At 67.5% G+C, this 55,412-nt stretch carries 53 protein-coding genes and 1 pseudogene (1 of these 54 running past the window's edge); 24 read left to right on the top strand and 30 right to left on the bottom strand.

Translation table 11 applies throughout. The annotated features are described in order from the left end of the window. From ACXYMW_RS01975 to ACXYMW_RS01955, 5 genes are all read right to left on the bottom strand, one after another. Positions 1–503 carry the 5' portion of a carbohydrate ABC transporter permease gene (locus ACXYMW_RS01975; protein ID WP_459033609.1) on the bottom strand. It extends 331 nt beyond the left edge of the window, so 503 of the gene's 834 nt are visible here — the first part of the coding sequence; the start codon lies at positions 501–503; its stop codon lies off the left edge, out of view. Beyond that, entirely contained in the window at positions 503–1,432 is a 930-nt protein-coding gene (locus tag ACXYMW_RS01970) for a carbohydrate ABC transporter permease (RefSeq protein WP_459033608.1), read from the bottom strand. The genes ACXYMW_RS01975 and ACXYMW_RS01970 overlap by 1 nt, the downstream gene beginning before the upstream one ends. Before the next feature lie 73 nt (positions 1,433–1,505). Continuing rightward, positions 1,506–2,720 (bottom strand): ABC transporter substrate-binding protein, encoded by a 1,215-nt coding sequence (locus ACXYMW_RS01965; RefSeq protein ID WP_459033607.1) that lies wholly within the window; start codon positions 2,718–2,720, stop codon positions 1,506–1,508. Continuing rightward, positions 2,717–3,667 (bottom strand): alpha/beta hydrolase fold domain-containing protein, encoded by a 951-nt coding sequence (locus ACXYMW_RS01960; RefSeq protein WP_459033606.1) that lies wholly within the window; start codon positions 3,665–3,667, stop codon positions 2,717–2,719. Before ACXYMW_RS01960 ends, ACXYMW_RS01965 begins: the two co-directional genes overlap by 4 nt. Next, positions 3,664–4,368, bottom strand: coding sequence for a GntR family transcriptional regulator (locus tag ACXYMW_RS01955; protein ID WP_459033605.1), 705 nt, complete (start codon positions 4,366–4,368; stop codon positions 3,664–3,666). The genes ACXYMW_RS01960 and ACXYMW_RS01955 overlap by 4 nt, the downstream gene beginning before the upstream one ends. A 124-nt stretch (positions 4,369–4,492) precedes the next feature. On the opposite strand from ACXYMW_RS01955, the gene ACXYMW_RS01950 reads away from it, so the two are divergent. The 9 genes from ACXYMW_RS01950 to ACXYMW_RS01910 all read left to right on the top strand — a co-directional run bounded on the left by ACXYMW_RS01950 (position 4,493) and on the right by ACXYMW_RS01910 (position 13,506). Continuing rightward, positions 4,493–5,569: an ABC transporter ATP-binding protein gene (locus tag ACXYMW_RS01950; protein ID WP_459033604.1), complete on the top strand. Its 1,077-nt coding sequence runs from the start codon at positions 4,493–4,495 to the stop codon at positions 5,567–5,569. Positions 5,570–5,760: 191 nt separating this feature from the next. Then, positions 5,761–6,495 (top strand): FadR/GntR family transcriptional regulator, encoded by a 735-nt coding sequence (locus tag ACXYMW_RS01945; protein ID WP_459033603.1) that lies wholly within the window; start codon positions 5,761–5,763, stop codon positions 6,493–6,495. A gap of 23 nt (positions 6,496–6,518) precedes the next feature. After that, positions 6,519–7,499, top strand: coding sequence for a C4-dicarboxylate TRAP transporter substrate-binding protein (locus ACXYMW_RS01940; RefSeq protein WP_459033602.1), 981 nt, complete (start codon positions 6,519–6,521; stop codon positions 7,497–7,499). Positions 7,500–7,608: 109 nt separating this feature from the next. Continuing rightward, positions 7,609–8,136 carry a TRAP transporter small permease gene (locus tag ACXYMW_RS01935; protein ID WP_459033601.1) on the top strand — a complete coding sequence of 176 codons (528 nt, stop codon included), beginning with the start codon at positions 7,609–7,611 and terminating at the stop codon, positions 8,134–8,136. After that, positions 8,133–9,404 carry a TRAP transporter large permease gene (locus ACXYMW_RS01930; protein WP_459033600.1) on the top strand — a complete coding sequence of 424 codons (1,272 nt, stop codon included), beginning with the start codon at positions 8,133–8,135 and terminating at the stop codon, positions 9,402–9,404. Before ACXYMW_RS01935 ends, ACXYMW_RS01930 begins: the two co-directional genes overlap by 4 nt. A gap of 13 nt (positions 9,405–9,417) precedes the next feature. After that, entirely contained in the window at positions 9,418–10,422 is a 1,005-nt protein-coding gene (locus ACXYMW_RS01925; protein ID WP_459033599.1) for a zinc-binding alcohol dehydrogenase family protein, read from the top strand. Beyond that, positions 10,415–11,518 carry a mannitol dehydrogenase family protein gene (locus ACXYMW_RS01920; RefSeq protein ID WP_459033598.1) on the top strand — a complete coding sequence of 368 codons (1,104 nt, stop codon included), beginning with the start codon at positions 10,415–10,417 and terminating at the stop codon, positions 11,516–11,518. Before ACXYMW_RS01925 ends, ACXYMW_RS01920 begins: the two co-directional genes overlap by 8 nt. Then, positions 11,515–13,008 (top strand): UxaA family hydrolase, encoded by a 1,494-nt coding sequence (locus ACXYMW_RS01915; protein WP_459033597.1) that lies wholly within the window; start codon positions 11,515–11,517, stop codon positions 13,006–13,008. Before ACXYMW_RS01920 ends, ACXYMW_RS01915 begins: the two co-directional genes overlap by 4 nt. Positions 13,009–13,245: 237 nt before the next feature. Further along, positions 13,246–13,506, top strand: coding sequence for a hypothetical protein (locus ACXYMW_RS01910; RefSeq protein WP_459033596.1), 261 nt, complete (start codon positions 13,246–13,248; stop codon positions 13,504–13,506). Positions 13,507–13,750: 244 nt separating this feature from the next. Here the strand turns inward: ACXYMW_RS01910 and ACXYMW_RS01905 are convergent, their stop codons facing one another. From ACXYMW_RS01905 to ACXYMW_RS01885, 5 genes are all read right to left on the bottom strand, one after another. Next, positions 13,751–15,196: a fused MFS/spermidine synthase gene (locus ACXYMW_RS01905; RefSeq protein WP_459033595.1), complete on the bottom strand. Its 1,446-nt coding sequence runs from the start codon at positions 15,194–15,196 to the stop codon at positions 13,751–13,753. 372 nt (positions 15,197–15,568) lie between these two features. Then, complete coding sequence (locus ACXYMW_RS01900) at positions 15,569–15,802, bottom strand: DUF6894 family protein (protein ID WP_459033594.1); 234 nt, start codon at positions 15,800–15,802, stop codon at positions 15,569–15,571. A gap of 10 nt (positions 15,803–15,812) precedes the next feature. Next, positions 15,813–16,460 carry a Crp/Fnr family transcriptional regulator gene (locus ACXYMW_RS01895; RefSeq protein ID WP_459033593.1) on the bottom strand — a complete coding sequence of 216 codons (648 nt, stop codon included), beginning with the start codon at positions 16,458–16,460 and terminating at the stop codon, positions 15,813–15,815. 76 nt (positions 16,461–16,536) lie between these two features. Further along, positions 16,537–17,166 (bottom strand): ATP-binding protein, encoded by a 630-nt coding sequence (locus tag ACXYMW_RS01890; RefSeq protein WP_459033592.1) that lies wholly within the window; start codon positions 17,164–17,166, stop codon positions 16,537–16,539. 242 nt (positions 17,167–17,408) lie between these two features. Beyond that, a complete protein-coding gene (locus ACXYMW_RS01885; RefSeq protein WP_459033591.1) occupies positions 17,409–18,515 on the bottom strand; it encodes a helix-turn-helix transcriptional regulator in 1,107 nt (368 codons plus the stop codon). A 232-nt stretch (positions 18,516–18,747) separates the two neighbouring features. Here ACXYMW_RS01885 and ACXYMW_RS01880 point away from each other — a divergent pair, with 232 nt between their 5' ends. After that, the gene (locus ACXYMW_RS01880) at positions 18,748–18,951 is read left to right on the top strand and encodes a hypothetical protein (RefSeq protein WP_459033590.1); all 204 of its coding nucleotides are present in this window, start codon (positions 18,748–18,750) and stop codon (positions 18,949–18,951) included. A 239-nt stretch (positions 18,952–19,190) separates the two neighbouring features. Here ACXYMW_RS01880 and ACXYMW_RS01875 read toward each other — a convergent pair whose 3' ends face one another. Then, entirely contained in the window at positions 19,191–19,622 is a 432-nt protein-coding gene (locus tag ACXYMW_RS01875) for a PACE efflux transporter (protein WP_459033800.1), read from the bottom strand. 746 nt (positions 19,623–20,368) lie between these two features. Between ACXYMW_RS01875 and ACXYMW_RS01870 the strand changes: the two genes are divergently transcribed. After that, a complete protein-coding gene (locus ACXYMW_RS01870; protein WP_459033589.1) occupies positions 20,369–21,592 on the top strand; it encodes a cache domain-containing protein in 1,224 nt (407 codons plus the stop codon). Continuing rightward, positions 21,589–22,218, top strand: a complete 630-nt coding sequence (locus ACXYMW_RS01865) for a hypothetical protein (protein ID WP_459033588.1) — start codon at positions 21,589–21,591, stop codon at positions 22,216–22,218. Before ACXYMW_RS01870 ends, ACXYMW_RS01865 begins: the two co-directional genes overlap by 4 nt. A 7-nt stretch (positions 22,219–22,225) precedes the next feature. Here the strand turns inward: ACXYMW_RS01865 and ACXYMW_RS01860 are convergent, their stop codons facing one another. From ACXYMW_RS01860 to ACXYMW_RS01845, 4 genes are all read right to left on the bottom strand, one after another. After that, positions 22,226–24,205, bottom strand: a complete 1,980-nt coding sequence (locus ACXYMW_RS01860; RefSeq protein WP_459033587.1) for a glycosyltransferase family 2 protein — start codon at positions 24,203–24,205, stop codon at positions 22,226–22,228. After that, positions 24,205–25,377 (bottom strand): HlyD family secretion protein, encoded by a 1,173-nt coding sequence (locus ACXYMW_RS01855; protein WP_459033586.1) that lies wholly within the window; start codon positions 25,375–25,377, stop codon positions 24,205–24,207. Before ACXYMW_RS01855 ends, ACXYMW_RS01860 begins: the two co-directional genes overlap by 1 nt. A 95-nt stretch (positions 25,378–25,472) precedes the next feature. Beyond that, positions 25,473–26,420 carry a glycosyl hydrolase family 8 gene (locus tag ACXYMW_RS01850; protein ID WP_459033585.1) on the bottom strand — a complete coding sequence of 316 codons (948 nt, stop codon included), beginning with the start codon at positions 26,418–26,420 and terminating at the stop codon, positions 25,473–25,475. A 321-nt stretch (positions 26,421–26,741) separates the two neighbouring features. Continuing rightward, complete coding sequence (locus ACXYMW_RS01845) at positions 26,742–27,623, bottom strand: LysR family transcriptional regulator (protein ID WP_459033584.1); 882 nt, start codon at positions 27,621–27,623, stop codon at positions 26,742–26,744. Between the two features lie 108 nt (positions 27,624–27,731). Between ACXYMW_RS01845 and ACXYMW_RS01840 the strand changes: the two genes are divergently transcribed. Beyond that, positions 27,732–28,712, top strand: coding sequence for an NAD(P)-dependent alcohol dehydrogenase (locus ACXYMW_RS01840; protein ID WP_459033583.1), 981 nt, complete (start codon positions 27,732–27,734; stop codon positions 28,710–28,712). Positions 28,713–29,074: 362 nt separating this feature from the next. Then, positions 29,075–29,860, top strand: coding sequence for an SDR family oxidoreductase (locus tag ACXYMW_RS01835; protein WP_459033582.1), 786 nt, complete (start codon positions 29,075–29,077; stop codon positions 29,858–29,860). A 219-nt stretch (positions 29,861–30,079) separates the two neighbouring features. Here the strand turns inward: ACXYMW_RS01835 and ACXYMW_RS01830 are convergent, their stop codons facing one another. Beyond that, positions 30,080–30,727, bottom strand: a complete 648-nt coding sequence (locus tag ACXYMW_RS01830; RefSeq protein WP_459033581.1) for a TetR/AcrR family transcriptional regulator — start codon at positions 30,725–30,727, stop codon at positions 30,080–30,082. A gap of 62 nt (positions 30,728–30,789) precedes the next feature. On the opposite strand from ACXYMW_RS01830, the gene ACXYMW_RS01825 reads away from it, so the two are divergent. Further along, a complete protein-coding gene (locus ACXYMW_RS01825; protein WP_459033580.1) occupies positions 30,790–31,527 on the top strand; it encodes a glutathione S-transferase family protein in 738 nt (245 codons plus the stop codon). Positions 31,528–31,945: 418 nt separating this feature from the next. Here ACXYMW_RS01825 and ACXYMW_RS01820 read toward each other — a convergent pair whose 3' ends face one another. Further along, positions 31,946–32,248 (bottom strand): helix-turn-helix domain-containing protein, encoded by a 303-nt coding sequence (locus ACXYMW_RS01820; protein ID WP_459033579.1) that lies wholly within the window; start codon positions 32,246–32,248, stop codon positions 31,946–31,948. 21 nt (positions 32,249–32,269) lie between these two features. On the opposite strand from ACXYMW_RS01820, the gene ACXYMW_RS01815 reads away from it, so the two are divergent. Then, positions 32,270–32,713: a hypothetical protein gene (locus ACXYMW_RS01815; protein ID WP_459033578.1), complete on the top strand. Its 444-nt coding sequence runs from the start codon at positions 32,270–32,272 to the stop codon at positions 32,711–32,713. A 113-nt stretch (positions 32,714–32,826) separates the two neighbouring features. On the opposite strand, the gene ACXYMW_RS01810 is transcribed toward ACXYMW_RS01815, so the two are convergent. The 5 genes from ACXYMW_RS01810 to ACXYMW_RS01790 form a co-directional block, all read right to left on the bottom strand. Then, entirely contained in the window at positions 32,827–33,291 is a 465-nt protein-coding gene (locus ACXYMW_RS01810) for a nuclear transport factor 2 family protein (protein ID WP_459033577.1), read from the bottom strand. Between the two features lie 81 nt (positions 33,292–33,372). Next, positions 33,373–33,840, bottom strand: a complete 468-nt coding sequence (cynS, locus tag ACXYMW_RS01805) for a cyanase (protein ID WP_459033576.1) — start codon at positions 33,838–33,840, stop codon at positions 33,373–33,375. Positions 33,841–33,860: 20 nt separating this feature from the next. Then, positions 33,861–34,763 carry an ABC transporter ATP-binding protein gene (locus tag ACXYMW_RS01800; RefSeq protein WP_459033575.1) on the bottom strand — a complete coding sequence of 301 codons (903 nt, stop codon included), beginning with the start codon at positions 34,761–34,763 and terminating at the stop codon, positions 33,861–33,863. A 12-nt stretch (positions 34,764–34,775) separates the two neighbouring features. Next, positions 34,776–35,612 carry a nitrate ABC transporter permease gene (gene ntrB / locus ACXYMW_RS01795; RefSeq protein ID WP_459033574.1) on the bottom strand — a complete coding sequence of 279 codons (837 nt, stop codon included), beginning with the start codon at positions 35,610–35,612 and terminating at the stop codon, positions 34,776–34,778. Between the two features lie 4 nt (positions 35,613–35,616). Continuing rightward, positions 35,617–36,996, bottom strand: coding sequence for a CmpA/NrtA family ABC transporter substrate-binding protein (locus tag ACXYMW_RS01790; RefSeq protein ID WP_459033573.1), 1,380 nt, complete (start codon positions 36,994–36,996; stop codon positions 35,617–35,619). A 204-nt stretch (positions 36,997–37,200) separates the two neighbouring features. Between ACXYMW_RS01790 and ACXYMW_RS01785 the strand changes: the two genes are divergently transcribed. The 8 genes and pseudogenes from ACXYMW_RS01785 to ACXYMW_RS01750 form a co-directional block, all read left to right on the top strand. Next, positions 37,201–39,054, top strand: a complete 1,854-nt coding sequence (locus ACXYMW_RS01785) for a sigma 54-interacting transcriptional regulator (RefSeq protein ID WP_459033572.1) — start codon at positions 37,201–37,203, stop codon at positions 39,052–39,054. Between the two features lie 689 nt (positions 39,055–39,743). Then, the gene (locus tag ACXYMW_RS01780) at positions 39,744–40,559 is read left to right on the top strand and encodes a DUF2189 domain-containing protein (RefSeq protein WP_459033571.1); all 816 of its coding nucleotides are present in this window, start codon (positions 39,744–39,746) and stop codon (positions 40,557–40,559) included. 188 nt (positions 40,560–40,747) lie between these two features. Beyond that, positions 40,748–41,572: a cytochrome c oxidase subunit II gene (locus ACXYMW_RS01775; RefSeq protein WP_459033570.1), complete on the top strand. Its 825-nt coding sequence runs from the start codon at positions 40,748–40,750 to the stop codon at positions 41,570–41,572. Between the two features lie 67 nt (positions 41,573–41,639). Continuing rightward, on the top strand, positions 41,640–43,406 hold the full coding sequence (locus tag ACXYMW_RS01770) for a cbb3-type cytochrome c oxidase subunit I (protein WP_459033569.1): 1,767 nt from the start codon (positions 41,640–41,642) through the stop codon (positions 43,404–43,406). Further along, positions 43,403–44,089, top strand: a complete 687-nt coding sequence (locus tag ACXYMW_RS01765) for a cytochrome c oxidase subunit 3 (protein ID WP_459033568.1) — start codon at positions 43,403–43,405, stop codon at positions 44,087–44,089. The genes ACXYMW_RS01770 and ACXYMW_RS01765 overlap by 4 nt, the downstream gene beginning before the upstream one ends. A 9-nt stretch (positions 44,090–44,098) precedes the next feature. Continuing rightward, entirely contained in the window at positions 44,099–44,806 is a 708-nt protein-coding gene (locus ACXYMW_RS01760) for a heme-copper oxidase subunit III family protein (protein WP_459033567.1), read from the top strand. Between the two features lie 8 nt (positions 44,807–44,814). Continuing rightward, positions 44,815–45,162, top strand: coding sequence for a cytochrome C oxidase subunit IV family protein (locus ACXYMW_RS01755; protein WP_459033566.1), 348 nt, complete (start codon positions 44,815–44,817; stop codon positions 45,160–45,162). A 272-nt stretch (positions 45,163–45,434) separates the two neighbouring features. Then, positions 45,435–46,215: pseudogene (locus ACXYMW_RS01750) on the top strand (IS3 family transposase); the annotation flags it as partial. 59 nt (positions 46,216–46,274) lie between these two features. Here the strand turns inward: ACXYMW_RS01750 and ccoS are convergent. The 8 genes from ccoS to ccoN form a co-directional block, all read right to left on the bottom strand. Continuing rightward, a complete protein-coding gene (gene ccoS / locus ACXYMW_RS01745; protein ID WP_459033565.1) occupies positions 46,275–46,442 on the bottom strand; it encodes a cbb3-type cytochrome oxidase assembly protein CcoS in 168 nt (55 codons plus the stop codon). Continuing rightward, a complete protein-coding gene (locus ACXYMW_RS01740) occupies positions 46,439–48,577 on the bottom strand; it encodes a heavy metal translocating P-type ATPase (RefSeq protein WP_459033564.1) in 2,139 nt (712 codons plus the stop codon). The genes ccoS and ACXYMW_RS01740 overlap by 4 nt, the downstream gene beginning before the upstream one ends. Next, positions 48,574–49,008, bottom strand: coding sequence for a FixH family protein (locus ACXYMW_RS01735; RefSeq protein ID WP_459033563.1), 435 nt, complete (start codon positions 49,006–49,008; stop codon positions 48,574–48,576). Before ACXYMW_RS01735 ends, ACXYMW_RS01740 begins: the two co-directional genes overlap by 4 nt. A gap of 53 nt (positions 49,009–49,061) precedes the next feature. Next, the gene (locus ACXYMW_RS01730; RefSeq protein WP_459033562.1) at positions 49,062–50,630 is read right to left on the bottom strand and encodes a 4Fe-4S dicluster domain-containing protein; all 1,569 of its coding nucleotides are present in this window, start codon (positions 50,628–50,630) and stop codon (positions 49,062–49,064) included. Between the two features lie 106 nt (positions 50,631–50,736). Beyond that, positions 50,737–51,702 (bottom strand): cytochrome-c oxidase, cbb3-type subunit III, encoded by a 966-nt coding sequence (gene ccoP, locus ACXYMW_RS01725; protein WP_459033561.1) that lies wholly within the window; start codon positions 51,700–51,702, stop codon positions 50,737–50,739. After that, positions 51,699–51,962 carry a cbb3-type cytochrome c oxidase subunit 3 gene (locus ACXYMW_RS01720; RefSeq protein ID WP_459033560.1) on the bottom strand — a complete coding sequence of 88 codons (264 nt, stop codon included), beginning with the start codon at positions 51,960–51,962 and terminating at the stop codon, positions 51,699–51,701. Before ACXYMW_RS01720 ends, ccoP begins: the two co-directional genes overlap by 4 nt. 13 nt (positions 51,963–51,975) lie before the next feature. Further along, on the bottom strand, positions 51,976–52,764 hold the full coding sequence (gene ccoO, locus ACXYMW_RS01715; RefSeq protein ID WP_459033559.1) for a cytochrome-c oxidase, cbb3-type subunit II: 789 nt from the start codon (positions 52,762–52,764) through the stop codon (positions 51,976–51,978). 5 nt (positions 52,765–52,769) lie between these two features. Continuing rightward, positions 52,770–54,371: a cytochrome-c oxidase, cbb3-type subunit I gene (ccoN, locus tag ACXYMW_RS01710; protein ID WP_459033558.1), complete on the bottom strand. Its 1,602-nt coding sequence runs from the start codon at positions 54,369–54,371 to the stop codon at positions 52,770–52,772. Positions 54,372–55,412: the final 1,041 nt, after the last annotated feature.

The following is a 55,412-nucleotide window of genomic DNA, read 5'->3' as shown; positions in this document are numbered from 1 at the left end:
CGCGGGATGCCGTTGATGTAGCTCACCATCATCCAGATCGAGAACGGGATGGCGATGGTGGAGTTCGCGATAATCAGCGCCGCATGCGTGTCGAGCAGTCCCAGCACGCGCATCAGCACGAAGAGCGGCAGGATCAGCAGCACCAGCGGGAACATGTTGATGAGCAGGAACTGCAGCATCAGGATGCGCTTGCCGCGGAAGTTGAAGCGGGAGAAGGAATAGGCCGCGGTCACGCTCAGCGACAGGCCGACGATCACCGTGCCGCCGGCGACGATGAAGCTGTCGAGCAAATTGTCGGCGAAGCCCACGGTGGCAAACAGCCGGGCGTAGTTCTCGAGCGTCGCGTTGAGCAGCGACGGGCCATGGGTGAAGAGCGTGGACTGGTCGCTGACCGAGGTCACGAACATCCACAGATAGGGGCCCAGGGTGAAGGTCAGGATGGCCAGCATCGGCAGATCCACGGTCAGCACGCGGCGCAGGGTGGAGGGGGGACGAAGCGCCATCAGGACACCGCCTTTCCGGTGCGCCGCAGGTAGAAGACGACCACCCCCATCAGGAGCAGCGTGAACAGCACCGCGATGGCCGAGCCGTAGCCGAAATCGAGGTTCGTCCGTGCCTTGATGAAGGCGTAGAGCGGCAGCGTGTGGGTGGCGTAGCCCGGCCCGCCGCCGGTCATCACGAAGATCACGTCGAAGCTGTTGGCGACCCAGATCAGGCGCAGCAGCACGGCGGTCATCATCACGCCGGCGATGCCCGGCAGGGTGATGTGCCAGAACTGCCGCCAGGCGCTGGCGCCGTCGATGGCGGCGGCCTCGTAATAGCTCTGCGGGATCGCCTGCAGCCCGGCGAGGATCATCACCGCGAAGAACGGAAAGCCCTGCCAGGTCAGCGTCAGGATGATCGAGGCGAGCGCGTAATCGGGATCGGCCAGCCAGGGGATCGATTGCTGGATCAGCCCCATGCGCAGCAGGAACTCGTTCGCGACGCCGTAATTGCTGTCGTAGATCCACGTCCACATCAGCGCGATGACCACCGAGGGCAGGGCCCAGGGGATGATGATCAGCGCGCGGGCCAGCGGCCGCCAGGGGAATTGCTGGTTCAGGAGCAGCGCGGTGACAAGGCCCAGCAGAAGCTGCGCCGGGATCGTCGTGCCCATCCAGATGATCGTGTTGCGCAGCGAGATCCAGAAAACCTCGTCGCCGAGCGCGGTGCGGAAGTTCTCCAGCCCCACCCAGTCGAAATCGTTGGGGCGGAAGAGCACGTAATCATGCAGGCTCATCCAGGCGGTCTGCACCATCGGGAAGAACACGATGGCCAGCGTCACCAGCACCGCGGGCGACAGCATCGCATAGGGCAGAACGCGGCGCCCCAGCGCGGCGCGGCGGCCATGGCGGTCAGGAGGGTAGAGATCGGTCACGGTCGCATCCGTCATGGCACGCGGCTTTCGGCTGTCGAAAGGAAGGGGCGCGGTCCGGGCGCCCGCGGGGACGCCCGGACGCAAAGCGTCACTCGGCGAAGAGCTCGGCGATCGCCTCGTTCATCGCGGCCGCCTCGATGTCGCCGGTCAGAACGCGCTGCATCTGCGTCGGCCAGACGGTGTTGACGAAGTCGGCCGTGGCGTTGCTCGAGGGCAGCATCTCGGCGAAGGGCAGGCTGTCGACCGTCGCCTGCACGAAGCGTTGCGGGTGCAGCGACCAGCTCTCGCTGTCGGCCTTGACCACCGGCAGCTGGCCGGTCGCCTCGTTGAACATCGTGTTGTTGCCTTCGGAGGACAGGAAGGAGATCCACTTCCACGCGGCCTCGGGATCCTCGGCATCGGCCATGATAGCGGTGCTTTCGTCGCCGAAGGCCGTCCAGCGGCCGCCATTGCATTCCGGCACCGGCGCGGCGGCGACATCCTCGCCAAGCGCCTCGACCATGCCGTTGGCCGATCCGATGTGGTGGATGGTCATCGCGGTCTTGCCGGCCTTGAAGGCGCCGATGATCTCCTGGAAGCCGTCATTCGGCGCGGAGGGCGGGAACACCCCGTCCTCGCGGAACAGGTCGGCCACGAACTGCGTGCCGGCGACGCCCGCCTCGGAGGTCAGGCCGTCGGTCAGGCTGACGCCCTCGCCGCCCAGGGTGAAGCTCGCCCAGTGGTCGTGACCGCCCTGCGCGCCGCGGAAGCCGAAACCGTAGGTGTCGGTCTGGCCGTCGCCGTCGGTGTCGCGGGTCAGCGCCCGGGCGACCTCGCGGAATTCCTCGCAGGTCGTCGGCACTTCGAGGCCCAGCTCCTCGAACATCGACGGGCGGTAGTAGAGGTAGAGCACGACGTATTGCACCGGCAGGTAGTACTGCGCGCCGTCCGGCCCGGCGGTCAGGGTCAGCAGGTTGTCTTGCAGCGCCTGGCGGCCGTCCCAGCCGGCCAGCCACTCGTCGATCGGCTGCAGCGCGCCCATCTCCACCAGCCGCGGCTGCGCGAACATCTTGACCATCGCCGCATCGGGGGCGTTGCCGCCGATCACCGCCGTGTAGAGCTGGTCGTAATAGCTGTTCCAGGGGATGTTCTCGGCCTCGACGGTGATGCCGGGATTCTGCTCCTCGAAGGCCGCGACAAGCTCGTCCATCGGGTTGTCGGCATTGTCGAAGTGATACCAGAAGCGCACCGTGCTGTCCGCCGCGGCGGCGCCCGCCGTCAGTGCCAGCGCCGCGGCCATCGCGGTCATCGTCTTCAGTCTCATGGTCTTCCTCCCAGTTGCGCCGCCCCTCCTCGGGCGGCGGTCGACGTGATGTCGCGGAACGCGGCGCCGGCGCGGGCGAAGGCGTCGCGCGCCTCCGGCAGGGCGGCGCCCATCTGCATGAAGCCGTGCACGACGCCCGCGATCCGGTCGCAGCGGTCGGCGCGTCCTAGTGCGGTCAGGCGTGCGGCGAGCCGCTCGGTATCCGACATGAGGGGGTCGAGCCCGGCGGCGTTCAGATAGAGCGGTGGCAGCGCGGCGAGCGCCGCGTCGCTGGCCGCCAGCGGCGCCACGAAAGGGTCGTCGCGGCGGCTGACGGGCGCGTACCAGTCCCAGTAGCGCATCATCTTGGCGCGGGTCAGGCCGGGCCCGTTCTCGCGGGTGCGGTAGCTCTCGGTGTCGAAATCGGCGCCGTAGACGCCGTAGAAGAGCAGCAGCGCGGCGGGTAGCGCCGCCTCCGCCGCAATCAGGCGCAGCGCCAAGGCCAGCGCGAGGTTGGCGCCGGCGCTGTCGCCGGCAAGGCTCCAGCGACGCTCCGGGTCGCAGGCGTCCCAGACGCGCGCCAGATCGTCGAGGCCGGCGGGGTAGGGGTGTTCGGGCGCCAGCCGGTAGTCGACCGTCAGCACCGGGCAGCCGCAGGCGTTGGCAAGACGCCGTGCCGCGCCCTCATGCGTCGCGGCCGAGCAGAAGGCCCAGCCGCCGCCATGGGCGTGCAGGATCGCCTCGGTGCCGGTGTCGTTCTCCGGCACGATCCAGCGGCCGGGCAGGCCCGCATGCATCACCGTGCGGGCGGTGCGCACCGCGGGCAGATCCGCGTTCCAGCGCAGGTTCGTGAGGTCCGCCAGCGCGCGGCCGTGCTGCGGCGCGAGCGTCGTCGGATCGGCGAGGCCCGCATCCTCGGCCCCGAGCCGGTCGAGCACCGCCTGCATGGTGGGCGAAGGGCCGGTCATGCCTCGGCGCCGGGGCTGCCGGTCAGGTCGGGGCCGAAATCCACGATGGTCGCGATGTGATGCGCCAGGAGGTCGTGCAGGCGTGCGCGGTCGCGCGCCTCCAGCGCTTCGATGATCGGCAGGTGCCGCTCGGCGGTTTCGGCCAGCGCGCGGTTGGGCTGCGAATTCAGGATCTTGAAACGGTGCGCGTGGATCAGGCAGCGGGTCAGGATCGGCGTGACCAGCGGCAGGTCCGCGGCCTCGAAGAGGCGCGTGTGAAAGGCCCGGTCGCGCACCGAGAGGCCGTATTCGTCACCGTCCCGCGCGGCGTTGCGCATGGCGTCGAGCAGCGCCCGCAGATCGGCCACGAGGCGTGCATCGGCGCGGGCGACGACGCGGTCCAGATGGGCGCATTCGACCTCGCGCCGGAGGCTCAGCAGCGCGCGGGCATCGTCTGCGGCGCAGGGGGCGACGCGGGTGCCGCGGTTGGGCTGGCGCTTCACGAGGCCCTCCTCGTTCAGCTGCATCAGCGCTTCCCGCACGGTGCCCTGGCTGCAATCGAAGCGCTGCGCGAGGTCCAGCTCGGTCAGAATCTGCTCCGGCGCGAGGATGCCCAGCACGATCTCCTTCTGCAGCGCCACGAACAGCGCATGGCTGCGGCGGGTCGACTGCCGCGGCACGAGATCCGTCACCGTGTCCTGACTGAAGCTTTCCACCGCCATGTATCCGTCCGGCCTTTCCCGCTCTGCCCAGTGCGGGCTTGCGTCTCATTATCGATATTGATAACGTCATCATTATCGATAACGCAACCCCAAATTTTGCGGGGCCCTGCGCGAGGAGGACAAGATGGCCGATATCCGTCTGAACGGGTTGGTGAAGAACTACGGCGCGGTGCGCGCCATCCACGGTGTCGACCTGACCATGAACGACGGCGAGTTCGTCGCCTTCGTCGGGCCGTCGGGCTGCGGCAAGTCGACGATGCTGCGGATGATCGCGGGGCTCGAGGAGATCTCGGGTGGCGAGCTGCGCATCGGCGGCCGCCTCGTGAACGATGTGGAGCCCAAGGGCCGCGACGTGGCGATGGTGTTCCAGGACTATGCGCTCTACCCGCACATGACGGTGCGCGAGAATATCGGCTTCGGCCTGAAGATGCGCGGGCAGAAGCCGGCGCAGATCGCCCCGCGGGTGGAGCAGGCAGCCGAGATCCTGCAGATCGGCGATTACCTCGACCGCAAGCCGGGCCAGCTCTCGGGCGGCCAGCGCCAGCGCGTCGCCATGGGCCGCGCCATCGTGCGCGAACCTTCGGTCTTTCTCTTCGACGAGCCGCTGTCCAACCTCGACGCCAAGCTGCGAGTGGAGATGCGCACGCAGATCAAGCGCCTGCACGCCATGCTGAAGACCACCATGGTCTACGTCACGCATGACCAGACCGAGGCAATGACGCTGGCCGACCGCGTGGTGGTGCTGCGCGCCGGCCGGATCGTCCAGGAGGGGCCGCCGATGGAGCTCTATACCCGGCCGAACTGCCGCTTCGTCGGCGAATTCATCGGCTCGCCGCAGATGAACGTGTTTTCCGGCGCGGTGGACCGCTCCTCGGGGGCGCCGAAGCTCCGCATGGGCAGCGTAACGCTGGATCTGGGCGAGGTGCCGGCGCGCGACGGCGCGAAGATCGACGTGGGCATCCGGCCCGAGCACTTGACCTGGGCCGACCCCGCCGCCGCCAACCTCACGCCGACCGTCGAGGTCTTCGAGCCCCTGGGCTCGGACACGATGGCGATCTGCCGGCTCGACGGCTGCGAGCTGACCGCGCGGCTGTCGCCGGACGTCGCGCTCCGCCGCGAGCAGCGCATCGGGCTGGGCTACGACCCGGCGCGCCTGCACTATTTCGACGGTGAGACCGGCGCCCGGCTCGACGCGGCCTGATCGCCTCCAGCCTGCCTCCGTTCGACCGAATCCGACCGCCCGGACCGCACTCGCGTCCGGGCGTTTTCCTGCAGTGCCGGGGGGCTGAGGCGGCAAGGCACCGCAGCGGCAGGATTCTTTCCCACTCCTTCCACCTTGCATCCTCCCGAACGCTGTGGTCCTATGGTCCAACCACAGGGGAGGCGTACGTCATGGTCGGACGCAGCGCAGTCGAGGACATCCGCGAAACGCTTCGCCGCGAGATCCTCGAAAAGTATTCGGCCGGGGATCTGCTGCCGACCGAGCGCGATCTTGCCGAGCGCTTCGACGTCTCGCGCAACACGATCCGCGAGACGATCATCCACCTCGAAGCCTTCGACCTGGTGCGCAAGACCAAACGCGGCCCGATGGTCACGCGGCCGGATTTCGGCACGATGTTCCGCGGGTTCACCCAGTTCTTCGGCACCTCCGCCGAGACCTTCACCGACGTGCTGAACTTCCGCCGGATCAACGAGACCGGCGCGGCGCCGCTGATGGCGGCCTACGTGACCGAGGCCGATCTGGCCGAGATGGAGGCCGCCAATGTCGGGATGCGCGAGGCGCTGACCACCGCCGACGCGGCCGGGCAGGACTTCCGCTTTCACCTCGCGCTGGTGGATGCCGCGCACAACGAGGTGCTGAGCCGCATGTACCGCGTGATGGCCGAGCCGATGCGCTTCTATCTCGAGGTCGGCAAGTCCCGGCGCCCGGCGACCGACGTGGCCTTCGACCAGCATGCCCGCATCATCGCGGCGCTGCGCGCGGGTGAGGCGGAGATGCTGTCGCGCGCCCTCGCAGAGCATTTCCAGCATTCGAGCGACACGCTCGCCGAATGGCTGGCCGACCGCGCCAAGGACGGCGCGACACCGACCCCCTGGCCGTCGCGGGACGCGGCTGCCGGAGACTGACTTATCCAAACGGGAGGATCCCAATGACCCTTGCCAAGCTCATGGCAGGCACCGCCGCGCTCACCCTCTGCGCCGGCACCGCGCTGGCCGAGACGACCATTCGCGTGGCCTACGAGAACAACCCCGGCGAACCCGCCGACCTGGTGATGAACCGCTGGGCCGAACTGGTCGACGAGGCCTCGAACGGCGAGGTGCAGCTCGAACTCTACCCCTCCTCGCAGCTCGGCTCCAAGCAGGACGTGATCGAACAGGCGATGGCCGGCCTGAACGTCGTCACCATCGCAGATGTCGGCTTCCTCACCGATTACGAGCCGGATCTCGGCATCCTGTTCGGGCCCTACCTCGCCGAAGACCCGGAATCGCTCTTCGAGATCTACCAGTCCGACTGGTTCCAGGAGAAGAACGAGTCGCTGCAGGCGCAGGGCATCCACATCGTCATCGACAACTACCTCTACGGCACGCGCCAGCTGCTCACCACGGAGCCGGTGCGCACGCCCGAGGATCTGGAAGGCCTGAAGATCCGCACCCCGAACAACGAGATGCAGATCAAGGCGATCGAGGCCATGGGCGGCACCGCCACGCCGATGCCGCTGGGCGAGGTCTACCCGGCGCTGACCCAGGGCGTGATCGACGGAGTCGAGAACCCGCTTCCGGTGCTCTACGGGCAGAAGCTGCACGAGCAGGCCAAGTACCTGACGATGATCGACTACCTGGTGAACACCTCGCTGTGGCTCGGCGGCCAGGCCTATTTCGACACGCTGCCGCCCGAGACCGTCGAGATGCTGCACGAGACCGGCCGCGAGGCGGGTCTCTACAGCCAGGAGCTGGCACAGGACTCGAACGACCAGATCCTTGCCGACATGGAAGCGGCGGGCGTCGAGATCATCCGCCCCGACCTGGCCCCGTTCCGCGACGCCGCACAGGCGGTCTACGGCGAGTTCCCGGAATGGTCCGACGGCCTCTACGAGCGCATCCAGGGCCTGATCGATGCGCAGGGGTCCTGAGCCGCGCTCCCCGGTCCGCGCATGCCCGACCGGGCGGCGCGCGGCCTTGTGAACCAACCGGGAGGCGGCGCCACGGCGCCGCTTCCGCCTCTGCCGGAGATTTCCAGACATGAGCTATCTCTTCCGGGGCGTATCCGGGGCCGCCGGCCTCCTGGTGCTCGTCCTCGTGGGCGTGACCGCGGTCTCGGTGGTGGCCCGCTACGTCTTTTCCGCGCCGTTCCAGTGGACCGAGGAATTCTCGGGGCTCCTGATGATCTGGATCGTCTTTCTGGGCGCCATCGGCTGCGAGTGGCGCAACGAGCACCTCACGATCGATGTGGTCACCTCGATCCTGCCCGGCAGCGCGCAACGCCGGATCGCGCTTGCCGTGGGCCTCCTCTCGCTCGGCCTCCTGGCCGCCATGGCCTGGCTCGGTTGGGACCTCGCGCAATCGGCCGTCACGAAGCGGACGCGCCTCCTGGGCATCTCCTGGTTCTGGATCGACCTCGCGGTGGTTGTGGGGGCCGCAGGCATCTTCATCGTGCTGGGCCGCAGGCTGGCGCAGGCGGTCACCGGGCGCCTGCGGATCGAGGACGACCCCGGCGCCGAACTGGCCTTCGTGCCATCGACGCCCGACCGGAAAGGGCCCGCGGCGTGACCTGGACCATTGTCATTCTGCTGATGTTCGCGCTCTTCGCGCTGAACATGCGCATCTACCTCGCGATGTTCGCGGCGGTGCTGGCCTATTTCGTGTTCTTCGCGGGCATTCCCCTGCAGATCGGCGTCCAGCGCCTGATCGCGCCGACGCAGAACACCTCGCTCCTGGCGATCCCGTTCTTCGTCCTGCTGGGCTCGCTGCTCGGCGCCACCGGCATCGCCTCGCGGCTCCTGGCGGTGGCGGATCTGCTGGTCGGCCGCCTGCGCGGCGGGCTGGGGCACACCAATGTCATGCTCTCGACCCTGATGGGGGGCCTCTCGGCCTCGAACCTCGCCGACGCGGCGATGATGTGCCGGATGGTCGTGCCGGACATGGAACGCGCGGGCTACCGCCTCGGCCAGGCCTCCGCGATCACCGCCGCCTCGTCGCTGATCACGCCGATCCTGCCGCCGGGCATCGCGCTCATCATCTACGGGCTGGTGGCCGACGTCTCGATCGGGTCGATGTTCATCGCCGGGATCCTGCCGGGGCTGCTCTGCGCCGCGCTGCTCTTCGCCGCCGTCTATGTCGTCGCCCGTCGCGAGAACCACGCGCCCTCGCGCGAGACCGCGCCCACCGCGAGGGACACCGGCATCACCATCCTCGCCGCCTGGCCCGCGATCCTGCTCATCGCGGTGATCATCGGCGGCATCCGCTTCGGCGTCTTCACCCCGTCCGAGGCGGGCGCCGTGGCGGCGGTCCTGACGATGGCGATCGGTCTCTTCGTCTATCGCGAGATGACCCTGCGCGATCTCACCGACGCCTTCGGGCAGACGGCGCGCCAGACCGCCGCGGTGCTGCTCGTCATCATGATGTCGTCGGCGCTGGCCTGGATCTTCTCGCTGGAGCGGGCGGGCGTGGCGCTGGCCGAATGGATCACGGTCCTGACGCAGAACCCGTGGCTGTTCCTGGTGGCGGTCAACGTCGTGTTGCTGATCCTCGGCATGTTCATCGAGGGCAACGCCCTTCTCATCATCCTGGTGCCGCTGCTGAAGCCGGTGGTCACGGACCTCGGCATCGACCCGGTTCATTTCGGCATCGTGATGATCCTCAACCTTGCCGTCGGCACGCTGACGCCCCCGGTGGGGACGGTCATGCTGCTGGTGTGCAACCTCACGAAATGTTCGGTGGGCGACTTCGTCCGGGACGGATGGCCCTTCATGGCGGCGCTGCTTCTGGCGCTTATGGCCGTGACCTTCGTGCCCGCCCTGTCGCTCGCCCTCGTCTGAAGAAAGGACCCCCATGGCCGAGACATCCAACGAGATGCGCGCCCTGGTCTGCGTCGAACCCGACCGCATCGAGATCCGCCGCACGCCGCGGCCCGAGGACCGGCCGGGACATATCCGGCTGAGGGTCGAGGCCATCGGCATCTGCGGCACCGACTATCACATCTACAAGGGCCAGCAGCCCTACCTGTCCTATCCGCGCACCATGGGCCACGAACTCGCGGCCCGCGCCATGGCCGACAGCAGCGACGGGCGCATCGCGCGTGGCGACCTCGTGGTGGTCAATCCCTACATGACCTGCGGCACCTGCCATGCCTGCGAAATCGGCAAGCCCAATTGCTGCGAGAATATCGGTGTGCTGGGCGTGCATCGCGACGGCGGCATGTGCGAGGAGATCGTGATCCCCGAGGCCAACGCCTATCCCGCCCCCGACCTCGAGCCGCGCGCCGCGGCGATGGTCGAGTTCCTCGCCATCGGCGCGCACGGCGTGCGCCGGGCGCGGTTGGCGGCAGGGTCGAGCGCGCTGATCGTCGGCGCCGGACCGATCGGCGCGGGCGCCGCGCTCTTCGCGCAGATCGCGGGGGCCCGGGTCACCGTGCGCGACACCTCCGCCGAGCGGCTGAAGCTGGTGCAGGCCATCCTGCCGGACGCCACCTGCGAAACGGTGGAGCAGGCCGGCGCGGCGAGCTTCGACACGGTCTTCGACGCCACCGGCAATATCGGCGCGATGAACGCCGGGCTGCGATACGTGGCGCATGGCGGATCCTACGTGCTATTGTCGGTGGTCAAGGGCGACCTCAGCTTCGCCGACCCCGAGTTCCACAAACGCGAGACCACGCTGATCGCCAGCCGCAACGCGCTCAAGGCCGATTTCGAACACGTGGTGGCCTGCATGGCCCGGGGCCTCGTGCCCATCGACGCCTTCGCAACCCACCGCACGACCTTGGAGAACGCGGTCACCGACCTGCCCAGATGGTCCGAGGATCGCGGCTCCGTGGTGAAGGCGCTGATCCATGTCTGAGACCACCCCGATCCTGCAATTCGGCACCTCGCGTTTCTTGCAGGCGCATGCCGACCTGTTCTTCCACGAAGGCACGCCGCCGCGCGCGGTGACGGTCGTGCAATCCTCGGGCGATGCCGGCCGGGCGCGCCGTCTCGCGCATCTGGCCGCCGGGTATCCCGTCCGCATCCGCGGTGTCGCCGAGGGCCGGACCATCGACGAGGCGCGCCACGTCACCTCGGTGCGGCGCACCCTCTCGACCGCGACGGACCACGCCGAGATCGCGCGCGTGATGATCGAGGAGGCGGAGGCCGTGGTGTCGAATACCGGGGACCGCGGCTTCGAACCGGCGCCGGCGGATGACGGCCCGGTCTTCGACCAGGCGATGAGCTACCCGGCGAAGCTCTATCACCTGCTGGCCGCGCGCCACGCCGCCGGGGGCAGGCCGCTGGACATCTTTCCGCTGGAACTGATCAACGGCAACGGCGACGTGCTGAAGGCCCGGGTGCGGGAGATCGCCGCCAGGCAGGCGGCGTCCGACGACCTGACCGGCTGGCTAGAACGCTGCCGCTGGGTGAATTCGCTGGTCGACCGCATCGTGTCCGAACCGATCGAGCCCGCCGGCGCGGTGGCCGAGCCCTACGCGCTCTGGGCCATCGCGGCGCAGCCCGGGCTGTCGGCGCCGACCGATCACGTGTCGGTGGTGATGGTCGACGACCTCGAGGAGATCGAGCGGCTGAAGCTGCACATCCTGAATCTCGGCCACACGGCGCTGGTGCATCTCTGGCAGGTGCAGGGCGGCCATGATGGTCTTTGCGTGGACGAGGCGCTGGCCGGTGAGCTGGGGAGCGATCTCTGCGCCATTCTGGAGAACGAGGTGATGCCGGGCTTCGCGCTGCGGGGCATGGCCGACGCGGCGCGGTCCTACCGCGACACCACGCTCGACCGGTTCCGCAACCCGTTCCTGCATCACCGCCTGTCGGACATCGCGCACAACCATGCGCAGAAGGTCGAGCGCCGGATCGGTGCCTTCCTGGACTGGGTGCGGCAGCAGCACCCGGACTTCGCGGCGCCGCGCCTCGACGCCATCGCGGGCCGGACGGGAGCGGTATCATGAGCCAGGGCGTGATGATCCTGTCGGACAGCGACACCGTCGCCGTCGCGCTCAGCGACTGGCCCGCCGGCGAGACCCGCGCCGGCATCACCGCCCGCGAGGAGGTCAAGCGCGGCCACAAGGTGGCCCGGGTGGCCATGCCCGCCGGCGCGCCGGTCGTGAAATACGGCCAGATGATGGGCGTGGCCTCCGCGGACATCGCCGCCGGCGCGTTCGTGCATACGCACAATTGCGCCATGCCGGCCGATCACGCCGAGATGTCCGCGCCGCAAGGCGCGCTGCCCGACGCGCCGGAGCGCACCAGTTTCGAGGGCTATTTGCGCCCGGACGGGCGGGTGGGGACGCGCAACTACATCGGCATCATCGCCTCGGTGAACTGCTCCACCACGGTCTGCGCCGCCATCGCGGCCGAGGCCAACCGCACCCTCTTGCCGGAGTTTCCCGGCATCGACGGCTTCGCGCCCGTCGTGCACGGGCAGGGCTGCGGCATGGCGCATCAGGGGCCGGGCTACGATGCGCTGATCCGGGTTCTGAAGGGCTACCGCGACCATCCGAATTTCGGCGGCGTGCTGATTGTCGGGCTGGGCTGCGAGGTGAACCAGATCACGCTCTACCAGCCGTCGGACTGGACGCGCGAACGCTTCCACGCCTTCAACATGCAGGATGTCGGCGGATCGCGCTCGGCGGTGCGGCGCGCGCTGGAGCTTCTGCGCCCCATCGCGGCCGCCGCGAACGCCGACCGGCGCAGCACCCAGCCGGTCTCGAAGCTGGTTCTCGGCATGCAATGCGGCGGTTCCGACGGGTTCTCCGGGATCACCTGCAACCCGGCGCTCGGCCACGCCTCGGACCTTCTGGTGGCGGCGGGCGGCACCTCGATCCTCAGCGAGACGCCCGAGATCTACGGCGCCGAGCACCTGCTGATCGCCCGCGCGGACACCGAGGGCGGCGCGCGCATCAGGGGCATGATCGACTGGTGGCGCGACTATGCCGAGCGCAACGGCACCACGCTCGACAACAATCCGTCGCCCGGCAACAGGCGCGGCGGGCTGACCACGATCCTCGAGAAGTCGCTCGGCGCGGTGGCCAAGGGCGGACTGAGCCCGGTCGCCTCGGTCCACGCATACGGCGAGCGCATCGACGGGCCGGGCTTCACCTACATGGATTCGCCGGGCTACGACCCGGTCGTGGCCACCGGGCAGATCGCCTCGGGGGTGAACGCGCTGGTCTTCACCACCGGGCGCGGGTCCTGCGCGGGCTACAAGCCCACGCCATCGCTCAAGCTCGCCTCCAACAGCCAGGTCGCCCGCGCCCTGTCCGAGGACATCGACATCGATTGCGGGGTGATCCTCGACGGGGAGGTCTCCATCGCCGAAATGGGCCGGACGATCTACGACCGGGTGCTCGACATGGCGTCGGGCGACCAGCCCGGCTCCGAGGTGCTGGGTTACGGCGACAACGAGTTCGTGCCGTGGAAGATCGGGGCGACGCTGTAGCGCGATCGGCGGGTCGCGGACTTCGGCGGGGGTGGGGACGCGGCGGCGCCCCCGTCAAACCCGCGCTGACGGCGCGGGATGCACGACCCGACACAGGGGGATTGTCCCGTGCAACCTGTATCGGCAAGCGATGCGTGACGTGCGGGGCGCCCGGTGCGGCGCGGGCGCCCTCGGGTCAGGATCACGGCCCCCGACAGGCCGTAGAGCGCCAGCACCAGGACGCTTTCGAAGCCGATCTTGGCGAAGCCTTCCTTCGCTCGGCGCAGCATGCCCGGCAGCAGGATGCCGGGCCATGGCCAGCGCGATCAGCGCGCTGCCGCGCCGGGTGTCGTCGATCTCGGCATAGATCGCGCCGTCATGGACCAGGTCGGCCGCGTCGCGGAACATGACCTCGAATGCGTTTCCGCCGATCACGTCGCCCATGGCGAGGCTGACGAAATGCGCAGAGCGGCCAGGCGGACGGGCGGGCTTCGCCGCTCGACCCCGAGCGCCGGGTAGGCGGCGCCTCGGGTGTGCTGGGGACCTGCAACGTGGTGGCGGCGGGCCGCCCGCCGCGTGGGTAAGCTGTTCCGGGCCGGCTTGTCGCATCCCCTTCGGAGAAAAGCCTCCGCGGCTGCGACGCGGGGTCCGTGCCGGCCCCGCGCGGCGCGCCGGGCGGCTGGACCGGAGCATGGGCGACCTGGGCTCGCTCTGACGACGAGCGAGGGCGGCAGGCCCCCTGCCGACACCGCCCAGGGGAGCGCTACCGGTGCCCGCTCCATCCGCGGTCGTCGGTGAAGGCGCGCGCGTCCGAGATCTGCGTGACGGCGTAGTCGGTCGGCAAATCATCCAGCGCGGTGATCGGAGCGTCCGCCGCGATCATGACGATGTTGGCCCGGCCGGTCTCCCAGATCGGGCTCTGCACGGCGCGCACGTGGGGATAGAGCTCGGTCAGGATGGCATGGATGCCCCGCGCGAGGCGCCCGTCGGGCCGGTCCAGCAGGTTGACGTAGACCGGGCCGTCCACGATCTCGCGCAGCCGGGCATAGGTCTCCCTGGTCGCGAGATGCGCGGGCACCGAGCTCGACGAGAACGCATCCATCACGGCGGCGTCGAAGCGCAGATCCGTCTCGTTGATGAAGACCCGCCCGTCGGCGTGCAGGATGCCGAGCCGCCCGCTTTCCCCGCCCTGCGCGAGGTCGAAGCCGGTCTCGGCGATCATTGCCCCGGCCCGGGGCAGGTGGCGGCGCACGACCTCGGTGACCAGAGGGTCGATCTCGACCGCCACCGCGCGGGCCGCGGGACGGTCCTCCAGCAGCCTCGCCGGCAGGGTGTACCCGCCGCCGCCGATGAACAGCACCGAGGGCGCCGGCCCCAGATCGCGGTCCATGCGCTGCCAGAGCCATTGCGTGTAGCTCAGGACAAGCGCGTCGCCCGGGCCGGCTCCCGGTCGCTCGGCGGCCTGGGCCGTGCCGTCCGAGACCAGAAACACCGCGCGGCCCTGCCGGGTCACGTCGAGGCAGGACAGCCCGGATTCGTAACGGCAGATCGGCCCGGCCAGGAGCGATCCGCCGACGACGAAGGCGGCGGCCACGAGGGAACCGAGCCGCGTCGCGTCCCCCGCGCGCCCGGCCGCGGCCGCGCGCAGGACCGGCAGGCAGGCCAGCGTCACCGCGCCGCAGACGGTGAAGGTGGCGGCGGAGCCGATCAGCGGCAAGGTCACAAAGCCCGAAAGCACCGCCCCCGCGATCGCCCCCACCGATCCCGCGGCCAGCACCAGGCCCAGCGACGACCCCTCGCGCCCCGGCCGTGCCTCCACGGCCAGTTTCGCAAGCAGGGGAGACGGCAGCGTGACCAGCACCGAGGCCGGAAAGAACGCCACCACGACCGAGACCGCCATGCCCCAGGTGCCGCGCGCGCCGAGAGTGTAGACCGTGCCGAGCACGAGCGGCGACAGCGCCATCAGGACGGCGGTGGCGAGCAGCGCCTTCCGGACGGTCTGCATCGCCTCTGCCCGGTCCCGTTCCGCGATCAGCCCCCCGAGAGCGCTGCCCACCGAAAAACCGGCGAGGACGGCGGCAATGACCGTGGTCCAGGTCAGCAACGAGGTGCCGAAGAACGGCGCCAGCACCCGGCCCGCCGCGATCTCGTAGGTCAAGCCGACCGCCGAGAGGACGAGGATCAGCGCGATGATTGTCCAGAACCGCATGGGAACTCCCTGCACCCGCCGGAACGCAGCATTGGCCGCGTGGCATAGTCTTGGCGTGCCATGTGGGGCCGTGGCCGTCCAGGTCACGACGCGCGTCGGTGCCTCGCGTGTCTCCGACGTCATGCGGCGCGGTCCGATCGGCCGTGCGGCCTCATAAACGCGGCCGCGGGCATGCCGCCGCCTTTGGTCAGAGCCGGTCAGGATCATCGGGCGGGCAGGGCGGTTGTCCGACCTTTCGACACCGCCGGTCCGCTGGCCGGCGCGGCACGGCAGCGTTTTGCGGAGCGCGACCTCTGCCGCGCTGAACCCGCCCCGCCGAGAGCGTGTCGACGGACCCACGGGACCGGCAGCGCGTCTGCGCGGCTATCGGTTCTACAGGAGTTCTTCGCCCAGAACCTGTGCGGTTGCCACGTAGACCGGCTTGCCCTGGGCGTCGCGAACGGAGACCACGAAGCTCGCGCGTTGGCCGTCCGGCAACTCGTCCCGGAAGATCAAGACCAATTCCTGAACGGCGGCCCGTTTGGCCTCGTCCAGGGAGCCCAGATCCTGACCTTCGTGGTCACGCTCCAGCCCGGTGCCGTCATTGATGTCGAAATAGTAGCGCATCTTCAAACCCCTAAGGCCCTGACCCTTTTCCGAGATTCAGGTAGGTCCGGTCGAACTCCCCCAACTCCGCCAGGGCGTCGAAGTCGAGCAGGCGGATGTGACCTCCCTGCTGGGAAATCAGTTCGGCGCCCCGGAGACGCGACATCGTCCGCTGCACGTGGACCGGCGTGATGCCAAGGAGGTCGCCGAGAGTTTGCTGCGTGAAGGGCATCCAGTAGGAATGGTCTTCGGTCAGTCCGACGGTGTGCAGACGGACATAGATCTCGCAGAAAAGATGCGCGAGATTCTTCTCCGACGAGTGGCGGCCGATATTGACCAGCCATTCCCTCAGCACCGCCTCGTCCACGAGCGTCGCCCAGAGACAGGCGCGATTGATCGATGGATACTGGTCGAGCATCCTCAGCAATTCCGCCGTCGGAATGCTGGCGACCTCGCAATCCGTGAGCGCGCCGATCGAATGATCCATTTCGTCGAGGATCGCGACGTGCAGGTCGCAGAAGTCGCCGGGCAGGAGCAGGGCCACAATGGCGCGTCGCCCGTCCTCGACCAGCTTGTAGCGACAGGCCGTGCCGGACGCGACGAAGTGGACGTGACCCGTGCCCTCGCCTTCGGACACGATGTCATCGCCCGAGCGCACCCGCCGCGCGGCGCTGGTCACGGCTTCCGGCGCGCCGCGTCGTCGTCGGACAGCCTGGCGCCATGCCGCAGCTTGCGGATGAGTCGGGACGACTGCGTCATTCCAGGCCACCGGACGGCCAGCGGACCCGGACCGTGTGCCCGCCTTCGACGCCTTTCGCCTCCTCCACGGCGCCGCCAATGTTCCGGGCCAGCATGGAGATCAGCTGCCTGCCCTCGTGGGGCTTCCCATCGGCCATGACCTTTTCCGAAAGCCCCACTCCGTCGTCTCCCACCACAAGAACAGCATGGTCGGTCGCGTCTCGGGTCAACTCGATCCTGACGGTCCCGTTGCGCCCGTTTGGGAACGCGTGCTTGACGGCGTTGAGGATCAATTCCTGGGTGATCAACAGGATGTCCCGGGCGGTCTGGCTTTCGGTCCGGAAATCCGGGGAGACGTCGACGGCGATCTCGATATGGCCGTTGCAGAGACGCTGCCAGGTCCGGGCCATCTCCGTCAACTGCTCCTCCAAGCCGGTTCCACACCCCTCCCGGCTTGCGGTGTGGTTGAGGGTGTGAACGATCTCGATCGCTTCGCCGATATAGGTCAGGGCCTCGCGCGCCTCGGGCCCCTCCACCTTGCGGAGCTCCCGCTGCACGAGCGCCTTGAGGAGGGTGAGCGAGTTGGCGAAGCGGTGCTTCGCCTCTCGGAGGCGAAGGTCGGAGGTGTCGCGCGTGTCGCTGGCCAAGTGCTGTTTCCCAAGCAAGAACCGGAAGAACGGTGGTCGCGGGGTGCGATGGGGACCCTACTTGCCGCTGATGGCATCGCCCGGGCCGATGGCGCGACAACATAGGTTGTGCCCTTTGCCCCGACCCGCCGCCGAAGGTCCGCAGCGTCTGCCAAGTGCGCTCCTCGCGGCCGAAATTGCGCGATCAGCCCGGATCGGCGTCCGGGTGCCGGAGCGCAATCCTCCTCCCCAGCCCCGCGGCATCATCGACTGGCGCATCTCCCGATCAGGCTGACCAGATGCGGCTGCCGGGACGTGCCGGTCTTCGCGAAGATCGCGCGGATGTGGGAGCGCACGGTCTCGAGGCTGACGCCGAGGCCGGCCGCGATCTCGTGCGGCGCGAGGCCGGTCAGGAGGGCGTAGGCCGTGTCGGTTTCCCGCGGCGTCAGGCCGTAGAGCCGGGCGAATTCGGCAATGTCGCCCGCCGACCATCCCGTCGCCTCGACCAGCACGAGGCATTCCGGCCCGCGGAAGTAGCGCATGCCGTCCGCCCAGGGCCAGGTCATTACGGAAAGACGCAGGGGCGCCCCGGATGGATCGGCCGCGAGGATCGCGCGCGGCGCCGGACCTGCGGTGCGCTTGTGGGCCGATGCCAGGCAGTCGTCTATGTGCCTCGCGATGCGACCGTCCTTGAAATCCACCCGGCCGGTCGGTCCGACCGACATCACGCGGCCCAGCTCCAGTTGCCGTGTCGCCTCGCCGCTGGATGACCGGAGCCTACGGCGCGGGCCAAGAACCATCGTCCCGATATCCGAGCCCTGCGGTCCGGGAAGGCCGGTCGCCGCACTGCGCTGGTAGAATTCGAAGGCGCGCCGGAGGTCCGGCACGAGCGCGCGCAGGGTGCGCAATGCCGCACGCTCGGCCTCGGTTTCCTGAACGTCGCCGAGCACGCTCAGGAAGAAATGGCAGTCTTCCTTGCGCGTGAGCGTCACCCCGATCGCGCCCTCCAGATTGTTGGGGCGCAGGAAATCGTTATAGAACTCGGTCTTCACGAGCTCCCTTCGGTCGAACATGGCGCCATCGGGCACCGACAGTCCGATGGGGCGCCGTGTGGCGGCCTGCATCCAGGGGTTCAGCGCGCAGTAATGCTCGGCATATGCCTCGAGGGAGGTCGGATCTATCCCGGCTGCCAGGGCAAAGGCGCCGCGGACGACCGACGTATCGTGGTAAAACAGGGTCGCAGCCCCATTGGGCAGAACGCCGCAAAGGCTCCCCAGAAAATCTTCCCAGCGGGCTTCGCCGAGTATCGCTGACATGATCTGAGCGCGCAGGTCCGCCACGCGCGGGTCCGTGAAAAAGGATTCGGTCATGAAATAGCCCCCGCACGCGGAGGATCTTACCATGCGGCGCGGAAAGCGATCACCGAAAAGTCCGATGAATCCCCAAAACGGGGGATGCGCGACACCGGCATTCGGGGTTCGCTAATGGGATTGATGCGGAGGGCGAAGCCCCCGCCGAATGGGGTCTCCGGCGAGCGGTGCCCCCGTTTGAAAACGCTAAGTTATTTTATTTTTTGAAGGAAACATATTCGGGAGATTGAAAATGATTGAGCTTCTCTTTGTTGCCTGCCTGTCGGCAGAGCCGAACAAATGCACGGAGAACGCCCTGATTTTCGAGGATGTCTCCGTGATGACCTGCATGATGGGTGGCCAGGCGATGCTGGCACAATGGGTGGCGCAGAATCCGAAATACGAGGTTTCCAGGTGGAAATGCCAGCCCTGGAACAACCGCATCGGAAAGCTGTGATCGATCACCGCTTTGGCCCCTGCCACCGCGGCATGAATGCAGCGCTTCGCTAGCGAGAATCCGAATTTGACGTTTTGCGATCCTTCGCAACGGGCCTCCCTTCGGCACATTGGAAGGGCTTGATTTGATTTAAACTGAAATCGATTGATGGAGACGCATTTCCCCCCGGCCAAAATTCGAAAAGCGGCCGTGCAGAGCGGCGGGGCACAGCTCGGTGCACCCGCCGCTCTCGGGGACCGTCATGCGGATGCCGGCCGAGCGCGCTGTGGCGGAAAGACGGTGTCGTAGGCCCAGGTGAACACGAAGGCATAGACCAGGTAGAAGCCCGCGAAGGAGATCTCCATGATCAGCGCGCTTATCAGCGACACGTCGAGCCACCATGCAAAGAGTGGCAGGAGGAGGACCAGGAGCGTCGCCTCGAACAGCACGGCATGCGCGATCCGGAGGGGCAGCGTCTTGCGAACATCGCCGCGGCGCCAGTGCAACAGGTGATCGAACCCCAGATTGAAGAGGTAGTTCCAGACCGTCGCGGCCGTGGCGCCGAGCACCACCAGGACGCCCATTTCGCCCGCGGGGTGAGCGAACGCCCAGGCGAAGAGCGGCGTGACGATCAGAATGCCGATGAGTTCGAAACTGACGGCCTGGCGGATACGGTCTGCTGTGCTGCGCATGGCGGGACTCCGATTGTTCATCGGGCCGTCCCGCGTGCTGACCGTCTGGCCGGGCGAGGCCGTCCTCGCTTCCTCCGACAATGTGGTCCGCATGTCGGACTTTCAAGCCCGGCTGTTTTCCGCAGTGCGCAACGCCGCCGCGACATATGAAGGATGTCGGAGCGGGCAGGGATGCCAGCGACGCGTCACCGGAACGGCCTCGCTGACCTGCTTCACGAAGCGGCGGAGCGCGCCATCGGGGACCGGGCTGCTGACGGTCCCGCGGGCACGACGATCGCGCCCAAATCGGGGACCCCGGACGACGCGCATGAGACCGGGAGGCTGGTGACGGAGCGCGGCGCCGGCATCTGGCGCTCTCCGAGAATGTGCAGCGCCGATGCGCGGGGTGGGAAACGCCCCGCTTGGAGCATTCCCCGGCCGCGGGCGGGACAGCCGGGAGGAGGCCGAGATCCTGGTCTTGCGCCACGAGGTCGCCTGTCTCACGGCGGAGCGTGAGGCATGTCTGCAGCGGCCGACCGGAGACGTTCGGTGCGCCTGACCTCCGGACTATGCCGCATCGGCAAAGAATCGCTGTCAACCGCTATCCCGCTGCAAATTCACAAAAGTTTGAGCCGTCGGCCCACAAATCGCCATGTTCTGGCTGCAGTTCAGGGGGGTCTTCGGGAGATCCGCCGCATGCGAAGAAATCGCATTGAGGCCGGATCCGGGCTCGGCTAGGGAGACGAACATAAGAGAGGTTACGCAGAATGCGTCAATCAACGACAAAACCCTTGCCCCGCGCATTCGCCTGGATCGCCTCAGCCGTTGTCGTCTCCGTTCTGTGCGCCGCATTGTTCGTCGCCTACATCGTCAATCAGCGCAGCAATCTGGCGCAGCAGGAACTGCGCCACGACATCGTTCTGCGCGGCGCCGATGCGATCGGCCTCAGCTTCAACACCGCGCTGAAGCGGGAATGGGACAGTCTCCACGCCGTGGCCCGCAATATCAGCGATGCGGAGCTGAGCGAGATCAATGACTTCATGGATGCCGTGGCGCAGACCGGGGGGCAGGTCGCCTGGTCGGGTGTCGCTGATCTGGAAGGTCGCATCGTTTCCGGCTCGAATCGTCTACGCGAAGGAAGCGACGTCAGCGAACGCCGCTGGTTCCGCGAGGGACTGCGACAGCCAAATGTGGGCAATGTCTTCACCAGCAACTCGCTCGGACCGGACGAGACTGGCGAGAAGCAATCTCTGCTCAACCTCTCGACCCCTGTTCTGGATGGGGAAACCGGCGAGGTCACCGGGGTGCTGGTCTACAGCCTGCGCATGGCCTGGGTGCAGAACTTCCTGGCACGGGCGCGCGAACGGCTGAATATCGATGTCGTCGTCCAGAACCGCGAGGGGGAAACCCTTGTCGACACCCGCGACACGGCGCGCGCCATACCTGCGGCCGCCGTGGCGCAGGCCAGTCTCGGGCGCGCTCTGGCCGGTACGTTCCAAATCCTCGACCAGGCAGACGGACTCTACGCTTTCTCCCCCAACTTCGTCAGCGACGAGTTGCCTGATTTCGGCTGGCGCGTCTTTGCCGTGCTGGATACGGGAAACCTGATCAATGTGCTGCCGCAATTGCTGCAAAGCTCGGTCATTGCCGTTTCCATAGCCGCATCGTTCGTGCTGTTCGTCACCTTGCTCGTGACCGTCATTGTCCTCAGGCCGATCGAGGATCTGGCCCATACCGCGATGAGCATGGCGGACGGTGAACTTGAATATCCGGTGGAAAGCCGCATCTCGCGCGAGGCCGTCATGCTGTCGCAGGCCTTGACGCGCATCCAAAGCAGCCTGGCGCCGCACCAGAAAAAGATGGCGGATGGCGTGCCTCCGTTGCGCCTGTTGGGCGGAAGCGCCGACATTACCCCGCTCAAGGACGGCAAGGCGAATTCCGACGAGCCGTATCCGGCGCGCCGATACACTCGAACAAGGCGGCAATCTTGAGCGCCACATCCAAACCTGGGCCGCGGGCGACAGCGTTCGACAAGGGCAGCCCAGCCGGCCGCAAATCTCTCTCCGTGCTGCTGCTGTCCGGCTCTCTCTGCGCCCTCGCCCCCGGTGCGGTCTGGGCAGATGGCACGTTTTTCCAGTTGGACCTTTCAGCAAATGCCTCGGACGCGGTGCTGGCAGCGACGCGCGGCAGCATGAGTTTCGGCGCCAACCATTCCACCTACGAAGGCGGCTGGAGCGCAGGTTTCCATGCGACGCGCGATTTCGTCATTGATGAGGTCGCCACCGTCAAGTTGGGCCCGAGCCTTGGCATCGGCGAGGATATGAACCCTCCGGAAATCGGCGGAAAGATCATCATCGAGCGCTATCAGCCGATGGAGTTCGGGTTTGTCTTTCTGTCCGGTCAGTACAACACCATCGCAAGCGATTGGTTCGCCCTGGTCCAGGTCGGCGATGGCAAGAAGCTGTCGGTCGATTTCACCGCCGGCGGCAGCGACACCTATTCCGAAAAATCCATCGCGGTGAATTACCGTTTCCGGGAGGGACCGACACGCTTTCGAATGGGCTACCGTTTCGAAGCGCAGGAAATCTTCGCCGGGATTTCGATCAACACCTACTGAGAGTGCCTCAGTCCCGCCGGGGGGCGATTCCGCGGAAGATATCCCTCGCCAGATTTCTGAGCTTGACCTCGGTCACGCCCGGTTCAGGGCCGTCGGCATAGAACTTCACGAAAAGCGCTTCGCGCTGCGCGTCCGTCGGCAAAAGCTGAAGCCGCAGCCCGTCCGCCACCGCGGCGATCGCATATGTCTCGATCCGCCCGGGGATGCCGTCGATCACCAGATGCCCACGGGATTGAACCGGGATGTTCAGGCCGCGGATGCGGACCGTATCCATGGTAAGCGAGGTGATCCACAACTCATGCTGACGCCCGTCGGAGGAGAACACGGCGCGTTCCGGCCTGTCGCTGACGTGGAGCTCCCGGCGCGGCCGCTCGATACAGGCCAGACAGGTCACCGCCAGCACCACGAGGTTGTAAAGGCTCCAGAACAGAATGACCCACTTTCCGTCCCCGGCGGTGAACGTGGCGAACTGGTCGAAGAAGATGCCCAGCAGGAGGCCTGCCAGCGTCAGCACGAAGCCGATGAGAAACGGCATCATCAGACGCCATTGTACGACGACCTTGGAACGGTCTCCCCCTTTCGCCGTAACCGAAAAAGGGTGACCCTGCGGTTTAAACAGCCCGGTGAAGGCCGCGCGGCTGATCGGGATCGCCCCCAGCAGCTGACTGACGTCGTTCAGGATTGGGACGACCATGCCGCGGGTCAGGTAATTCAGCGTCAGCAGGATCCAGAAATAGTAGACGCCAAAATAGGTGATGACATCCGGCAGCCGCGCGTTGACGACGATGATGTCGAAGAACCAGTAGAGCAGCGGAAAGATGATGGCGGCGATGCGGAAGGGAAAGGTGGTGATCCAGAAAAACAAAGAATCCAGCACGCTCCAGCGGTCGCGAAGACGCAGGTTGTTGGCCGAGAACGGCCCGAGCGAAGAGCGGGCGATCTGCATCAGCCCGAGGCACCAGCGCGCCCGCTGCGTGACGTATTCCTTCAGCCCCTCCGGGGCGAGACCCTCCGACAGCGGCTCGGAAAGATAGACCGTGCGCCAGCCCGCGTTCTGCAACGAGAGGGTGAGCAAGAAATCCTCGGTCACGGACTCGGTATTGAAGCCGCCGATCTCGCGCAGGGCCGTCCAGCGGCAAACGGATGATGTGCCGCAGCAAAACGCGATGCCCCACCCGTCGCGCGAGGGCTGCATGTGGTCGAAGAAAAACCGCTGTTCGTCGGGGTAGGACCGCCCGAGATTGAAATTGTGCTGGATCGGGTCCTGATTGAAAAAGTGCTGCGGCGTCTGGACGAGCCCGACCTCGGGGTCGTGGAAAAGGGCCAGCGAGCGCGACAGGAAGCCCCGATGCGGCACGAAATCCGCGTCGAGTACGGCGACGAAGTCAGGGGGGACAGCGTCCTCGGCCAGGCGGTCCAGCGCGTGATTGATGTTGCCGGCTTTCTGCCCTTCGTTTGTCGGACGCCGCAGGTAGCGCACGTCCAGTTCGGCGCAGAAGTCGCGCAGCCAATCCCGCCGGCTGTCGTCGCAAACGATGATCTCCTTGTTCTGATGCCGCAGGAATTTCGCCCCGACGATGGTCCGCTCGAGGATGTCCTTATCCTCGTTATAGGTGGCAATCAGGATCGCCACCCGCGGCTCCTGCGTGCCCCACCAGCCGGCATGGAGATCGGCTTCCTTGTTGCGCAGCTTGTAGCGCGACAGGATCAGGAAGGCGCTCAACGAGCCTAGGATCGAAAAGGCTTCAAGCCCGAAGAGCAGCCAGCTTCCGAACATGTCGAGATCGAACTCGAAGGGCGCGAGCGTTTCGGTCGCACGCCACCACGCATAGCGCAGGGCAAGAATGCCGGCGACGCCGAGCAGCAGGGTGCGATGCCAGCGCCGCAGCGGGTCGATGACCAGCGGCATGAGCGACCCGACCCCGATCACCAGAAGCAGATGCATGGCGGCAGAGCCCAGTTCGCCGAGATGCGGAAAGGGCAGCATCAGTTCAGCATGTCTCGCAACCAATTGAGCGGGCGTTCGTCGAAGAAGACGCGACCGGTGCGCCCGATGGAGCAGCCGCGTTCGCTGTCAGCGGTCAGCCCCGGCACCAAAAGGGCGACGTCAAAACGTTCGAGGTGCTTGTCCGGGGGTGCAACGGCGAGGTTCTGGTAAATCGTCGCGGCCCCGAACCCGGCCAGACGGGCGACAGTGCCCTGAAAGACTCTGTCTCCGCCGGTCAAACGGAACGAGACCGTCTCGCCGATACGGAGCGAATTGAATACCCGCTCGGTGACGGAGAGCGAGACGAAGGTCGCATCGCAGTTCACCAGCCTGAGGATCGGATCCCCCCGCTGTACGTTGATGCCGTCGGATTGCAGGATCTCCCAGTAGATACCATTGACCGGAGAAGTGATATCTCCACCCGCGGAGGCGTTGACGCGCAGGTTTTCCCGCTGGATTCGCATGGTGACCGTGTCCAGTCGGCTTCGGGTTTCCGAAAGCCGGCTTGAAAGCTGGGAGATGGTGGTCTCCAGTTCCGTGGCACGCTGTTCTGCATTGGGTGAATCGTTGTAGCCGTCCCCGAGAAAAACGCCTTCCTCTGCCGTTTCGAGCGCGATTTCCGTCAGTTCGACACGTTCGCGCGCGTGATCGAGGACAAGCGGCGCCAGCCCGGGCTCCATGGGAATGCGACCGGGCAGTTCGCCGACAAGCGACACCATCTCCTGATCGGTGGTCTCGGGCATCTGCCCGCCCTCCAGCATGGCGAGCCGTGAGCGGACGTGCTCGAGGCGGGCGCGCAGCTCCTTCAGCCGCGCGGCACGAAAGGTCGCGGCGCGCTCCAGCAGGCTGTCCTGCAGGGCGCGGGTGCTTTCCAGATCAGCCTCGATGCGGGCAATCTCCGCCTCGATGAAACCCTGTTCCATCCGCAGATCGTTCAACCGGACGGTATCCACCAGCGGATCGTCGACAGAGGCGATGGTGTCTCCCTTTTGCACCCGCGCGCCGAAGGGGGTGTCGGGTAGGCTGAGATCACCTGCGGTATTGGCGCGAATGGTGACAACGGGTGCGTTGACGAATGCATTGGCGCTCGCCCCGGTCATCTGCTCGGCGATGATCACCCATAGCGCAACTGCGATCAGAAGGATGCTGAGGATCAGGCGTAGCAACTTCATGCAGGGGTTCCAAAGTCAGGGATGTATGTTGGTTCGGTGCACAGGCGTCCGGCAGGTATCCGCCGTCCCGCGCTCCTACAACCAGAAGATGGCGATTATATGCCTTCCCGCCAGGCGATCTGCGCTAAAAGTGCAATAGTATCAGCATAATACCCCTGTGGCGGGTCTGGCCGGGCCGGGCGGCGACGTGCGGCCAGGTCCGCCACCGCGCGAAAGCCCGCCGCGTCGCTCTCTGCGCGCGGTTTCCCCGACGGGTCGGTGACCGTCGCGACATGTCCCTCGAGGGTCGCGGCGGCGAACCGGTCGCTGGCCCCTTGCAGCGCGGGATGGCGCGCGCGCCCGGACCAGAACAGGTAGAGGGGAAGGCGCAGAGCATCCCATCCGAAATTGTTGGACAGGTTCGGCGCGGATCGGATGCCCCCGGGTGTTACGACGATCCAGTCCCGCAGGGCGTGCGGATCGGCCAGCAGGTGCTCCCCGTGGGCCGCTGTGCGCAGGAGCTCGATCTCGCCGGTGGCGTCGCCCAATTCGATGAGCGCTCTGAGCATGTAATACGAGGGATTCACGATGACGGCGGTTCGGTCTGCTTGCGTGTGGGTGGCGGGTTTGAGCAACCATTCACGGGGCGCGCGCGGATCGGGGGCGAGGCAGGTTGCGACGAGCGCGCGGCATGTCTGCGCTGCCTTGCCGTCATGTTCGCGCCATCCCGAATCTCGGCTGGCACGCAACAGGGACCAGGCGCGCAGGAGATCCCCGTCGGTCGCATTCCTCATGTCCACGCTGCCGTCGTCCTGCCATTTCCAGGCCAGCAACCCGTCCGGGCGCAGCGCGAGCGTGGTTCGGGTCCAGGATTCGATCCGGTCAAAGGTCGCCCGATCTCCCATCGCCTGCGCCAGCAAGAGACCATAGGCCTGCCCCTCGGAATGGCTGATCCCGCCATTCTCGACGTCGACCACACGGCCGTCGCTCTGCAGATATGCGGATTTCCAATGCCGCCAGGCATCCGCCTGCTGCTCCTGCCCCCAAGCCGGAAAAGCGACCATGCAGGGCAGAGACGTCAAGAAGCCGCGACGAAGCATCGGGTCACCTTCTTCGTGCGCGGCATAAGGCGGGGCCGTTCCGCCCGGTCAATCGGAACGGTGCGTCGTGGGACCTGCTCCCAGCGCTCCCGCATGCTATCCCCGGTCCGCATTGGCGTTTCATCGCGTCCGTTCGGTCTCGAACTGTGGGCGCCGGCGCTCCAAACCTACCGCAAGGGACAGGTTCGGCAAGCCGCGCCGCAGCGTGTCCGGTTGTCTCCCAGGCTCGGCTCGGGGCCGGTATCGGCCGGACCGAGCGCCCCGGCCCCACCCGGGGGCGGCGTGTCAAAACCCCAGGAACGCCGCGCGGCGGTCCAGCAGGGCGTCGCAAAGGTAGTCGACGAAGAGCCGGACGCGGCGGACCCGGCGCAGCTCGCCGTGCAGGAGCACCCAGGTCGCGCGGCGCTGGTCGAGCACGGTGCCGGGGACGCGCTGCAGGTCCGGGAAGACCGCGGTGACCCAGCCGGCGAGGAACGTCATCCCGGCGCCCGCGCGGACGAGGTGCAGGTGCATTTCCGGGTCGGGCACGCTGTGGCGCACCCGCGCCTCGGGAAAGGCCGAATCCGCGATCATGGCGTTGAGCTCGGGCACGTCGCCGTAGCCGATCCAGCTGAGCCCCCGGCCCCTGCGGCCGGCGGTCGGCAGGGCGCGGTCGACGTAGTCGCGCGAGGCCACGACCCCGATCGAGAGCGGAAACAGCTTGCGTCCCACCGCGTCGTCCTCGATGGCGGCGGCATGGCGGATCGAGACATCGGTCTCGTTCCGGGCAATCGAGTCGAGCGCATAGGACAGGCGCAGTTCGATCTCGATCTCGGGATACAGGGCGGCGAACTCGGCCAGAACCGGGGCCAGCAGATAATGCGACGTCATCGGGTCGGCCGACAGGCGGATGCGGCCCGAGGCCTCGCGGTCGAGCCCCTGCACCGCGTTGAAGCCCTTGAGCAATGCCGCCTCGGCCTCGAGCGCCTGCGGCAGCAGCCTGCGCCCGGCGGCGGTCAGCGACAGACCGTCCGGACCCCGCCGGAACAGCTGGGTGCCGAGCTGCGCTTCGAGCGCCTCGACCTGGCGGCGCAGGGTGGCATGCGTGCCGCCCAACTGCTCGGCCGCCGCCCGAAGCGAGCCGTGCCGCGCAACGGCCAGAAAGGCCGGGAGCGATTTCCAGTCCATGTCCACCCGGATCGTTTGTGAACCACTGCGGCCCATCATGGCCACTCTTCGGAGCAGAAAGAAACCTCTAAAACGGAGCGCACATCCCAGACACTACGGAGGATCCTCATGACCGCGACCCGGACCGCCTGGCACATCCCGCGCTATGGCCGCCCCGATACCCTGACCCCGGTCACCCTGCCGATGCCGCAGCCCGGCCCCAGCGAGGTGATGATCCGCATCCATGCCTCGGCCGTCACGCGGGCCGACACGATGATGCGCAGGGGGGAGCCGCGGTTCGCGCGGCCTTTCCTCGGATTGCGGGGTCCGCGCCATGCGCTGTCCGGCACCGGTCTGTCGGGCGAGGTGGTGGCGGTCGGTGCGGCCGGCACCCGGTTTGCGCCGGGCGACGCGGTCTTCGGCGAGGCCGGGATGCGGTTCGGCGCCAATGCGAGCCATATCTGCCTCGACGAGCACGGCGTGCTGATGCCCAAGCCGGAGAGCCTGTCGCATCAGGACGCGGCGGTCCTGTGCGACGGCGTGCTGACGTCCTGGCATTACCTGCGCAATCTCGGCCGCGTGCAAGCCGGCGACCGCGTGCTGATCCTCGGCGGGGCCGGCAGCCTTGGCAGCGCCGCGGTGCAGATCGCCGCGGCGATGGGCGCAGAGGTGACCGCCACCAGCAGCGCGCGCAACGCCGATCTCGTCGCCGCGCTCGGCGCCGCCCGGGTGATCGACTACGCCACCGAGGACGCCCTGCGGCCCGGGGCCGGCTACGACGTGATCTTCGACACGCCGGGCATTGCGTCCTTCTCGGCCGCCGGGCCCGCTTTGGCCGAGAGCGGGCGCTATCTCTGCCCGGTGCTGACGCTGGGACGCCTGCCCGCGATCCTGCTCTCCCGCCTCGCGGGCGGCAAACGCGCTCTCTTCGCGGCCACCGGACTGGAGAGGCCGCAGCGCCTGCGCGCCATGCTGTCCGAGATCCTGACCGAGATCGAACATGACCGCCTCGCGCCGGTCATGGACCGAATCTATCCGCTGGCCGACCTCGTCGCGGCGCATGCCCATGTCGAGGCGGGCCACAAACGCGGCAATGTCGTCGTGGTCTGACACATCGCATGACCGGCGCGGCGCGGCCCCTGCCGTTGCCGTGGCGCTGCTCGGCGACGCAAACCCGGCATCCCATCGAAATTCCTCGGTTGTCGGGTTTTGCGTCGGCACCTGAGCACCTTGCGCGGATGCATTATTGCGCGTGACCTGGGCGGGACCTGCGACGGCGCGGACCGAACGTTGCAGCCACTGCGAGAGACCTCGATGGCCCCGAGCCGTGCCCGTCACACCGAGAAAATTCACACTTGGCGAACCGGCCTGGATACCATCCCGGAGATGCGTGCCGCGGGATGGGCCCGCCGATACAGCGCCAGGTGCGATGCGTCGGCGCCGTAACCGGGACGGGGAGCGAAAGGACGGCCATGCCGCGATTGCACCGAAAAACCTGCATCGTCACCGGCGCGGGGCGCGGCATCGGCGCCGCGATCGCACGGGCCTTCGCGCGCGAGGGCGCCACCGTCGTCGTGACCGACAAGGACGAGGGCAGCGCCGCCGATATTGCCCGCGAGATCGGCGGGCAGGCGCTGCGCCTCGACGTTGCCGCGGAGCGCGACTGGACGGCACTGGCAGAGGTCTGGCCCGAATGCGACGTGGTGGTGAACAACGCGGGCATCACCGGTTTCGAGGAGGCCTTGCGCCCGCACGATCCGGAGCATGCCAGCCTCGGGGACTGGCGCGCGGTACACGCGGTCAATCTGGACGGCACCTTCCTCGGCTGCCGCTACGCGATCCGCGCGATGCGGCCCCGGGGCGCGGGGTCGATCATCAACATCTCCTCGCGCTCCGGCCTCGTCGGCATCCCGGCCGCGGCGGCCTATGCCTCCTCCAAGGCCGCGGTGCGCAACCACACCAAGTCGGTCGCGCTCTACTGTGCCGAGCAGGGGCTGGCCATCCGCTGCAACTCGATCCATCCGGGCGCCATCCTGACCCCGATGTGGGAGCCGATGCTGGGCGCGGGCCCGGACCGCGCGGCGCGCATGGCGGCCTTCGTCGCCGACACGCCGCTGCGCCGCTTCGGCGATCCCGAAGAGGTCGCGGCGGTGGCGGTGCTGCTGGCCTCGGACGAGGCGGCCTACATGACCGGGTCCGAACTCACCATCGACGGCGGCTTGCTGGCCGGGTCGGCGGCGGCGCCAAAGGCCGAATGAGGGCATGCCGGTCTGAAGGCGATCTCGCAAGACCGTTTCGGGAGCGCCGCGCCGGAGCGCCCGCCGTCCCGGCGAAGGTCCGGTGATGTCGCTCGCGGATCGTATGGCAGCAGCGAGATGTGGATTTCCGACACAATGTCATAACCTTGCTTTGATGTCTTCATGCGGAACCTGAAGGTGACGCGCCTTATCCGCAGAGGCCGGTCTCCCGGCGCACCGTTACGCGCCGTCGGACGTCGAGATCAGATCTATGAGGCTCTCAACCAATTCCGTGCCGCCGTGTTTCAGGGGGTCGCCGATGCTTTGGCCCAGCGACACCATGGTCAGGATGCCGATGGCGGAGGCATGCACGGAAACCGCCGTCCGCCGGGCCGCGTCTCCCTCGTCCCCGACGCATGCGGCCAGCGAGGCATACATTTCGCCGGTGATGCGGTGGATCTCGGCTGCAACGGCAGGATCGGTCTTGAAGTCGATCCCGACGCTGGCCTGGGGGGCGAAGTAGAGCATGCGGAACCGTTCGAGGTCGGACAGGTGGTGCGCGATCAGAGCCTCCAGCGGGGCGCGGAGCGGAGGCGCTTCGGCGGAGTTCCGACACGCCTCGATCACCGTGTCGGCTTCCGATTTGAGGTCGGGAAGCACCAGCGCCGCAAGCAGGTGCGACTTGGTCGGATACCAGTGGATCACGGCCTGTTTGCTGACGCCGAGCCTGTTTGCCACGGCATCGAAGGTCAGCCCCTTCAACCCTTTCTGCGCAAGGATCTCACGGGCCGAGGCGAGGAAGCGATCCCGCGGCGCGCGGCCCCCGACGCTGGCGGAGCGGGGCGCGGCAGCCTCCATGTGGCGCTTGTTTTCCTTGACCGGCTTCATCCTCCCAGCGTAGCCTGCCTACCAATGGTAAGTAAAGCGGCATACCCGAGGAGGACCGCGACATGACTGCCACGTCTCCCGAGATCACCGTCTTCCACTTCGCGCCGGCCTGGGATCTGCCCAGCTGCGGGCCCTTCGCGCTGAAACTGTTGGCCTGGCTGAGCCATCACCGCGTGCCATATCGCTCGGAAGTGCAGAACAACCCGGGCAAGGGACCGAAAGGGAAGAGCCCCTGGGCCGAGATCGACGGGGACGTGGTCGCCGACAGCGATCGCATCATTCGCCACCTGAAGGCGCGTCTGAACATCGAGGACGCCGAGGCACGCCTGTCCGCGGCCGACCGAGGGATCGCGCAGGCCTTCAAGAGCGCCTTTGAAGAGCGGGTTCACCAGATCCTGGAATACGAGCTCTTCATGCTGCCGGAGGGCCAGGCCTTCCTGCGCGAGACGTTCGCGCAGGACATGCCGAAAGCCATGCTGGCGGTCGTTTTTCCGCTCCTGAAGCGCCAGTTCGCCAAGCAACTCTACGCCCGCGGCGTGGCCCGTCATGCGCCCGACGAGGTGATCGAGATGGGCCGTCAGGAATTCGAGGGACTGGCAGGGCTCCTGCGCGAGCGGCCGTTCATCTGTGGCGAGGCACCCGGATTGGCGGATTTCTCCTGCTTCGGGCAAGCGGCGCCCATGCTGCGCTGGCCGATGCCGACTCCTGTCGCGGGGATTGCGAAGGGTCTCCCCGAATTGGTGCGATGGTCAGACGCCATCGAACGCCAGTGCTTCGACCAACAGCGGCAAGCCGCCTGAGCTGATCGTCACGTTGCCTTCTCCCGCGGCATCGGTGGGCTGTGCGTGCGACCTAAAGCGCGATGCTCATCTCCGTCGAGGGTAGGGGCGTCGGCCGATTTCCTCCTCCATCTTCGCGTGAGAGACTTCGGCCGGGATCTTCAGGCGGGGCATTTCCGGGGCGTGTTGTCTTTGCCGCTCGCAGAACTGGTTCGGCTCGAAGTCCACCAGCGCGGCGACCTCGCGGGGCCGGGACAGCTATCGCCGCAGCCGCCGGTGGGTGTTCTGGGCCGCGCCCGTTGCCAGGACGCGGACGGATCGCAGAACCGCGTCGGGGTGCCCAATCGGGCCTGCCGCTGCCTGGACGGTGCAGGCGTTCCTCGGACATTCCTGGCGATTAGCTCGGCGTGTGTTAGCGACGGATTGGACGCGACCTGTCTTACCGCGGTATCGTTTCCGGGATGTGCGGAAGCATCGCCGCAATAAACGCGACGGGGTCGGCTCCGAGTGCCCGCAGGATCACCAGAAGCTCGATCACGTCGAGACGGCGCTCCGCGAGTTCGATTTTCGCCACGTAGGAAGGCGCGCGACCGAGCCGATCTGCGAGAGCAGCCTGCGAGAGACCTGATGACCGGCGAGCTGCCACAAGCGCGCGTATCATCGCTCTGTATTCTGCGGAATGTGCTGTGCCGGCCATGCATCGCCCTCTGGACGACGCGCCGTACCCCTGATAGTCGGTCACTCCCAAAATAGGAGTATTGCCATGAGCAGCCCGGCCGGAGCGACAGAGATGATCGAAGTAGACGAACGACTTCTATTCGATCCGCACACAACGCTGGCCTTGAGAGCCCATTATTTTCGTCGTCTGACGGTGATCGACGCGACAATGGCACGTGCCGGTGGCCTGATCGCGCAGACCGAACCACCGCAGAATGGGGCCGGGGGCGTCTTCCGATTTACGAATAAGGGACGGGCCTTGACGGAGCTGTCCGAGGGCGAGCGAACGCGAGAAACCATGCTCGTCGTAACAAGCATGCTCGTGACGAACTCCAGCGAATACTTGCGCGCTGTCGACAACCCGCACGACGTCTTCTGGCACCACGACGCCACGGACCCCGTTTCAGAGAGCCTGAACGAAGCACTCGGCAGTGCAATCGAATTCTGGAACCAGAAAAAAGCCCGTCGCAGGAGTCGGGCGGCGCGATAGAGCAAACGGTCCGAGACCCAAATTTCCTCCGGAAATTGGGAGGGTTCGCAGGTTGATTTCACTGCTCCCCAACCTTGGAGATGCGCGGCTGGGCGGCGCAAGCGCCGGCTGTTCTACAGCTTGAGCTCGGTCAGCCCGGGATGGTCGTCGGGGCGCGGGCCGGGCGCCCAGTGGAAGAGCCGCGCCTCGACGGCGATGGCCACGTCGTTGATCGAGGCATGGCGCGCCGCCATGTAGCCTTCGGCGTTGAACTCCCAGTTCTCGTTGCCGTGGGCGCGATACCATTGGCCGGCACCGTCTCGGTATTCGTAGCAGAACCGCACGGCGATCCGCTCGGCGCCATGCGCCCAGATCTCCTTGATCAGCCGGTAGTCCAGTTCCCGCTCCCACTTGCGGGTCAGGAAGGCCTGAACCTCGGCCCGGCCGGTCAGGAATTCCGAGCGGTTCCGCCAGCGCGTGTCGGGCGTGTAGGCTTGCGCGACCTTGGCCGGGTCGCGGGTGTTCCAGGCGTTCTCGGCCATGCGGACCTTTTTGACCGCATCCTCACGGGAGAATGGCGGAACCGGAGGGCGGGTCATGGCGGAACACCTCGTGTGCAGGATCGGGGGAGGCGCCATTGGCCCGGGCGGGGCAGACCCACCCCGCCCGGGCCGAACGGCTTACCAGGAATTGTAGCCGAGATACTTGCCCGACATCTCGATCTTCACGCGGTCGCCCTTGGGGTTCTCGACCCGGGTGATCCGCATGTCGAAGTCGATCGCCGACATGATGCCGTCGCCGAACTTCTCCTGGATCAGCGCCTTGATCGTCGGGCCGTAGACGCCGACGATCTCGTAGAGGCGGTAGATGCAGGGATCGGTCGGCACCGCCTGTTCCCAGATCTTGGTCGGGCTCTCCTCGAGCACCGCCTGCGCCTCCTGCGGCAGGCCCATAGCGCGGGTCAGCGCGGCGGCCTTGTCCTTGGGCATGGCGTTCATGCCCATGCAGGCCGAATGCGTCCAGACCGGCGACATGTCGATCTTCTCGGCGATCTGCTCCCAGGTCAGGCCGGCCTGCTTCTTGGCCGACAGGATCATCGCGGTGACGTCTTCCTTGGTCATGCTCTCGGTCACGAAACCGTCCTTCATGGCTCTCTCTCCTCTTGAGATCAGGTGTTGACGGCGCGCAGCCGCGGTTCCTCCGCGGGTTCGGCCGGCGACGGGGTCTCCGTCTTGTCGATCCGCACAATCTCGGGGCGCTGCGGCCCGCCCTCCTGGCGCCCGGCGAGGGTGCGGGAGCGTTCGCCAAGGAAGTGCACGAGGTGGTTGCGGATGGCGTAGTAGTTCGGGTGCTCGACGATGCCGGTGCGGGTGCGCGGCCGGGGGATGGTGATCTCGACCGATTCCGCCACCCGGGCGAAGGGCCCGTTGGTCATCAGCAGGATGCGGTCAGCCAAAAGGATCGCCTCGTCGATGTCGTGGGTGATCATGAACACGGTCTGCTCGGTGCCGGCCCAGATCTTCAGCAGCTCGTCCTGGATGGTGCCGCGGGTCAGCGCGTCGAGCGCGCCGAAGGGCTCGTCCAGCAGCAGGAGCTTCGGGTGGTTGGCGAAGGCCCGGGCGATCGAGACCCGCTGGCGCATGCCGCCCGAGAGCTGGCTGGGCTTGCGGTGCACCACGTCGCCCTCGAGCCCGACCATGGCGAGGTACTTCTTCGCCTCCTCGACGACGCGGGCCTTGGACCAGTCGCGGTAGCGCGCGCGCACCCCGAAGGTCACGTTGGCGAGCGCCGAGAGCCAGGGCAGCAGCGAGTAGTTCTGGAACACCACGCCGCGGTCGAGGCTCGGCCCCGAGACCTCGAAGCCGTCCATCTTGACGACGCCGGAGGTCGGCTCCGCCAGCCCGGCGAGGATGTTCATGATGGTGGACTTGCCGCAGCCCGAATGGCCGAGGATGACGACGAACTCGCCCTTCTCGATGCCGAAGCCGGCCTCCTCGAACACGGTGAGCGTGCCGCCGGCGCCGTCGGGAAAGCGCTGGCTCAGGTTTTCGACGGACAGGAACGGTTTCATGGCGAACCTCCCTTATTCGGCGAAGGCGACGGCGCGCTGGAGCCGGCCGAAGGCCGCGTCCAGTGCCATGCCGACGACGCCGATCATGAGGATGGAGAAGATGACGGAGGTGAGGTCGAGGTTGTTCCACTCGTTCCACACGTAGTAGCCGATGCCGGTGCCGCCGACGAGCATCTCGGCCGCGACGATCACCAGCCAGGCGATGCCGATGGAGATCCGCATGCCGGTGACGATGGTCGGCGCGGCGGCCGGCAGGATCACCGTGAAGGCGGTGCGCAGCGCGCCCAGCTCATGCGTGCGGGCGACGTTGACCCAGTCCTGCCGGACCCCGGCGACGCCGAAGGCGGTGTTCAGCAGCATCGGCCAGATCGAGCAGATGAAGATCACGAAGATCGCCGACATCTCGCTGTCCTGGATCACGAAGAGCGCCAGCGGCATCCAGGCCAGCGGCGAGATCGGCCGCAGCACCTGGATGAACGGGTTGAGCGCGCGGTAGGCCACCGGCGACATGCCGATCAGGAAGCCGAGCGGAATGGCGATCGCCGCCGCCAGCGCGTAGCCCACCAGCACCCGGAACAGCGAATAGCCGATCTGGATGCCGATGCCCTTGTCGTTGGGCCCCGCGTCGTAGAACGGGTTCGAGAACTGCTCCCAGGCCTTGGCGATCACGTCGGAGGGCGGCGGGATGCCCGCCTTGGGCGCGCCGCCGCCGGTCAGGCGTTCGTATTCGGTCAGCTCCTCGACCGCCTTCTGGGCCGGGATCGCGGCCTCCCAGATCAGGAGGCCCATGGCGAGCATGACGACCGACAGGATCGCCGCGCGCTGATTGAGCGAAAGGGTTCCGAGCATCGCCTCAGCTCCGCCCGATGGCAAAGGAGGCGACGTAGTCGGCTGGGGCCGCCGGGTCGAAGGTCTTGCCCATGATGGTGTGCGACTTGTAGGTGACCTCGGGCGCCTCGTAGCCGAGATCGGTCATCACCTTGGCGCAGTCGGCGGCGAGGTAGACCTGCTCGGCCACCGCGCGGTAGTCGATGTCGCCCTCGATATAGCCCCAGCGCTTCATCTGGGTCAGGATCCAGACCCCCATGGAGTGCCACGGGAACGGGTCGAAATCGATCCGGTCGGGCACCCGCTGCACCTCGCCCAGACCGTCGGCATAGGTGCCGGTCAGCACCTGCTCGATCACCGGAACCGGCTGGTTGAGGTAGTTGGTCGGCGCGATGGCCTCCGAGATCTCCTTCCGGTTGGCCGGGTCGCTGGCATATTGCGTGGCGTCGATGATCGACTTCAGCAGCGCGCCGTAGGTGTTGGGCAGCTCGGTGGCAAAGCTCAGCGGCGCGGCGAAGGCGCAGCACGGATGGCCTTCCCAGATGTCCTTGGTCAGCGTGTGGATGAAGCCGATCTCTTCCCAGACCGCGCGCTGGTTGAACGGGTCCGGCGAGAGATAGCCGTCGAGGTTGCCGGCGCGCAGGTTGGCGACCATCTCGGGCGGCGGCACGACGCGGATCTGGATGTCGGTGTCGGGGTCGAGCCCGTGCTCCGCCACGTAGTAGCGCAGCAGGAAATTGTGCATCGAGTATTCGAACGGCACGCCGAAGGTGAAGCCCTTCCACTGCTTCGGGTCGCGCTTGTCGAGGTGTTCGTTCGACAGCACGATGGCCTGGCCGTTGATGTTCTCGACCGCCGGCATGATGTAGGGCTCGGCGATGGAACCGGCGCCCAGCGTCATCGCCAGCGGCATCGGGGTCAGCATGTGGCTGGCGTCGTATTCGCCCGACAGCGACTTGTCGCGCGCCACTGCCCAGCCGGCGGTCTTGATCACCTGCGCATTCAGGCCGTGCTTCTGGTAGAAGCCCATGGGCTGCGCCATGATGATCGGCGTGGCGCAGGTGATCGGCACGAAGCCGATGTTGAGGTCGGTCTTTTCCGGCGTGCCGAGCTCGTCGAGGATCGCCGCCTTGGCCTTGTCGAGCGGCAAGACCGAGGCCAGCGCCGCGGCCATCGTGCCGCCGCCCATCATGCCCATGAAGGACCGCCGGCTGACGTCGCTGTGGTTGAAGACGGAGCGCACCACGGCGCTTTCCACCGCGCGTTCCAGCATCTCGTCGGACGTCATACGGCCGGCCGGTCCGTCATGGGGCGTGCCGGCGGCGCAGGAGCTGCAGCCGCACTCGGCGCCATGGCGCAGTTCGGACTTTTCGGAGTACGGATCACCGAGGCTCTTGATGGTCATGGCCTTCCCCTTGTTGCGTGTCGGGGACCAGTATGACCGTGCCGGAACACTGCCGGTAAGAGGCTGACCGGGATCTGGGGCCGCCCGGGAATCTGTTATTTTGCTTGCACTTACGGCGGACAACCCGCCGAGATTCAATACGAGTTTTCGTGATTTACGATTTTTCGTTGGCCGTTGCGCGTGGCTCTGGGCTAGGCTCGCGCCATGTCCGCCGAACCGCTGCCGCTTGATTCGCTGCTTGCCGCGCTGCCCGATCCGGCCTTCGTGCTGGATGCCGGCCGCGACGCCATCGCCGCCTGGAACCCGCCGGCGGAAGAGCTTCTGGGCCGCGACGCGGCCGCGCCGCGCTTCTCGCAGCGCCTGCGCGCCGCGCTGCCCGCCTTCATCGTCTTCGTGGAGGAGATCGACCACCGCGGCGCCGCGTGGACGCGCGACGTCGATCTCTCGGCCGCGGCCGGGCGGCCGCTCCGCTGCGAGCTGCGCGGCCGCGCCGTGGCCGAGATGCCGGGTCACTTCCTGATCGTCGCGCACGACCTCGACGCGCTGGCGCGCCGCACCCAGCAATCCGAGGCCGCCGAGCTGCACCGCGCCGGGGTTGGCGAATGGAAGCGCGCGCAGTCCTTCTTTGCCGAGCTGGAGCGCCAGAACCAGCTGATCCTGAACGCCGCGGGCGAGGGCATCTACGGCATCAACGCCGAGGGCAAGACCACCTTCGTCAACCGCGCCGCGCAGGAGATGCTGGGCTGGACCTCGGAGGACCTGCTGGGCCGCGACGTCCACGCGATGATCCACCATCACCATCTGAACGGCGAGATCTACCCGGCTCAGGATTGTCCGATCTACCGCTCGTTCCGCTTCGAGCAGGTCAGCCGCATCGAGGACGAGGTGTTCTGGCGCAAGGATGGCCGGCCGATCCGTGTCGAATACGTCTCCACCCCGATCTACGACCACAAGGTGCTGGCCGGCGCCGTGATCATCTTCCGCGACATCACCGAGCGGAAGGAAAACGAACGCAAGTTGCGCGAGGCGCTCGACGAGGTCGCCGAGCTGCGCGACCGGCTGGAGCAGGAGAACGCCTACCTGCAAGAGGCGATCAGCACCGAGCGCGCGCATCACGACATCCTCGGCCGGTCGGCGCAGATCCAGCAGTTGCGCAAGCAGATCGACCTCGTCGCGGGCACCGACGCGCCGGTGATGATCACCGGCGAGGCGGGCACCGGAAAGGCGCTGGTGGCGACCGCGATCCACAAGGAAAGCCTGCGCAGCCGCCGGCCGATGATCCATTTCAAATGCCGCTCGGTGGCGCCCGACGCGGTCGATGCGGAGCTCTTTGGCCAGATGCGCGGCGCCTTTTCCGGCGCGCTGCGCGACCGGCCCGGCACGCTGGAGCTGGCGCATGGCGGCACGCTGTTTCTCGAGGACGTGGAGGAGCTGCCGCCGGAAACCCAGGGGCGGCTGCTGCACGCGCTGCAGGAACACGCGGTGGTGCGTCTCGGCGATACGCGGGCCCGGGCGGTCGATCTGCGGCTGATCGCGGCCACGACGCGCCGGCCCGAGGACGCGGTGCGGCGCGGCGTGCTGCGCGACGACCTGCGGCTTTTCCTCGGGGTCTTTCCGATGGCCTGCGCGCCGCTGCGCGAGCGTCCCGAGGACATCCCCGATCTCGCCGTGCACCTGCTCGATCTGGCCTGCCGGCGGCTCAACCGCGCGCCGCCGGTGATCACCGCGCGGACCATGCAGATGCTGGCCGAGTACGACTGGCCGGGCAACGTGCGCGAGCTGCGCAACGTGATCGAGCGGGCGGCCATCGTCTCGACCGGCGGCAAGCTGATCGTCGAGATCGGCAGCGCGGCGCAGGCCGGGCGCGGGGCCGCCGCGCCGATCCGCACCGAGGCCGAGATGCAGCAGGCGATACGCGACAACCTCCTGGCCTGCCTGCGCGAGACCGAGGGCAAGGTGTCCGGCCCGGACGGCGCGGCGGCGCTTCTGGGCGTCCGGCCGACGACGCTTTACTCGCGAATCCGCGCGGCCGAGATCCAGCCGTCGGAATGGCAGTGAGGCCGATTGGTCGCCCATGCGCAGTGGTCGGTGATGGCGGACAGGGCGCCCCGGGGCGCCCAGGACGATGCGCCCACTCTGGCGCTGCCTGAGGTAGGTGGCGTCGAGCCAGACGGAACCCGGGCGCCAATGTGCAAGCGGGTCAGGAACTCGGTGACGCTCCAATCAATATCCATGCAGTCTTTCCACACGGCGCTTTGAGATGTCGCCCATCCCCATGGCCTGTACCAAATCGTCGACGCGGCGCGGGGAAGCTCCGCTGAGGCGCAAGACAGGCATGCGTCCGACGCATGAAACGCCGCAGGCCGCACCTGGGACGCACCACGCCTACCTCCGCAACCCCTCCCGGGTATGCTGCAGCACGTCAGACGGAACTGCGGTGATCAGAGCGGTCCCCCTCGACCTCTTGGGCGGCGACCGCCACCGCGCATGGCCGGGTCTGACCGCTGGGAACGGATCAAATCCTTGGCGACCTCTTCCGCGAAGTTGCCGGTAAGCCGACACCCCGGACTTGCAGGCGCCCACTCGTCTCACGCGCAGGAATGTGGTACAATGCACCGCCGGTTTGGCGACCGGTGTTGCATGGATATTGGCGCCCCGGTGAACGACTTCGAGGAAGTTCGCAAATGGCCAAGCCTGTCAAAACCATCGGAAATCCGGGATCGTGGGCGATTGAGTCGCTGCGGTCGATGTCGCAGGGCGTCGGACGGGGGTTGCACGAGATCGCTGGTGATCACCTCGCGCATCCGGAAGCGGCGACCCTGACCGACGCAGATATCTGGATCGCCCTTCGGAAGGGGCGCGAGGATTTCTTCGCCCTGCGAACCGACGTGATCTTCGTGATCATCATGTATCCGATCATCGGCATCGTGCTGGCAACCGTGGCGCTGCAGCGCGATCTTCTGCCGCTTCTCTTCCCGCTCATGTCGGGCTTTGCGATCCTCGGTCCGGTGGCGGCGGTCGGGCTCTACGAGATGAGCCGGCGGCGCGAACGCGGCGAACCGGCCGGTCTGGGCGCGGCATTCGGCGCCCTGACCTCGCCGGCCATCGGCGCGATCCTGGCAATCGGTTTCGGGCTGCTTCTGCTGTTCATCGCCTGGATCCTCGCGGCCTGGACGATCTACGCGCTGACCCTCGGGCCGGAGCCCCCGGTCTCGGCCACCGGCTTCTTTGCCGAGGTCTTCACCACCGGGGCCGGCTGGGCGCTGATCCTCGTCGGGTGCGGCGTCGGCTTCGTCTTCGCCGCCGTCACGCTGGTCGTCACGGTGGTCTCGATCCCGCTGCTCCTCGACCGCCATGTCGGGGTACCGATGGCGATCCACACCTCCGTCGCCGTGTCCCGGAAGAACCCGGTGACCGTTGCCAAATGGGGGTTGCTCGTCGCCGTGCTCCTGGTGCTCGGCACGATCCCGGTGTTTCTCGGGCTGATCGTCGTGTTCCCGATCCTCGGCCACGCGACCTGGCACCTCTACCGGCGGGCGGTCAGGCACCCCGAAGCGGTCTGATGCAACGCTCGCAGGCGCGCCGAATCGAAATTGCGCCGACAAGGCGTTTCGGTTCGTCCCGTCTGTTCAAAGGCCTGCGCGGGTCGAGTCCTGCGGAAAACCCGATTCCATGCTAGACTGAACCCGACTCGGCACCGGATGCCGTTTGGCCATTCCCGGTGCCGATTGCGCTGCGGGAAGGTGCGCTGATGATCGTCGCAATCGCGCTTGTCGCCATCGTCGTCGGGTCAGTCCTGTTTCACATGCTGAGCCCGTGGTGGTGGACGCCCATCGCCTCGAACTGGCAATATATCGACACGACCCTCGTTATCACCTTCTGGATCACCGGCGTCGTATTTGCCGCCGTCGTCCTTTTCATGGCATGGTGCGTCTGGCGCTACCGCCACCGCCCCGGCCACAAGGCCGAGTTCGATCCCGAGAACCGCCGGCTCGAGATCTGGCTGACCGCGGTTACCGGGCTCGGCGTCGCGGCGATGCTTGCGCCCGGCCTGATCGTCTGGAAGCAGTTCGTCACCGTGCCCGACGACGCGACCGAGGTCGAGGTCTTCGCGCAGCAGTGGAACTGGAGTTTCCGTCTGCCCGGCGCGGACGGGCGGCTCGGCACCTCCGACGCGCACCTCGTCAGCTATGACAACCCGCTCGGCGTCAGCCCGCACGACCGCTTCGGCCAGGACGACGTGATCGTCGAGCTTGCGGATCTCTACCTTCAGGTCGACCGCCCGGTGAAGATGGTGCTGCGTTCGATCGATGTCCTGCACAATTTCTACGTGCCCGAGTTTCGCGCCAAGATGGACATGGTGCCGGGCATGGTCACCTATTTCTGGTTCACCCCGACCCGGACCGGCGAGTTCGAGATCCTTTGTGCCGAACTGTGCGGCGTCGGGCATTCCCACATGCGCGGATTCGTCCAGGTCGTGGAGGAAGCGGATTACCAGGGTTGGCTGCAGGAGCAGCAGACGTTTGCGAATTTGTCGTCAGCGACGAGGGTGAGGACCGCCAGCACCGACAACTGACTGCCGACACGTCGCGACGCTGCCCACGGGTCGAGCCACGACCCGCGCGAGCAGGGAGGAGCACTGAATGGTCAACGTCGACGAACGCCCCGATTCCCGAGTGCCGCCGGCCGAGGTCCCGGACGTCCATCCGCCGCACGCCCTCAGCTGGATCGGAAAGTGGGTGTTCAGCCAGGACGCGAAGTACATCGCCCTCCAATATTCCGGCACCGCCATCGCCATCGGACTGGTCGCGCTGGTCCTGTCCTGGCTGATGCGGCTGCAACTGGGATTTCCGGACACCTTCGCGTTCGCCCCCGAGGCCTATTACCAGTTCATCACCATGCACGGCATGATCATGGTGATCTATCTGCTCACCGCGATCTTCCTCGGCGGCTTCGGCAATTACCTGATCCCGCTGATGGTGGGGGCGCGGGACATGGTGTTCCCGTTCGTCAATATGCTGAGCTACTGGGTCTACCTGCTCGCCGTCCTCGTGCTCGTCGCCAGCTTCTTCGTCCCTGGCGGGCCCACCGGGGCGGGCTGGACGCTGTACCCGCCGCAGGCAATCCTGTCGGGCACGCCCGGCGGACAGGATGCCGGCATCGTCCTGATGCTCCTGTCGCTCATCCTGTTCATCATCGGCTTCACCATGGGAGGGCTGAACTACGTCGTCACGGTCCTGCAGGCGCGCACCCGCGGCATGACGCTGATGCGGATGCCACTGACCGTCTGGGGCATTTTCACCGCGACGGTGATGGCGCTGCTCGCCTTCCCGGCTCTGTTCGTGGCCTGCGTGATGATGCTGTTCGACCGGCTGCTCGGCACCTCCTTCTTCATGCCGGCGCTGGTCGAGATGGGCGAGCAGCTCAGCTACGGCGGTGGCAGCCCGATCGTGTTCCAGCACCTGTTCTGGTTCTTCGGGCATCCGGAGGTCTACATCGTCGCGCTGCCGGCGTTCGGGATCGTGTCGGACCTGATCGCGGTGCATGCGCGCAAGAACATCTTCGGCTATCGGATGATGGTCTGGGCGATCGTCATCATCGGCGCGCTCAGCTTCATCGTCTGGGCGCACCACATGTATGTCTCGGGCATGCATCCGTGGTTCGGGTTCTTCTTCGCCACCACGACCCTGATCATCGCGGTGCCCACGGCGATCAAGGTCTACAACTGGGTGCTGACGCTCTGGAAGGGCGACATCCACCTGACGCTGCCAATGCTCTTCGCGCTCGCCTTCATCGTGACCTTCGTCAACGGCGGCCTGACGGGTCTGTTTCTCGGCAATGTGGTGGTGGACGTGCCGCTGTCGGACACGATGTTCGTCGTCGCGCATTTCCACATGGTGATGGGCGTCGCGCCGCTGATGGTGATCTTCGGCGCGATCTACCACTGGTACCCCAAGATCACCGGCCGGATGCTGAACGAGGCGATGGGCCAGATCCACTTCTGGGTCACCTTCCTCGGCGCCTACGCGATCTTCTTCCCGATGCACTATGTGGGCCTTGTCGGCGTGCCGCGGCGCTATCCCGAGATCGGCTCCGCGCCCTATCTCGCGACGCCGGTCGACGGGCTGAACGCCTTCATCAGCATCGCCGCCTTCGTCGTCGGCGCGGCGCAGATGCTGTTCCTGTTCAACATCTTCTGGAGCCTGCGCCATGGGCGGATGGCCGGCGGCAATCCGTGGCGGGCGGCCTCGCTGGAATGGCAGACGCCGGACACCCCGCCGCGCCACGGCAATTGGGGGCAGGACCTGCCGCTGGTCTACCGCTGGGCCTACGATTACAGCGTGCCGGGCGCGCCCACCGATTTCGTGGCGCAGAACGATCCCTGGGTGCCCGAGGGGCCGCGGCCATGACGGTGATCCTGATCCTCATCGTCGGCGTGGTCGCGGTGGCGACGCTCTGGCTGCTGCGCCAGGGGGTGATGACGAAGCCGTGGCTGGAGACCGGCATGCCCGAGGGCGCCGACGTCGCGCTGCCCACCGGCCGGGTCGGGCTGGGCATCCTGATGGTGGTGCTGGGCGCGCTCTTTGCGCTCTTCGGCAGCGCCTTCGTGATGCGGATGGACCTGGAGGCCTGGTCGACCTTCACGCTGCCCCGGATCGTCTGGCTGAATGTCGTGCCGCTGGTCCTGGCCAGCGCCTTCCTGCACCGCGCAGCGCGGACCGCCGCGGCCAATGACCGGCCCGCCACCCGGCAGGCGGTCACCATTGCCGCCCTCGCCACCGCCGCCTTCCTGGTCGGCCAGCTGGCCTCCTGGCGCGATCTGACCACCGCGGGCGAGGGTCTGGTGGCGAGCCCGGCCGCGAGCTTCTTCTACCTCCTGAGCGGGCTGCACGGGCTGCACGTCTTGGGCGGCATCGCGGCGCTGGCGCTGGTCCTGGCCGGCAGCCGCGGCACCCTGCGACGGCGCCGCACCGGCATCGGCCTCTGCGCCACCTACTGGGACTTCCTGCTCCTCGTCTGGTGCGGCCTGCTGGTCCTGTTCCTGGGCTGGGCCAACCAGCTCGCCGCCCTCTGCCGGGGTCTCGTGTCATGAGGAAACGCCATGGCTGACACCAACCTGCACGCCGACCGACGCTCCGGACTGGACCAGTTCGTCGACGACTGGAGTTCGGACCAGCGCACCTTCAAGCGGGTGTCCTGGGGCAAGGCGATGATGTGGATCTTCCTGCTGAGCGACACCTTCGTCTTCAGCGTGTTCCTCTTGGGCTACATGTCCGCGCGGATGTCGACGCAATCCGAATGGCCCAACACCAGCGAGGTCTTCGCGCTGCATGTCGGCGGCGCGCACCTGCCGCTCCTGCTGATCGCGATCATGACCTTCGTGCTGATCTCGTCGAGCGGCACCATGGCGATGGCGGTCCGCTGCGGCTATGCCCGCGCGCGCAAGGCGACCGCGGGGCTGATGTTCCTGACCGCCGGCCTGGGCGCGACCTTCGTCGGCATGCAGGCCTTCGAATGGACCAAGCTGATCCAGGAGGGCGTCCGGCCCTGGGCGAACCCGTTCGGCGCCGAACAGTTCGGCGCCAGCTTCTTCATGATCACCGGCTTCCACGGCACCCACGTGTCCTTCGGGGTCCTGTTCCTGCTGATCATCGCCACGAAGATCTGGCGCGGCGAGTTCGACCGGCCTGGCCGAACCTGGCTGAAATCGGGCGCCGGGGACTACGAGGCGGTCGAGATCATGGGGCTCTACTGGCACTTCGTCGACCTCGTCTGGGTCTTCATCTTCGCGTTCTTCTATCTTTGGTAGGTCCGCCCATGTCTGATACCGCAGCCGCCCCCGCCGCCCCCCATGCCGAAGGCCAGCAGCACCCGCTGAAGCTCTACTTCATGGTCTGGGGGCTTTTGTTCGTGCTCAGCGCGTTCTCCTACCTTGTCGACTACGCCGGGCTTGAGGGGATGCTACGCTGGTCGCTGATCCTGGCCTTCATGCTGTTGAAGGCCGGGCTGATCGTCGCGGTCTTCATGCACATGGCCTACGAGCGGCTGGCGCTGATCTATGCGATCCTGTTGCCCCCGGCGGCCGTCCTAGCCTTCCTTGCGATCATGACGGTCGAGTCGGACTACACCTTCCTCACCCGCGACACCTTCTTCGCCGCACCGTGATCCGGCCGTCGCGGACGCAGCGTCAGACCGGCAGGGGCCGCATCGCGCCCGGCAGCAGGGCGGCGAAGAGCGCCGCAAGGTGGACGCTCGAATACCGGAACAGGGCCGTCTTGAGGCTCCGCAGGAGTTCGTCGATCCCAACCCAGCCCTGAGGGTCAAGCCGGATGTCGATCAGGTCCGGCTGCTGGCGCAGAACCCTGGCAAGGCCGGCCGCGAGGAAAGCAAGTCACGGTCGCAACGGGCGCGCCGCAAGCTCCATCGGGCTGTGACAGCTCGGTGCGAGGGACGGCGGCTCCACTGCTTGGCTCAAGCGACCGATCAGCGCCCGGGCGGGCTAGGACGCGAAAGCTCCTCATGGAGGTCGACAAAGGTTTCAAGGCCAGCGACCGCACCTATGGTACCCGTCGGGTATGGCGGGACGTGCTCGAGGACGGGTTGACCTGCGGGCTGCACCTGGTCGAGCGCCTCATGCGGCAGAACGCCATGAGAGCCCGACCGCAGCGCCGTAAGACGCCCAAGAATGATGGCGCGCGCTCAGTCGTCGGCGACAACATCCTCGACCGGGACTTCTAGGCCGACCGGCCGAACCAGAAGTGGCTGGCCGACTTCACCTACATCTGGACCGGAGAGGGCTGGCTCTACGTCTCGGTCGTGCTCGACCTCTTTTCCCGGCGCGTCGTAGGCTGGTCGATGAAGGCGGACCGGGACGTTTCGCGGGTTATGGATGCCCTGATGATGGCGCTCTGGCGGCGCAGCACGGCCGATGCTCTGCTCCACAATTCCGACCAGGGATCGCAATATACCAGCGAGCAATTGTAACGCTTGCTGCTCTACAACCGCATCATCTGCTCCATGAGCCGGGCTGGCAATGTCTGGGACAACTCGGCAATAAAGAGCTTCTTCTCATCGCTGACGACCGAGCGAACAGCCCGCGAGGTCTACCGCAACCGCAACCGCAACGCAGCACGCGCAGATATCTTCGATTACATCGAGCGCTCCTACAATCCCAGACGACGCCACTCGAAGTTGGGATATCTCAGCCCCAATGGCTTTCGAGGACCGAGCCATGCAAACCTAAACCGGTGCCCGCGGAACCGGCAGCTATCCAGAGATCACTCTCTTGCCTTTCGTGGCGTGTCGTCCCAGCGGGAGTCGAGAATGCGGTTCCGACTGCCCTCGGGGTCGTCGTATTGCGCCGCGCGCAGGCTCCAGAGGAAGCCGGCGAGGCCCATCAGCCCCAATCCCACCGAGACCGGGATCAGCACCACCAGCACGTTCATCGCCACCCTCTTACCGCGTTCAGCGTGACCGTAATCGACGAAAGCGACATCGCCAGCGCCGCCAGGAACGGCGTTGCCAGCCCGGTGAGCGCCACCGGCACAGCGACGACGTTATAAGCCAACGACAGCAAGACGTTCTCACGCATCCGCATGAGGCCCTTGCGGGAAACCGCCAGCAGCTCGGCGACGCGCACGAGGCCGCCCGATAGGAGCACCACGTCGGCGACGCTGCGCGCCGCGTCGAGGCCCGAGGACGGCGCCAGCGAGGCGTGCGCCACCGCCAGCGCGCCAGCGTCGTTGAGCCCGTCCCCGACCATCAGCACCCGACGGCCCTCGGCGGCGCGCGCGTCGATCCAGGCGGCTTTGTCGCCGGGCATCATCGCCGCGGCAGTCTCGTCGATGCCGAGGGCGGCGGCGACCCGGGCCACGGCGTCGGCGCCGTCACCCGACAGCATCGCCACCGCGCGGCCCGCTTCGCGCAGCGCGGCAATTGCGGCGTTTGCCTCCGGGCGGACCTCCTCCTCGAATCTCAACACCGTTGCGGCGTTCTCGCCCGCGTCGAGTGCCACCCCGCCGCCCTCGACGCCGATCCACGACGGCCGTCCAAGCCGCACCGCGCGCCCCGCGACCCGGCCCTCGACGCCGAGCCCCGGGCGTTCGGTCACCGCCTCGACCGGCTCCGGGACGATCCCGCGCGCCGCCGCGGCCTCGACGATAGCGCGGGCGTAGGGATGCGCGGATCCGGAAGCGAGCCCGGCAGCGAGCGCCAGATGGGCGTCGTCCGGCGTCCCCGTCAGCCGCGCCCGGCCAGTGGTCAGCGTGCCGGTCTTGTCGAAGACCACCAGGTCCACCTCGGCGAGGCGTTCGAGCGCAGTGGCGGATTTCACCAGCAGCCCGCGCTTGAACAGCCGGCCGGTGGCGACCACCGATACCGCCGGTACGGCGAGCCCGAGCGCGCAGGGACAGGTGATGACCAGCACCGAAATTGCCACGTCCAGCGCCCGCCACGCGTCGCCCGAAAACTGCCACCAACCGGCGAAAGCGGCCAATCCCAGCAGGTGCACCAGCGGCGCGTAGGCCCGTGCCGCGCGGTCGGCGAGGCCGGCGAAGCGCGTGCGCTGGTTCTCGGCGGTGGCCACGAGATCGGCCAGCCGAGCCAGGGCCGTATCGGCACCGGCGCGCACCACGCGGACCTCGAGGGGGCCCGAGAGGTTGACCTCGCCGGCCGCGACCTCGCTGCCCGGGGCGACGTCGAAGGGCGCGCTCTCGCCAGTCAAGGCCGAGCGGTCGACGTCGCTGCGGCCCGAGACGACGATGCCGTCGGCGGGCAGCCGGTCGCCTGGTCGCACCAGCACGCGGTCGCCGGGCGCCAGCGTCTCGGCACGCACCACCCGCTGACCGTCATCGGTCAGGAGCACCGCCTGCGGCACCGCCAGCGCAGAGAGCTCGGCCGCGGCGGAGCGCGCGGCGCTGCGGCCGGCGTGGTCGAGCGTGCGGCCGATCAGCAGGAAGAAGGTCAGCGCCAGTGCCGCGTCGAACCAGCTTTGCCGGTCGGCCCCCTGAACGGCGCCGATCAGCGACACCAGCGCGGCGAGCACGATCGCCAGAGAGATCGGTACGTCCATGTTAAGCCGCCGGGCCGCCAGCGCGCGCAGCGCCGAGGCGAAGAACGGCCGCGCCGCGAAGGCCACCGCCGGCAGCGCGATGGCTGCGGAGACAAGGTGGAAGAGCTGCGCGGTCACTTCTGCAGCGCCGGACCAGACCGCCACCGACAGGAGCATCACGTTCATCATCGCAAAGCCCGCGACGCCGGTGCGCATGAGCAGGTCGCGCATTTCGGCGCTTTGCCCCGCCAGCACTGAGACATCGAGTTCCTGCGCCCGGTGGCCGGCCGCGGCGAGCCGCGCCACCAGCGTCTCGGGCGCAAGCCCGGGCGCGCGCACCGCGACCCGCCTGCGCGACAGGTTCACCCGCGCGGTCTCGACGCCGGGCAGCGCCAGGAGCGCCTCCTCGACGGAGGCGATACAGGCGGCGCAGGTCACGTCCGGAAGGTGCAGCGCCGTGTCGGCTAGGGCCGGCGCCGAGGCCTCGGCGGCGGAACCGGCGGCGACGCAGCCCGGGCAGGCGGCGGTCACCGCGGAACCTCGAGGCGCAGGCTGCGCTCGAAGAGCTTGCCGCCCGCGGCGCTGGCCTTAAGGTCGACGCGCCAGAGGCCCGGCGTGAGGTCAGCGCTTATGCGTCCGTCGGCGGAGGGCAGAAGCGGCCGCTCCTCGGCGGCGAAGGTCGGGCGCGCCACGACTACTGAAAGGTCGTGCGCGCGCACCGGGGCGCCCTGCGCATCGGTCAGCGTCAGGTGCAGCAAGCCATCGGCGTAGTCCGCCCGCACCTCCCAGCCGAGCGCGTCCTGCGCCTGCCGGCGGGCCTCGAAGCTCTGGCTGGCGACGTAGCTGCTGGCCACCTCCAGCCCCGGGAAAGTGCGCACGGCGTTAACCGCGAGGGTCACGTTCACCGAGACGATGATGCCGAAGCCTGCGACGAACATGCCCAGCACGTGCCAGCCGGTCAAAGTACGGCCAGAGGGTGCGCGGCCCGCAAGCGGGCGGGAGGCTGCGGGGCTGGTCATCGGGTGTCCCCGTTGAAGGTGGTGCGCACTCGCGCGGTCTCGTCGGTGACGCGGTCGCGGGCGGTGATGGCGATCTGGGTACGGTCGGCGGCGGCCTCGGGCGCCTCCGCGGGCGCGGTCACGTAGACCCGGATCAGGCGCTGGGTGTCGGCCTCGACGGTGACGGTGCCGGCGGCGGCGCCCTCGACCCCGAGGTCGAGCGCCGAGGCCCCATCGAGGCCCAGCGCCACCTCGTGCGGCGCGCCGAGGCGGTTGCGCACGCGCAAGTCGTAGGCGTTGCGGATGCTGCCGTCCGAGAGCGTCACGAAGGTCGGGTTGCGCACCGGCGACACGGTCAGCTCGAGCGTCGGGCGCAGCAGCAGCGCCACCACCAGCGCCACGCCGATGGCGACCCAGAGTCCGAAGTAGACGAGGTTGCGCCAGCGCAGCACGTGGCCGAGGGCCGGCCGCGGCGCTGCGCCGGCGCGCTCCAGCGGCGCGTCCGAAAGCGCCAGGTAGTCGACCAGCCCGCGTGGCCGCCCGATCTTCTCCATGACCTCGTCGCAGGCGTCGATGCAGAGCGCGCAGGTGATGCAGGCCATCTGCTGGCCGTCGCGGATGTCGATGCCGGTCGGGCAGACGTTCACGCAGGCGTTGCAGTCGATGCAGTCGCCGGGGCCGTCATCGACCCGCCCCGCCGGCGCGCCGACCAAAGCCGTGGCGCCGCGCACCTGCATCGGGATCAGCGGCGAGCGGCCGCCGACCTGCGGCCCGGCGGCGCGGGTCGCGGGCATGGTTTCGGGCACGGTTTCGGGCGCGGGCTCGGCGGCAGAGGCGCGGCGGCGCAGGCCCTTGCCGCGCGGCTCGCCGCGCCAGTCGCGGTAGGCCACGGTCAGCGTGCCCTCGTCCATCATCGCGCCCTGGATTCGCGGCCACGGGCACATGTAGATGCAGACCTGCTCGCGCATGAAGCCGCCAAACACGAAGGTCGTCGCAGTCAGCATCGCGATCGAACTCCAGGCGATTGCCGGGGCCTGCAGCGTCGCGAGGTCGCGCGCCAGCGTCGGCGCATCGGCGAAGTAGAACACCCAGGCACCGCCGGTGGCGACCGAGATCGCCAGCCAGAGCGTCCACTTGGTCACCCGCAGCCGCCACTTGCGCGCGCTCCAAGGCGCCTTGTGCAGCCGCAGGCGGGCGTTGCGGTCGCCCTCGACCCAGCGCTCGACCTGCAGAAAAAGGTCGGTCCAGACGGTCTGCGGGCAAAGGTAGCCGCACCAGACCCGGCCCAGCGCGGCGGTGAACAGGAACAGCCCCAGCCCGGCCATGATCAGCAGGCCGGCGACGAAGTAAAACTCGTGCGGCCAGATCTCGACCCAAAAGAAGTAGAACCGCCGATCGGCGAGATCGACCAGCACCGCCTGGTCGGGCAGCGCCGGGCCGCGGTCCCAGCGCAGCCAGGGCACGAGGTAGTAGATCCCCAGCGTCAGCGCCATGATCTGCCACTTCAGCCGCCGGAAGCGGCCCGAGACCCGGCGCGGGAAGATCGGCTCGCGGGCGGCGTAGAGGGAGGTGGTGGTGTCGCTCATGGTCTTCTCTCCGGGGCGCGCGCGTGCGGTCCGCCCGGTCATGCGCCGGCGCGCTCCCGGCGGCCTTGATCGAGATCAAGGCCGCCGTGTCTTTGCGCCGCGCGGGTCAGTTTGCCGCGGGCTCGGCTTGTTGCGGCCCCTGCACGTCGGAGGGCTCGGCGCGGACCGGGACAGGGGTGGCCTCGGGGTCGCCAGCACCGGCGGTCTGCGCCTCCGGCTCCTCGCCGCCGCCGAGCTGGTGGACGTAGGCGGCGAGTGCCCGCACCGAGGGCTCGCCCAGCCGCTCGCCCCAGGGCGGCATAACGCCGAACGGGCCCTCGGCGATCAGCGTCGCGACGCTGTCCGCGTCCGAGCCGTAGAGCCAGATCGCGTCGGTCAGATCCGGCGCGCCAAGGTCGCGGTTGCCGGTGCCGTCCTGGCCGTGACAGGCGGTGCAATAGGTGGCGAAGAGCTCGCCGCCCTCGCCGGCCAGCGGGTCGGTGCCCTCGGGCATCGCTCGGACATGGGCGGCGAGCGTGACGACCTCCTCGCGCTCAAGCATGTCGCCGAAGCCGGGCATCTGGCTGAAGCGCGCCGCGTCGTCCTCATCGTTGCGGATGCCGTGGCGGATGGAATAGGCGATCTCCTCGCGACTGCCGCCCCAGAGCCAGGCGTCGTCGAGCAGGTTCGGGTAGCCCTCGGCCCCCGCTGCGCCCGAGCCGTGGCACTGCGAGCAGTTGTTCCGGAACAGCGAGGCGCCAGCCTGCACGGCGAAACGGTGCAGGTCCCGGTCGTCGGGCAGCGCCGCGAGGTCGGTCTCCACTAGCGCCGCGCGCAGCTCGGCCTGGCGCGCCGCGACCGCGTCGATCTCGGCGGCGACCTCGCCGCGGGCCGACCAGCCGAGCACCCCGGCGGTGGCGCGATCCACCAGCGGCCAGGCCGGGTAGAGGATGCAGTAGATCACCCCCCAAACGATGGTCGCGTAGAAGGTCCAGAGCCACCAGCGCGGCAGCGGGTTGTTATATTCCTCGATCCCGTCCCAGACGTGGCCGGTTGTCTCGGGCTGGCGGGAGGCGTCGGGTTTCTGGCTCATCTCGGCTCTCCGGACGGCTCGCAGGAACAGGTGGCGCAGGACTTGCCGCAGCCGGTGGCGATCAGGGGCGCGGGCTCGGGTCCGGGCGCCGGCCCGGACGCCGGCCTGGCCTCGCGGAAGATCGAAGCCGCGGCGTCGTCGTGGAGCCGCCGGCTCCCGGGCCGGAAGGCCCAGAGGATCACCCCCATGAAGAACAGGAACAGGGCGAGCAGTGCCCAGCTGTCGGCGAACTCGCGCAGGAGCGAATAGGTGTCGGACATGGCCCCCTCTCGTTCAGCGGCTGGCGTCGGCGACGAAGGTCGAGGTGTCGACCAGCGTCCCGAGCATTTGCAGGTAGGCGATCAGCGCATCCATCTCGGTGAGCGCCGGGCGCCCATCGAAGTTGCGCACCTGGGCGCCCGGGTAGCGCTCGGTCAGACCGTCGGCACTTCCTGAGGGATCGGCCTGGCCGCGGAAGTCGGCGGCGGCCTTGGCGATCATTTCGTCGGTGTAGGGCACACCGACGAAGCGGTGGGTGCGCATCAGTTCGTCGACGTGCTCGGCCGAGACGGACGTCCGGGCGAGGTAGTCGTATTTCGGCATGATGCTTTCGGGCACGACGCTCTGCGGGTCCTCGAAGTGGTCGACGTGCCATTCGTCCGAGTAGCGCCCGCCGACCCGCGCCAGGTCCGGTCCGGTGCGTTTCGAGCCCCACTGGAACGGGTGGTCGTACATCGACTCGGCGGCGAGGCTGTAGTGGCCGTAGCGCTCGACCTCGTCGCGCATCGGCCGGATCATCTGAGAGTGGCAGGTGTAGCAGCCCTCGCGCACGTAGATGTCCCGCCCCGTCAGCTCGAGCGGCGAATAGGGGCGCACGCCCTCCACCTCCTCGACGGTGTTCTCGAGCCAGAACAGCGGCGCGATCTCGACGATTCCGCCGATCGTCACGACGAGGAAGGAGAACACCAGCAGCAGCGTGGCATTGCGCTCGATGGCGCCGTGGCGGTCGATCAGACGCTTGCGACGGGGCGCCTCAGAGGCTTCGGGCGCGCGGTCGGAGCCCTGGGTCGTGGTGTCGGTCATCGGGCTCACTCCGCGGGGATGGCGTTGTCGGGGGCGCTCTGGCGGGCCGGCGCGGCGCGCACGGTCATCCACATGTTCCAGGCCATGAGCAGCGCGCCGGCGAGGAAGAAGACGCCGCCGAGAGCACGGACCAGGTACATCGGGAACTTGGCGGCGACGGTGTCGGCGAAGGAGTTCACCAGGAAGCCCTGGTCGTCGACCTCGCGCCACATCAGGCCTTCCATGATCCCGGTGACCCACATCGAGGCGGCGTAGAGAACGATGCCGATGGTCGCGAGCCAGAAGTGCCAGTTGATCGCGGCGACCGAGTACATGCGCTCGCGGCCCCAGAGCTTCGGCGTCAGGAAGTAGAGGCAGCCGAAGGTGATCAGCCCGTTCCAGCCGAGCGCGCCGGAGTGCACGTGGCCGATGGTCCAGTCGGTGTAATGCGACAGCGAGTTGACCGCCCGGATCGACATCATCGGGCCCTCGAAGGTCGACATGCCGTAGAACGCGAGGCTGGCCACGAACATCCGGATGATCGGGTCGGTGCGGATCTTGTCCCAGGCGCCCTCGAGGGTCATCAGCCCGTTGATCATGCCGCCCCAGCTCGGCATCCAGAGGACCACCGAGAACACCATGCCGAGCGTCGAGGCCCAGTCCGGCAGCGCGGTGTAGTGCAGGTGGTGCGGACCGGCCCAGATGTAGAGGAAGATCAGCGCCCAGAAGTGGATGATCGACAGCTTGTAGCTGTAGATCGGCCGCCCGGCCTGCTTCGGCACGAAGTAGTACATCATCCCGAGGAAGCCGGCAGTGAGGAAGAAGCCGACGGCGTTGTGGGCGTACCACCACTGGGTCATGGCGTCCTGCACGCCGGCGAAGACCTGCACCGACTTCGAGCCCCAGATCGACACCGGCACCGACAGGTTGTTGACCACGTGCAGCATCGCGACGGTGATGATGAAGGCGAGGAAGAACCAGTTGGCGACGTAGATGTGCGGCTCGCGGCGCTTCGCCAGCGTGCCGACGAAGACCGCAAGGTAGGCGATCCAGACGATGGTCAGCCAGATGTCCACGTACCACTCGGGCTCGGCGTATTCCTTCGACTGGGTGGCGCCCAGCAGGTAGCCAGTGGCGGCGAGCACGATGAAGAGCTGGTAGCCCCAGAAGACGAACCAGGCGAGGTCGCCGCCCCAGAGCCGTGCCGCCGAGGTGCGCTGCACCACGTAGAACGAAGTCGCCAAGAGCGCGTTGCCGCCGAAGGCGAAAATCACCGCCGAGGTGTGCAGCGGCCGGAGCCGGCCGAAATTGGCGAAGCCCTCGGACCAGTCGAAGTTGAGTGCGGGGAAGGCCAACTGAAAGGCGATGAAGACGCCGACGAGAAAGCCAGTGATCCCCCAGAACGCCGTCGCGACCACGCCTGCGCGCACCGGACCGTCCATGTAGCCCGACGTATCACGCACCCGCGCGGGCTCGCCGTAGCTGCGGATCTCACGCAGGCAGAGGCCGGCGGCTATGATCATGATCAGCCCAGCATGGACCGAGTAGGCGAGGTCGCGACCCCAATCCGCGGCCACCGCCGCGATGAGCGCGACAAGCGCATAGGAAATGATGCGAATGATAGCCATGGCGTCCTCGTTGCCGTTCGGGCGCCTCTCTCCTGGAGACGGTCCTTGCAGGCATCTGAGTGCCACGGGTCCCGAGGGGCGAGCCTTGACATGGATCAAGTGCGTAGACGAAGACGCGCGCAGCCGGGTGCGGCGCGTGGGTCGCAAAACGGCTGTCGCTCCGGCAAAAGGCGATGAGGCGCGGCCCAGCGCACGAAGACGCGCAGGCGCCAAAATTCGGTTGGCTATGGCGCAAGATCTGGGACGGTTAGGAGCTACGTCCGGAGCCCTGCCAGTTAGCTGGGCGGCATCCCGAAGCCGATGCCATCCCGCCACCGCGGCACGAACCGGTGCGGCTGCAATACTACGCTTCGCAGAGGCGGTTAGAACTTGATATGGCGCGCCGAGGGCATGACCTGGCTCGTGCCGCATAGCGGTCGCGGCCGGCCACCGATCGTCGCCGGCACAGCTACGCAGTTCTGCCTGTCGATCAAGGTTTTGTTCAAACTCCCTCTGTGTCAGACCGGTAGCCAGCCGCTTGCAGCAGGCGCGGACCGACTGGTTCGTCCCGAATGCTTCTCAGCTCCACCGTCGGTATAAGACCTCGGCACGCAATTCGTGCACGGCCGCGCCAGCGGGACGCTGGATTTGAACATATACAGCCTCCGCATAACAGTTCGTGCGACGGTGAGTTGTCGGCATTTGAGTACTTGGCGCAGGGTTTCCGCCAGAGGCGACGAGTTCATCTGGCCATGTCCCCCGCCTGGGCGGCCCTTTGCCGACGTTCGCCAAGCAGGTTTTCGCAGGGGCGTAGCCGCCAGAAGCGGCTTTTGCGGCCTCGTGCAGCATTAGACGGCAGGCGGGCGTGGGCGGTGCGGATTTTCCTGCCGTTCGCTGCGAACGTTCAAATTGTGCTGCGTCTGCTCAGGCCTCCGGAAAGGGCGGATTGTGTTGAAGAAGTCGGTCGAGGACGACCGTTTTGCCAGCCCAAACGTCGGCGCGCCGCCGTTCCGTTCGGGCAACTGCCCGTCTGTCCGCCTCAATACGGCTATTCGGCCGCTC

The organism is Roseivivax sp. CAU 1761 (assembly GCF_054482755.1).
The sequence above is the reverse complement of the archived record's forward strand: the minus strand, read 5'-3'. Positions and strand labels throughout refer to the sequence as shown.

What these genes read in the sequence shown, in the direction of transcription:
- ACXYMW_RS01965 (WP_459033607.1), bottom strand. Translation starts at nt 2,720, where the DNA reads ATGAGACTGAAGACGATGACCGCGATGGCCGCGGCGCTGGCACTGACG.
- ACXYMW_RS01880 (WP_459033590.1), top strand. Translation starts at nt 18,748, where the DNA reads ATGATTGAGCTTCTCTTTGTTGCCTGCCTGTCGGCAGAGCCGAACAAA.
- ccoN (WP_459033558.1), bottom strand. Translation starts at nt 54,371, where the DNA reads ATGGCTATCATTCGCATCATTTCCTATGCGCTTGTCGCGCTCATCGCG.
- ACXYMW_RS01850 (WP_459033585.1), bottom strand. Translation starts at nt 26,420, where the DNA reads ATGGTCGCTTTTCCGGCTTGGGGGCAGGAGCAGCAGGCGGATGCCTGG.
- ACXYMW_RS01845 (WP_459033584.1), bottom strand. Translation starts at nt 27,623, where the DNA reads ATGGACTGGAAATCGCTCCCGGCCTTTCTGGCCGTTGCGCGGCACGGC.
- ACXYMW_RS01800 (WP_459033575.1), bottom strand. Translation starts at nt 34,763, where the DNA reads ATGAAACCGTTCCTGTCCGTCGAAAACCTGAGCCAGCGCTTTCCCGAC.
- ACXYMW_RS01815 (WP_459033578.1), top strand. Translation starts at nt 32,270, where the DNA reads ATGAGCAGCCCGGCCGGAGCGACAGAGATGATCGAAGTAGACGAACGA.
- ACXYMW_RS01950 (WP_459033604.1), top strand. Translation starts at nt 4,493, where the DNA reads ATGGCCGATATCCGTCTGAACGGGTTGGTGAAGAACTACGGCGCGGTG.
- ACXYMW_RS01720 (WP_459033560.1), bottom strand. Translation starts at nt 51,962, where the DNA reads ATGTCCGACACCTATTCGCTCCTGCGCGAGTTCGCCGACAGCTGGGCA.
- ACXYMW_RS01760 (WP_459033567.1), top strand. Translation starts at nt 44,099, where the DNA reads ATGGCTGACACCAACCTGCACGCCGACCGACGCTCCGGACTGGACCAG.
- ccoS (WP_459033565.1), bottom strand. Translation starts at nt 46,442, where the DNA reads ATGAACGTGCTGGTGGTGCTGATCCCGGTCTCGGTGGGATTGGGGCTG.
- ACXYMW_RS01905 (WP_459033595.1), bottom strand. Translation starts at nt 15,196, where the DNA reads ATGCGGTTCTGGACAATCATCGCGCTGATCCTCGTCCTCTCGGCGGTC.
- ccoO (WP_459033559.1), bottom strand. Translation starts at nt 52,764, where the DNA reads ATGACCGACACCACGACCCAGGGCTCCGACCGCGCGCCCGAAGCCTCT.
- ACXYMW_RS01885 (WP_459033591.1), bottom strand. Translation starts at nt 18,515, where the DNA reads ATGACCGAATCCTTTTTCACGGACCCGCGCGTGGCGGACCTGCGCGCT.
- ACXYMW_RS01780 (WP_459033571.1), top strand. Translation starts at nt 39,744, where the DNA reads ATGTCGCAGGGCGTCGGACGGGGGTTGCACGAGATCGCTGGTGATCAC.
- ACXYMW_RS01825 (WP_459033580.1), top strand. Translation starts at nt 30,790, where the DNA reads ATGACTGCCACGTCTCCCGAGATCACCGTCTTCCACTTCGCGCCGGCC.
- ACXYMW_RS01970 (WP_459033608.1), bottom strand. Translation starts at nt 1,432, where the DNA reads ATGACGGATGCGACCGTGACCGATCTCTACCCTCCTGACCGCCATGGC.
- ACXYMW_RS01900 (WP_459033594.1), bottom strand. Translation starts at nt 15,802, where the DNA reads ATGCGCTACTATTTCGACATCAATGACGGCACCGGGCTGGAGCGTGAC.
- ACXYMW_RS01855 (WP_459033586.1), bottom strand. Translation starts at nt 25,377, where the DNA reads ATGAAGTTGCTACGCCTGATCCTCAGCATCCTTCTGATCGCAGTTGCG.
- ACXYMW_RS01755 (WP_459033566.1), top strand. Translation starts at nt 44,815, where the DNA reads ATGTCTGATACCGCAGCCGCCCCCGCCGCCCCCCATGCCGAAGGCCAG.
- ACXYMW_RS01875 (WP_459033800.1), bottom strand. Translation starts at nt 19,622, where the DNA reads ATGCGCAGCACAGCAGACCGTATCCGCCAGGCCGTCAGTTTCGAACTC.
- ACXYMW_RS01775 (WP_459033570.1), top strand. Translation starts at nt 40,748, where the DNA reads ATGATCGTCGCAATCGCGCTTGTCGCCATCGTCGTCGGGTCAGTCCTG.
- ccoP (WP_459033561.1), bottom strand. Translation starts at nt 51,702, where the DNA reads ATGAGCCAGAAACCCGACGCCTCCCGCCAGCCCGAGACAACCGGCCAC.
- ACXYMW_RS01870 (WP_459033589.1), top strand. Translation starts at nt 20,369, where the DNA reads ATGCGTCAATCAACGACAAAACCCTTGCCCCGCGCATTCGCCTGGATC.
- ACXYMW_RS01915 (WP_459033597.1), top strand. Translation starts at nt 11,515, where the DNA reads ATGAGCCAGGGCGTGATGATCCTGTCGGACAGCGACACCGTCGCCGTC.
- ntrB (WP_459033574.1), bottom strand. Translation starts at nt 35,612, where the DNA reads ATGCTCGGAACCCTTTCGCTCAATCAGCGCGCGGCGATCCTGTCGGTC.
- ACXYMW_RS01920 (WP_459033598.1), top strand. Translation starts at nt 10,415, where the DNA reads ATGTCTGAGACCACCCCGATCCTGCAATTCGGCACCTCGCGTTTCTTG.
- ACXYMW_RS01810 (WP_459033577.1), bottom strand. Translation starts at nt 33,291, where the DNA reads ATGACCCGCCCTCCGGTTCCGCCATTCTCCCGTGAGGATGCGGTCAAA.
- ACXYMW_RS01860 (WP_459033587.1), bottom strand. Translation starts at nt 24,205, where the DNA reads ATGCTGCCCTTTCCGCATCTCGGCGAACTGGGCTCTGCCGCCATGCAT.
- ACXYMW_RS01730 (WP_459033562.1), bottom strand. Translation starts at nt 50,630, where the DNA reads ATGAGCGACACCACCACCTCCCTCTACGCCGCCCGCGAGCCGATCTTC.
- ACXYMW_RS01945 (WP_459033603.1), top strand. Translation starts at nt 5,761, where the DNA reads ATGGTCGGACGCAGCGCAGTCGAGGACATCCGCGAAACGCTTCGCCGC.
- ACXYMW_RS01785 (WP_459033572.1), top strand. Translation starts at nt 37,201, where the DNA reads ATGTCCGCCGAACCGCTGCCGCTTGATTCGCTGCTTGCCGCGCTGCCC.
- ACXYMW_RS01770 (WP_459033569.1), top strand. Translation starts at nt 41,640, where the DNA reads ATGGTCAACGTCGACGAACGCCCCGATTCCCGAGTGCCGCCGGCCGAG.
- ACXYMW_RS01835 (WP_459033582.1), top strand. Translation starts at nt 29,075, where the DNA reads ATGCCGCGATTGCACCGAAAAACCTGCATCGTCACCGGCGCGGGGCGC.
- ACXYMW_RS01940 (WP_459033602.1), top strand. Translation starts at nt 6,519, where the DNA reads ATGACCCTTGCCAAGCTCATGGCAGGCACCGCCGCGCTCACCCTCTGC.
- ACXYMW_RS01790 (WP_459033573.1), bottom strand. Translation starts at nt 36,996, where the DNA reads ATGACCATCAAGAGCCTCGGTGATCCGTACTCCGAAAAGTCCGAACTG.
- ACXYMW_RS01765 (WP_459033568.1), top strand. Translation starts at nt 43,403, where the DNA reads ATGACGGTGATCCTGATCCTCATCGTCGGCGTGGTCGCGGTGGCGACG.
- ACXYMW_RS01935 (WP_459033601.1), top strand. Translation starts at nt 7,609, where the DNA reads ATGAGCTATCTCTTCCGGGGCGTATCCGGGGCCGCCGGCCTCCTGGTG.
- ACXYMW_RS01840 (WP_459033583.1), top strand. Translation starts at nt 27,732, where the DNA reads ATGACCGCGACCCGGACCGCCTGGCACATCCCGCGCTATGGCCGCCCC.
- ACXYMW_RS01960 (WP_459033606.1), bottom strand. Translation starts at nt 3,667, where the DNA reads ATGACCGGCCCTTCGCCCACCATGCAGGCGGTGCTCGACCGGCTCGGG.
- ACXYMW_RS01830 (WP_459033581.1), bottom strand. Translation starts at nt 30,727, where the DNA reads ATGAAGCCGGTCAAGGAAAACAAGCGCCACATGGAGGCTGCCGCGCCC.
- ACXYMW_RS01955 (WP_459033605.1), bottom strand. Translation starts at nt 4,368, where the DNA reads ATGGCGGTGGAAAGCTTCAGTCAGGACACGGTGACGGATCTCGTGCCG.
- cynS (WP_459033576.1), bottom strand. Translation starts at nt 33,840, where the DNA reads ATGAAGGACGGTTTCGTGACCGAGAGCATGACCAAGGAAGACGTCACC.
- ACXYMW_RS01925 (WP_459033599.1), top strand. Translation starts at nt 9,418, where the DNA reads ATGGCCGAGACATCCAACGAGATGCGCGCCCTGGTCTGCGTCGAACCC.